General features: G+C 44.6%; 60 protein-coding genes and 3 pseudogenes (2 of these 63 cut by a window edge). 55 read left to right on the top strand and 8 right to left on the bottom strand.

Going from position 1 to position 56,495, the window contains the following annotated elements; all coding sequences use genetic code 11:
- From rplK to rplQ, 38 genes are all read left to right on the top strand, one after another.
- A protein-coding gene (gene rplK, locus AC0VYI_RS24300; protein ID WP_475446150.1) for a 50S ribosomal protein L11 crosses the window boundary here: on the top strand, window positions 1-258 show its 3' portion. It extends 177 nt beyond the left edge of the window; 258 of the gene's 435 nt are visible here — the last part of the coding sequence; its start codon lies off the left edge, out of view; the stop codon is at window positions 256-258.
- Window positions 258-959, top strand: coding sequence for a 50S ribosomal protein L1 (gene rplA, locus AC0VYI_RS24295; protein ID WP_475446148.1), 702 nt, complete (start codon window positions 258-260; stop codon window positions 957-959). Before rplK ends, rplA begins: the two co-directional genes overlap by 1 nt.
- Window positions 960-1,196: 237 nt before the next feature.
- Window positions 1,197-1,697, top strand: coding sequence for a 50S ribosomal protein L10 (rplJ, locus tag AC0VYI_RS24290; protein WP_199477984.1), 501 nt, complete (start codon window positions 1,197-1,199; stop codon window positions 1,695-1,697).
- An 82-nt stretch (window positions 1,698-1,779) separates the two neighbouring features.
- Window positions 1,780-2,148: a 50S ribosomal protein L7/L12 gene (gene rplL / locus AC0VYI_RS24285; RefSeq protein ID WP_475446147.1), complete on the top strand. Its 369-nt coding sequence runs from the start codon at window positions 1,780-1,782 to the stop codon at window positions 2,146-2,148.
- Window positions 2,149-2,335: 187 nt separating this feature from the next.
- Entirely contained in the window at window positions 2,336-6,436 is a 4,101-nt protein-coding gene (rpoB, locus tag AC0VYI_RS24280; protein WP_475446145.1) for a DNA-directed RNA polymerase subunit beta, read from the top strand.
- 65 nt (window positions 6,437-6,501) lie between these two features.
- Window positions 6,502-10,704: a DNA-directed RNA polymerase subunit beta' gene (rpoC, locus tag AC0VYI_RS24275; RefSeq protein ID WP_199477987.1), complete on the top strand. Its 4,203-nt coding sequence runs from the start codon at window positions 6,502-6,504 to the stop codon at window positions 10,702-10,704.
- A gap of 136 nt (window positions 10,705-10,840) precedes the next feature.
- Window positions 10,841-11,212: a 30S ribosomal protein S12 gene (gene rpsL, locus AC0VYI_RS24270; protein ID WP_013659444.1), complete on the top strand. Its 372-nt coding sequence runs from the start codon at window positions 10,841-10,843 to the stop codon at window positions 11,210-11,212.
- 94 nt (window positions 11,213-11,306) lie between these two features.
- A complete protein-coding gene (gene rpsG / locus AC0VYI_RS24265; RefSeq protein WP_475446143.1) occupies window positions 11,307-11,780 on the top strand; it encodes a 30S ribosomal protein S7 in 474 nt (157 codons plus the stop codon).
- Between the two features lie 21 nt (window positions 11,781-11,801).
- On the top strand, window positions 11,802-13,895 hold the full coding sequence (fusA, locus tag AC0VYI_RS24260) for an elongation factor G (protein ID WP_475446141.1): 2,094 nt from the start codon (window positions 11,802-11,804) through the stop codon (window positions 13,893-13,895).
- A gap of 36 nt (window positions 13,896-13,931) precedes the next feature.
- A complete protein-coding gene (tuf, locus tag AC0VYI_RS24255; protein WP_199477990.1) occupies window positions 13,932-15,155 on the top strand; it encodes an elongation factor Tu in 1,224 nt (407 codons plus the stop codon).
- Window positions 15,156-15,361: 206 nt separating this feature from the next.
- Window positions 15,362-15,673: a 30S ribosomal protein S10 gene (gene rpsJ / locus AC0VYI_RS24250; RefSeq protein WP_012071937.1), complete on the top strand. Its 312-nt coding sequence runs from the start codon at window positions 15,362-15,364 to the stop codon at window positions 15,671-15,673.
- Between the two features lie 127 nt (window positions 15,674-15,800).
- The gene (rplC, locus tag AC0VYI_RS24245; RefSeq protein WP_199477991.1) at window positions 15,801-16,439 is read left to right on the top strand and encodes a 50S ribosomal protein L3; all 639 of its coding nucleotides are present in this window, start codon (window positions 15,801-15,803) and stop codon (window positions 16,437-16,439) included.
- A gap of 12 nt (window positions 16,440-16,451) precedes the next feature.
- The gene (gene rplD / locus AC0VYI_RS24240) at window positions 16,452-17,057 is read left to right on the top strand and encodes a 50S ribosomal protein L4 (RefSeq protein WP_199477992.1); all 606 of its coding nucleotides are present in this window, start codon (window positions 16,452-16,454) and stop codon (window positions 17,055-17,057) included.
- Entirely contained in the window at window positions 17,054-17,350 is a 297-nt protein-coding gene (gene rplW, locus AC0VYI_RS24235) for a 50S ribosomal protein L23 (protein WP_067020142.1), read from the top strand. Before rplD ends, rplW begins: the two co-directional genes overlap by 4 nt.
- Window positions 17,351-17,364: 14 nt before the next feature.
- Window positions 17,365-18,189 carry a 50S ribosomal protein L2 gene (gene rplB / locus AC0VYI_RS24230; protein WP_199477993.1) on the top strand — a complete coding sequence of 275 codons (825 nt, stop codon included), beginning with the start codon at window positions 17,365-17,367 and terminating at the stop codon, window positions 18,187-18,189.
- A 15-nt stretch (window positions 18,190-18,204) separates the two neighbouring features.
- Entirely contained in the window at window positions 18,205-18,480 is a 276-nt protein-coding gene (rpsS, locus tag AC0VYI_RS24225) for a 30S ribosomal protein S19 (RefSeq protein WP_036163121.1), read from the top strand.
- A 14-nt stretch (window positions 18,481-18,494) separates the two neighbouring features.
- On the top strand, window positions 18,495-18,827 hold the full coding sequence (rplV, locus tag AC0VYI_RS24220; protein ID WP_067020136.1) for a 50S ribosomal protein L22: 333 nt from the start codon (window positions 18,495-18,497) through the stop codon (window positions 18,825-18,827).
- 14 nt (window positions 18,828-18,841) lie between these two features.
- The gene (gene rpsC / locus AC0VYI_RS24215) at window positions 18,842-19,522 is read left to right on the top strand and encodes a 30S ribosomal protein S3 (RefSeq protein ID WP_199477994.1); all 681 of its coding nucleotides are present in this window, start codon (window positions 18,842-18,844) and stop codon (window positions 19,520-19,522) included.
- 10 nt (window positions 19,523-19,532) lie between these two features.
- Window positions 19,533-19,946 (top strand): 50S ribosomal protein L16, encoded by a 414-nt coding sequence (rplP, locus tag AC0VYI_RS24210; protein ID WP_110577369.1) that lies wholly within the window; start codon window positions 19,533-19,535, stop codon window positions 19,944-19,946.
- Window positions 19,947-20,138, top strand: a complete 192-nt coding sequence (rpmC, locus tag AC0VYI_RS24205) for a 50S ribosomal protein L29 (RefSeq protein WP_475446138.1) — start codon at window positions 19,947-19,949, stop codon at window positions 20,136-20,138.
- A gap of 1 nt (window position 20,139) precedes the next feature.
- A complete protein-coding gene (rpsQ, locus tag AC0VYI_RS24200) occupies window positions 20,140-20,400 on the top strand; it encodes a 30S ribosomal protein S17 (protein ID WP_013797833.1) in 261 nt (86 codons plus the stop codon).
- 51 nt (window positions 20,401-20,451) lie between these two features.
- Window positions 20,452-20,820, top strand: a complete 369-nt coding sequence (gene rplN, locus AC0VYI_RS24195) for a 50S ribosomal protein L14 (protein WP_067020125.1) — start codon at window positions 20,452-20,454, stop codon at window positions 20,818-20,820.
- Window positions 20,821-20,836: 16 nt separating this feature from the next.
- Window positions 20,837-21,154: a 50S ribosomal protein L24 gene (gene rplX / locus AC0VYI_RS24190; protein WP_475430127.1), complete on the top strand. Its 318-nt coding sequence runs from the start codon at window positions 20,837-20,839 to the stop codon at window positions 21,152-21,154.
- 17 nt (window positions 21,155-21,171) lie between these two features.
- Complete coding sequence (gene rplE / locus AC0VYI_RS24185; protein ID WP_067020119.1) at window positions 21,172-21,711, top strand: 50S ribosomal protein L5; 540 nt, start codon at window positions 21,172-21,174, stop codon at window positions 21,709-21,711.
- 12 nt (window positions 21,712-21,723) lie between these two features.
- A complete protein-coding gene (rpsN, locus tag AC0VYI_RS24180; protein ID WP_199477996.1) occupies window positions 21,724-22,029 on the top strand; it encodes a 30S ribosomal protein S14 in 306 nt (101 codons plus the stop codon).
- A 129-nt stretch (window positions 22,030-22,158) separates the two neighbouring features.
- On the top strand, window positions 22,159-22,551 hold the full coding sequence (gene rpsH, locus AC0VYI_RS24175; RefSeq protein ID WP_199477997.1) for a 30S ribosomal protein S8: 393 nt from the start codon (window positions 22,159-22,161) through the stop codon (window positions 22,549-22,551).
- A gap of 8 nt (window positions 22,552-22,559) precedes the next feature.
- Window positions 22,560-23,093, top strand: coding sequence for a 50S ribosomal protein L6 (gene rplF / locus AC0VYI_RS24170; protein ID WP_199477998.1), 534 nt, complete (start codon window positions 22,560-22,562; stop codon window positions 23,091-23,093).
- 10 nt (window positions 23,094-23,103) lie between these two features.
- Window positions 23,104-23,454, top strand: coding sequence for a 50S ribosomal protein L18 (gene rplR / locus AC0VYI_RS24165; protein WP_067020107.1), 351 nt, complete (start codon window positions 23,104-23,106; stop codon window positions 23,452-23,454).
- 10 nt (window positions 23,455-23,464) lie between these two features.
- Window positions 23,465-23,965, top strand: a complete 501-nt coding sequence (gene rpsE, locus AC0VYI_RS24160; RefSeq protein WP_067020104.1) for a 30S ribosomal protein S5 — start codon at window positions 23,465-23,467, stop codon at window positions 23,963-23,965.
- Window positions 23,966-23,971: 6 nt separating this feature from the next.
- Window positions 23,972-24,157: a 50S ribosomal protein L30 gene (gene rpmD / locus AC0VYI_RS24155; RefSeq protein WP_199478000.1), complete on the top strand. Its 186-nt coding sequence runs from the start codon at window positions 23,972-23,974 to the stop codon at window positions 24,155-24,157.
- A 1-nt stretch (window position 24,158) separates the two neighbouring features.
- The gene (gene rplO, locus AC0VYI_RS24150; protein ID WP_199478001.1) at window positions 24,159-24,593 is read left to right on the top strand and encodes a 50S ribosomal protein L15; all 435 of its coding nucleotides are present in this window, start codon (window positions 24,159-24,161) and stop codon (window positions 24,591-24,593) included.
- A complete protein-coding gene (gene secY / locus AC0VYI_RS24145) occupies window positions 24,594-25,925 on the top strand; it encodes a preprotein translocase subunit SecY (RefSeq protein WP_199478002.1) in 1,332 nt (443 codons plus the stop codon).
- Between the two features lie 18 nt (window positions 25,926-25,943).
- On the top strand, window positions 25,944-26,057 hold the full coding sequence (rpmJ, locus tag AC0VYI_RS24140) for a 50S ribosomal protein L36 (protein WP_055462823.1): 114 nt from the start codon (window positions 25,944-25,946) through the stop codon (window positions 26,055-26,057).
- Window positions 26,058-26,182: 125 nt separating this feature from the next.
- Window positions 26,183-26,539, top strand: coding sequence for a 30S ribosomal protein S13 (gene rpsM / locus AC0VYI_RS24135; protein WP_067020090.1), 357 nt, complete (start codon window positions 26,183-26,185; stop codon window positions 26,537-26,539).
- A gap of 66 nt (window positions 26,540-26,605) precedes the next feature.
- Window positions 26,606-26,998, top strand: coding sequence for a 30S ribosomal protein S11 (gene rpsK, locus AC0VYI_RS24130; protein WP_012071913.1), 393 nt, complete (start codon window positions 26,606-26,608; stop codon window positions 26,996-26,998).
- 16 nt (window positions 26,999-27,014) lie between these two features.
- Window positions 27,015-27,635 (top strand): 30S ribosomal protein S4, encoded by a 621-nt coding sequence (gene rpsD / locus AC0VYI_RS24125; RefSeq protein ID WP_199478003.1) that lies wholly within the window; start codon window positions 27,015-27,017, stop codon window positions 27,633-27,635.
- A 33-nt stretch (window positions 27,636-27,668) separates the two neighbouring features.
- Window positions 27,669-28,673: a DNA-directed RNA polymerase subunit alpha gene (locus AC0VYI_RS24120; RefSeq protein WP_067020084.1), complete on the top strand. Its 1,005-nt coding sequence runs from the start codon at window positions 27,669-27,671 to the stop codon at window positions 28,671-28,673.
- Window positions 28,674-28,715: 42 nt separating this feature from the next.
- The gene (gene rplQ / locus AC0VYI_RS24115) at window positions 28,716-29,093 is read left to right on the top strand and encodes a 50S ribosomal protein L17 (RefSeq protein ID WP_067020081.1); all 378 of its coding nucleotides are present in this window, start codon (window positions 28,716-28,718) and stop codon (window positions 29,091-29,093) included.
- 135 nt (window positions 29,094-29,228) lie between these two features.
- On the opposite strand, the gene uvrA is transcribed toward rplQ, so the two are convergent.
- Window positions 29,229-32,051, bottom strand: coding sequence for an excinuclease ABC subunit UvrA (uvrA, locus tag AC0VYI_RS24110; RefSeq protein ID WP_199478004.1), 2,823 nt, complete (start codon window positions 32,049-32,051; stop codon window positions 29,229-29,231).
- Between the two features lie 158 nt (window positions 32,052-32,209).
- Between uvrA and AC0VYI_RS24105 the strand changes: the two genes are divergently transcribed.
- The 8 genes from AC0VYI_RS24105 (at window position 32,210) to AC0VYI_RS24070 (ending at window position 42,364) form a co-directional block, all read left to right on the top strand.
- Window positions 32,210-33,568 carry an MFS transporter gene (locus AC0VYI_RS24105; RefSeq protein WP_199478005.1) on the top strand — a complete coding sequence of 453 codons (1,359 nt, stop codon included), beginning with the start codon at window positions 32,210-32,212 and terminating at the stop codon, window positions 33,566-33,568.
- Window positions 33,569-33,599: 31 nt separating this feature from the next.
- Window positions 33,600-34,334, top strand: coding sequence for a single-stranded DNA-binding protein (ssb, locus tag AC0VYI_RS24100; protein ID WP_475446134.1), 735 nt, complete (start codon window positions 33,600-33,602; stop codon window positions 34,332-34,334).
- A 154-nt stretch (window positions 34,335-34,488) separates the two neighbouring features.
- The gene (locus AC0VYI_RS24095; RefSeq protein WP_475446132.1) at window positions 34,489-35,745 is read left to right on the top strand and encodes a tyrosine-type recombinase/integrase; all 1,257 of its coding nucleotides are present in this window, start codon (window positions 34,489-34,491) and stop codon (window positions 35,743-35,745) included.
- Complete coding sequence (locus AC0VYI_RS24090) at window positions 35,735-37,309, top strand: site-specific integrase (protein ID WP_475446130.1); 1,575 nt, start codon at window positions 35,735-35,737, stop codon at window positions 37,307-37,309. The genes AC0VYI_RS24095 and AC0VYI_RS24090 overlap by 11 nt, the downstream gene beginning before the upstream one ends.
- Window positions 37,302-39,332, top strand: a complete 2,031-nt coding sequence (locus AC0VYI_RS24085; RefSeq protein WP_475446128.1) for a hypothetical protein — start codon at window positions 37,302-37,304, stop codon at window positions 39,330-39,332. The genes AC0VYI_RS24090 and AC0VYI_RS24085 overlap by 8 nt, the downstream gene beginning before the upstream one ends.
- Window positions 39,325-39,744: a hypothetical protein gene (locus AC0VYI_RS24080; RefSeq protein WP_475446126.1), complete on the top strand. Its 420-nt coding sequence runs from the start codon at window positions 39,325-39,327 to the stop codon at window positions 39,742-39,744. Before AC0VYI_RS24085 ends, AC0VYI_RS24080 begins: the two co-directional genes overlap by 8 nt.
- 5 nt (window positions 39,745-39,749) lie before the next feature.
- Complete coding sequence (locus AC0VYI_RS24075) at window positions 39,750-40,187, top strand: VPA1267 family protein (RefSeq protein ID WP_475446124.1); 438 nt, start codon at window positions 39,750-39,752, stop codon at window positions 40,185-40,187.
- Entirely contained in the window at window positions 40,184-42,364 is a 2,181-nt protein-coding gene (locus AC0VYI_RS24070; RefSeq protein WP_475446123.1) for an AAA family ATPase, read from the top strand. The genes AC0VYI_RS24075 and AC0VYI_RS24070 overlap by 4 nt, the downstream gene beginning before the upstream one ends.
- Before the next feature lie 116 nt (window positions 42,365-42,480).
- Here AC0VYI_RS24070 and AC0VYI_RS24065 read toward each other — a convergent pair whose 3' ends face one another.
- Window positions 42,481-42,846 (bottom strand): hypothetical protein, encoded by a 366-nt coding sequence (locus tag AC0VYI_RS24065; RefSeq protein ID WP_475446121.1) that lies wholly within the window; start codon window positions 42,844-42,846, stop codon window positions 42,481-42,483.
- Between the two features lie 491 nt (window positions 42,847-43,337).
- On the opposite strand from AC0VYI_RS24065, the gene AC0VYI_RS24060 reads away from it, so the two are divergent.
- The 3 genes and pseudogenes from AC0VYI_RS24060 to vapB all read left to right on the top strand — a co-directional run.
- Entirely contained in the window at window positions 43,338-43,733 is a 396-nt protein-coding gene (locus AC0VYI_RS24060) for a helix-turn-helix domain-containing protein (protein WP_475446119.1), read from the top strand.
- The gene (locus tag AC0VYI_RS24055) at window positions 43,733-45,070 is read left to right on the top strand and encodes a type II toxin-antitoxin system HipA family toxin (protein WP_475446117.1); all 1,338 of its coding nucleotides are present in this window, start codon (window positions 43,733-43,735) and stop codon (window positions 45,068-45,070) included. Before AC0VYI_RS24060 ends, AC0VYI_RS24055 begins: the two co-directional genes overlap by 1 nt.
- A 189-nt stretch (window positions 45,071-45,259) precedes the next feature.
- Window positions 45,260-45,475: pseudogene (vapB, locus tag AC0VYI_RS24050) on the top strand (type II toxin-antitoxin system VapB family antitoxin); the annotation flags it as partial.
- A 320-nt stretch (window positions 45,476-45,795) separates the two neighbouring features.
- Here vapB and AC0VYI_RS24045 read toward each other — a convergent pair.
- Window positions 45,796-46,542 carry a metallophosphoesterase gene (locus AC0VYI_RS24045; protein ID WP_475446115.1) on the bottom strand — a complete coding sequence of 249 codons (747 nt, stop codon included), beginning with the start codon at window positions 46,540-46,542 and terminating at the stop codon, window positions 45,796-45,798.
- Window positions 46,543-46,687: 145 nt separating this feature from the next.
- On the opposite strand from AC0VYI_RS24045, the gene AC0VYI_RS24040 reads away from it, so the two are divergent.
- Together AC0VYI_RS24040 and AC0VYI_RS24035 are read left to right on the top strand one after the other, a co-directional pair.
- Window positions 46,688-47,245: a type I restriction enzyme endonuclease domain-containing protein gene (locus tag AC0VYI_RS24040; RefSeq protein ID WP_475446113.1), complete on the top strand. Its 558-nt coding sequence runs from the start codon at window positions 46,688-46,690 to the stop codon at window positions 47,243-47,245.
- Complete coding sequence (locus AC0VYI_RS24035; RefSeq protein ID WP_475446111.1) at window positions 47,184-47,393, top strand: type I restriction enzyme endonuclease domain-containing protein; 210 nt, start codon at window positions 47,184-47,186, stop codon at window positions 47,391-47,393. Before AC0VYI_RS24040 ends, AC0VYI_RS24035 begins: the two co-directional genes overlap by 62 nt.
- Window positions 47,394-47,638: 245 nt before the next feature.
- Here AC0VYI_RS24035 and AC0VYI_RS24030 read toward each other — a convergent pair whose 3' ends face one another.
- From AC0VYI_RS24030 to AC0VYI_RS24020, 3 genes and pseudogenes are all read right to left on the bottom strand, one after another.
- Window positions 47,639-48,766, bottom strand: a complete 1,128-nt coding sequence (locus AC0VYI_RS24030; RefSeq protein ID WP_475446109.1) for a helix-turn-helix domain-containing protein — start codon at window positions 48,764-48,766, stop codon at window positions 47,639-47,641.
- Window positions 48,767-48,772: 6 nt separating this feature from the next.
- Window positions 48,773-49,372 carry a hypothetical protein gene (locus tag AC0VYI_RS24025; protein WP_475446107.1) on the bottom strand — a complete coding sequence of 200 codons (600 nt, stop codon included), beginning with the start codon at window positions 49,370-49,372 and terminating at the stop codon, window positions 48,773-48,775.
- 189 nt (window positions 49,373-49,561) lie between these two features.
- Window positions 49,562-50,185: pseudogene (locus AC0VYI_RS24020) on the bottom strand (IS110 family transposase); the annotation flags it as partial.
- A gap of 477 nt (window positions 50,186-50,662) precedes the next feature.
- Between AC0VYI_RS24020 and istA the strand changes: the two are divergent.
- Genes istA through AC0VYI_RS24005 form a run of 3 tightly spaced genes read left to right on the top strand, consistent with a single transcriptional unit; the run spans window position 50,663 to window position 54,092 of the window.
- On the top strand, window positions 50,663-52,195 hold the full coding sequence (gene istA / locus AC0VYI_RS24015) for an IS21 family transposase (RefSeq protein WP_475443430.1): 1,533 nt from the start codon (window positions 50,663-50,665) through the stop codon (window positions 52,193-52,195).
- 9 nt (window positions 52,196-52,204) lie between these two features.
- Window positions 52,205-52,945 carry an IS21-like element helper ATPase IstB gene (gene istB, locus AC0VYI_RS24010; RefSeq protein ID WP_475443432.1) on the top strand — a complete coding sequence of 247 codons (741 nt, stop codon included), beginning with the start codon at window positions 52,205-52,207 and terminating at the stop codon, window positions 52,943-52,945.
- A gap of 31 nt (window positions 52,946-52,976) precedes the next feature.
- A complete protein-coding gene (locus tag AC0VYI_RS24005; protein ID WP_475446105.1) occupies window positions 52,977-54,092 on the top strand; it encodes an SIR2 family NAD-dependent protein deacylase in 1,116 nt (371 codons plus the stop codon).
- Here the strand turns inward: AC0VYI_RS24005 and AC0VYI_RS24000 are convergent.
- The gene (locus tag AC0VYI_RS24000; protein ID WP_475444872.1) at window positions 54,080-55,123 is read right to left on the bottom strand and encodes an IS630 family transposase; all 1,044 of its coding nucleotides are present in this window, start codon (window positions 55,121-55,123) and stop codon (window positions 54,080-54,082) included. The two genes, AC0VYI_RS24005 and AC0VYI_RS24000, sit on opposite strands and share 13 nt — an antisense overlap.
- 351 nt (window positions 55,124-55,474) lie before the next feature.
- Here AC0VYI_RS24000 and AC0VYI_RS23995 point away from each other — a divergent pair, with 351 nt between their 5' ends.
- Complete coding sequence (locus tag AC0VYI_RS23995) at window positions 55,475-55,969, top strand: hypothetical protein (RefSeq protein WP_475446103.1); 495 nt, start codon at window positions 55,475-55,477, stop codon at window positions 55,967-55,969.
- A 432-nt stretch (window positions 55,970-56,401) separates the two neighbouring features.
- Here AC0VYI_RS23995 and AC0VYI_RS23990 read toward each other — a convergent pair.
- Window positions 56,402-56,495: pseudogene (locus tag AC0VYI_RS23990) on the bottom strand (IS110 family RNA-guided transposase) (it continues 1,060 nt past the right edge of the window).

The following is a 56,495-nucleotide window of genomic DNA, read 5'->3' as shown; positions in this document are numbered from 1 at the left end:
ACTGTGTACAGTGATCGTAGTTTTACATTTGAAACGAAATCTACTCCAGCTTCTGTTCTTCTTAAGAAAGCAGCAGGCCTTAAGAGTGGTTCTCCTCGTCCAAACACTCAAAAAGTGGGTACGGTTACTCGTGCTCAACTGGAAGAGATTGTTGTTGCTAAGCAGGCTGATTTGACTGCAGCAGATATGGATGCAGCGGTTCGTACTATCGCTGGTAGCGCTCGCGCTATGGGTCTAGACGTTGAGGGTGTGAACTAATGGCTAAGCTAACTAAACGCGCTCGCTTGATCGCAGAAAAAATAGACGCAACGAAATTGTACTCTGTAGAAGAGGCGGTTGCTCTTTTGTCAGAGCTTTCTACTGTGAAGTTCAAAGAATCTATCGACGTATCTGTAAACCTAGGCGTTGATCCACGTAAATCTGATCAGGTTGTTCGTGGTTCTACTGTATTGCCTCATGGTACTGGTAAAGACGTTCGTGTTGCTGTGTTCACTCAAGGTGCTAACGCAGAAGCAGCGAAAGAAGCTGGTGCAGACGTTGTAGGTTTCGAAGATTTGGCTGAACAAGTTAAAGCTGGCAACCTAGACTTCGACGTGGTTATTGCTTCTCCAGATGCAATGCGTATTGTTGGTCAACTAGGTCAGATCTTGGGCCCACGTGGTCTAATGCCTAACCCTAAAGTTGGCACGGTAACCCCTGACGTTGCGACGGCTGTAAAAAATGCAAAAGCAGGTCAAGCTCGTTATCGTACTGATAAAAATGGTATCATTCATGCTGGCGTTGGCTCTATTGACTTCGCTGCAGAATCTATCAGAGGCAACTTGGAAGCGCTTTTAGCTGACCTACGTCGTGCTAAACCTGCTTCTTCTAAAGGTGTCTATATGAAAAAAGTGACCTTGTCTTCTACAATGGGACCAGGTCTACAAATTGATCTAGGTGCGCTTAACGCTACTAAGTAATAAGCCATTTAGATCATGCGCTTTGGGGTCTGCCTGCATAAAGTATGTTGAGCAGGCCGTCAAAGACCGCAGGAACCTTTGGGTTTAATAACAACGTTGGAAAATGTTGGTCCTGCGCAGATGGTGTGGCCCGATTCAGATAAACTGGATCTAACTCACCAGCAAGTACTTCGAGTAATCGGAGAGTTGGTAAAAACAAGAGAGTAATTTACTCTCTGCTAATCCAGGAGAAAACCAGTGGCATTAGGTCTAGAAGACAAAAAAGCCATTGTCGCCGAAGTTAGCGAAGCGGCCAAAACTGCGTTGTCTGCGGTTGTTGCTGATTCTCGCGGTGTTACCGTGAGCAGCATGACAGCACTTCGTAAAGAAGCGCGCGAAGCGGGTGTTTTCGTACGAGTCGTACGTAACACATTGGCTCGCCGTGCAGTGGAAGGCACAGACTTCGAATGTCTAACTGAGAGCTTTGTTGGCCCTACGCTAATTGCTTTCTCAAACGAACACCCAGGTGCGGCGGCTCGTTTGTTGAAAACTTTTGCGAAAGCGAATGACAAGTTTGAAGTAAAAGCATTGGCGTTCAACGGTGAGTTGATCCCAGCTGGCGACATTGATCGTTTGGCAACATTGCCTACATACGATGAAGCTATTGCGAAGCTTATGAGTGTAATGCAGGGTGCAACAAGCAAACTTGCTCGTACTCTTGCAGCAATTCGCGACCAAAAAGAGCAAGAAGCGGCGTAATACGGTTTATCGTATCCCTTCTTGATAAATATTTTGTTTTATCACCCTTGGGTGATTATAAAGAATGCTAGGAATCTGAGTCATGGCTCTAACTAAAGAAGATATCATCAATGCAGTAGCAGAAATGTCTGTAATGGATGTTGTTGAACTAATTTCAGCAATGGAAGAAAAATTCGGTGTAACTGCAGCGGTTGCTGCTGCTGGTCCTGCTGCTGAAGCTGGCCCTGCTGCTGAAGCTCAAACTGAATTTGACGTTGTTCTTACTGCTGCTGGCGATAAGAAAGTTAACGTAATCAAAGCGGTTCGTGCGGCAACTGGTCTTGGCTTGAAAGAAGCGAAAGGCATGGTTGACGGCGCTCCTGCGACGGTTAAAGAAGGCGTTTCTAAAGAAGACGCTGACGCACTTAAAGCAGCTCTTGAAGAGGCTGGTGCATCTGTCGAAATCAAGTAATGATACTTGTATTTCCAGATTTCGACCTATAGTCGAAATGGCTGGTGACGTATTGTCACCGGCCTTTTTGGGTTTCTATAAACTCAAATAAAATCAAAAGAATTTTCAAATGGGAGATTATGCTCCCATATATGGTAAGGCCTGATTTGGGCCTTTTGCGTCAATGTGCACAAGCTGGGGAATGCTGATGGCTTACTCATACACTGAGAAAAAACGTATCCGTAAGGATTTCGGTAAACTGCCGCCCGTTTTGGATGTGCCATACTTGCTGGCAATTCAGCTTGAATCCTACCGTAGTTTTCTGCAAGAAGGTAAAGCGATTGCAGAGCGTGAGGAATTAGGTCTGCATGGGGCCTTTAAATCTGTCTTTCCAATGGTCAGCTTTTCCGGCAATGCGGCGCTAGAATACGTCGATTACCGTTTAGGCAAGCCAGTATTTGATGTTAAAGAGTGTCAGTTGCGTGGTGTTACTTACGCAGCGCCTCTTCGTGTTCGAGTTCGACTCATCATTTATGATAAAGAGTCCTCAAACAAGGCCATCAAAGACATCCGCGAGCAAGAAGTCTACATGGGCGAAATTCCGCTTATGACAGACAATGGTACCTTTGTTATTAACGGGACTGAGCGTGTTATCGTCTCTCAATTACACCGCTCTCCTGGTGTGTTTTTTGATCATGATCGTGGCAAAACACACTCATCAGGTAAATTGTTACATTCTGCTCGTGTTATTCCTTATCGTGGTTCATGGTTGGATTTCGAGTTTGATCCGAAAGACTGCGTGTTTGTACGTATAGATCGCCGTCGTAAACTGCCTGTAACGATTTTGTTGCGTGCGTTGGGCTTCGATACAGAACAAATTTTAGACACTTTCTTTGAGACAACCCGTTTCTTCTTAACCCGTGATGGTTTCGAGATGGAGTTGATCGCCAACCGCCTTCGTGGCGAAACGGCTTTGTTTGATATTACCGATGCAAACGGTGAAATCATTGTTGAGGAAAGTCGTCGTATTACTGCTAAGCATATTCGTGTAATGGAAAAAGCAGGCCTTGAGCGCCTATCTGTTCCACTTGAATACATGCTAGGTAAGGTCACAGCGAAAAATCTTATCCACCCTGCAACGGGTGAGCTTATTGCTGAAGCGAATACAGAATTATCTGTTGAGCTTTTAGAGGCGTTGGTGAGTGCGGGTATTACAGAGATAGATACCTTATACACCAATGATCTGGATAGTGGTCCATTTATTTCAGATACGCTTCGCATTGATCCAACCAATAATCAGTTGGAAGCATTGGTAGAGATTTACCGTATGATGCGTCCTGGCGAGCCACCAACCAAAGAATCTGCCGAAGGCTTATTCCAAGGTTTGTTCTTCGCCGAAGATCGTTACGACTTATCTAACGTGGGTCGAATGAAATTTAACCGCCGTCTAGGCCGTGAAGAAGACACCGGTCCTGGCGTATTGGATAACGATGATATCGTAGCGGTTCTAAAAACCTTGCTTGATATTCGCAACGGTAACGGCATGGTGGACGATATTGACCACTTGGGTAACCGTCGTGTTCGTTCCGTTGGTGAAATGGCTGAAAACCAATTCCGCGTAGGTCTTGTACGTGTTGAGCGTGCCGTGAAAGAGCGTCTGTCTATGGCAGAAGCGGATGGCTTAATGCCACAAGACTTGTTGAATGCGAAACCTGTAGCAGCGGCGATCAAAGAATTCTTTGGTTCTAGCCAGTTGTCTCAGTTTATGGACCAAAACAATCCGCTTTCTGAGGTCACTCATAAGCGTCGTGTTTCCGCGTTAGGCCCCGGTGGTTTGACTCGTGAACGCGCAGGCTTTGAAGTGCGTGACGTACATGCCACTCACTATGGTCGTGTTTGTCCAATCGAAACGCCTGAAGGTCCAAACATCGGTTTGATCAACTCGCTCTCAACGTATGCGCGTACTAACAGCTACGGCTTCTTGGAAACGCCTTACCGTAAAATTGTTGACGGCAAGATGACGGACGAAACGGTTTATGTTTCGGCAATCGATGAAGCGAAATATGTTATTGCCCAGGCGTCTGCAAACGTAGATGAAGAAGGGCGCTTGGTGGACGAGCTGGTTCAAGTGCGTCACATGCATGAAACCACTTTGATTCCAAAAGAAAAAGTTAACTTGATGGACGTGTCTCCACGTCAGGTAGTGTCGGTAGCCGCTTCATTGATTCCATTCTTGGAACACGATGACGCGAACCGTGCCTTGATGGGATCGAACATGCAACGTCAAGCAGTGCCAACATTGAAGGCGGATAAGCCAGTCGTTGGTACGGGTATGGAGAAAAACGTTGCCAAAGACTCTGGTGTTTGTATCGTTGCTAAGCGTGGCGGTGTGATTGAGTCAGTTGATGCGAGTCGTATCGTTGTTCGTGTTAACTCGGAAGAAACGGTAGCGGGTGAAGCAGGTGTTGACATCTATAGCTTAACCAAATACGTACGTTCTAACCAAAATACCTGTATTAATCAGCGTACCTTGGTGATGAAAGGCGAGAGAGTATCGGTTGGTGATATTATGGCCGATGGTCCTTCCGTTGATATGGGGGATTTGGCGTTGGGTCAAAACATGCGTATCGCTTTCATGCCTTGGAATGGTTATAACTTCGAAGACTCGATTCTCGTGTCTGAGCGTGTTGTGGAGGAGGATCGTTTTACTTCCATTCACATTCAAGAACTGACTTGTGTGGCGCGTGATACCAAGCTTGGGCCTGAAGAAATTACGGCCGATATCCCGAACGTGGGTGAAGGTGCTCTTTCTAAACTGGACCAATCCGGTATCGTTTACATCGGTGCGGAAGTGGAGCCAGGTGATATTCTTGTTGGCAAGGTAACACCGAAAGGTGAAACCCAGTTGACGCCTGAAGAGAAACTTTTGCGAGCGATCTTTGGTGAGAAAGCGTCTGACGTAAAAGATACGTCTCAGCGAGTGAAAACAGGTACTCGCGGTACGGTTATCGATGTTCAAGTCTTTACTCGCGATGGCATTGAAAAAGACGAGCGTGCCAAGTCTATTGAGAAGGCGCAACTTGACCAAGTTCGTAAGGATTTAAACGAAGAGTTTCGTATCGTTGAAAAAGCAACCTTTGAGCGTCTCGCTGAGGCCTTAATTGGTCAACAAGCAGAAGGCGGCCCTAGTTTAGCTCGCAATGCGATCATTACGGAAGATTACTTGGCGAATCTAGATCACCCTGAGTGGTTTAAAATTCGTGTTGCCAACGAAGAGGCTAGTGAGCAGCTTGAAAAAGCACAAGCCGCTTTGATTGAGCGCCGTAAAGAGCTTGATGCGAAGTTCGAAGATAAAAAACGCAAATTGCAAACAGGCGATGATTTAGCACCTGGCGTGCTTAAGATTGTGAAAGTTTACGTTGCCATTAAGCGTCGTATTCAGCCTGGTGATAAAATGGCCGGTCGTCACGGTAACAAGGGTGTAATCTCTAAGATCATGCCTGTTGAAGATATGCCGTACGATGAAAACGGTGATCCAGTTGATATCGTGTTGAACCCGCTGGGTGTACCATCGCGTATGAACGTGGGTCAGGTTCTAGAGACTCACTTAGGTGCGGCTTCTAAAGGCTTAGGTCGTAAGATCAATGAAATGCTGGCGGTTGAACGCGAAAAAGCGGAAGCAGTAGCTGAACTGCGTCGTTTCCTTGATGAGATCTATAATGGTTACGAAGGTGACTTGCGTTGTGCGCGTACGGAAGATCTGGACAGCTTTACAGACGAAGAAATTTTAACCTTGGCGAAAAACCTAACAGGTGGTGTGCCAATGGCGTCTGGTGCCTTTGATGGTGCGAAAGAAGCTGAGATCAAACGTATGTTGCGTTTGGCTGGCTTGAATGAAAGTGGTCAGGTTCGTTTGTTTAACGGCCGTACGGGTGATGCGTTTGAGCGTCCTGTAACCGTTGGTTACATGTACATGCTGAAATTGAACCACTTGGTCGATGACAAAATGCACGCACGTTCTACTGGTTCTTACAGCTTGGTTACTCAGCAACCGCTGGGTGGTAAAGCTCAGTTCGGTGGTCAGCGTTTCGGGGAGATGGAGGTATGGGCGCTAGAAGCATACGGTGCCGCTTACACACTTCAAGAGATGTTGACAGTCAAGTCTGATGATGTGAACGGCCGTACTAAGATGTATAAAAACATCGTTGATGGCGATCACAGAATGGAGCCTGGCATGCCTGAGTCCTTCAACGTGTTGGTGAAAGAGATTCGTTCTCTTGGTATCGATATCGAGCTGGAAAACGAATAAGCACGAATCACATTTGACCTGCTGGGGAGTACTTCTCCCCAGCCTTACGAGTGGGGCGAATATCCATGAAAGACTTATTAGGTCTTCTAAAATCACAGGGACAATCTGACGAGTTTGATGCGATCCGCATTGGCTTGGCATCACCAGATATGATTCGTTCATGGTCTTACGGTGAAGTTAAAAAGCCGGAGACCATCAACTACCGTACGTTCAAGCCTGAGCGTGACGGTTTGTTCTGTGCAAAAATCTTTGGTCCAATTAAGGACTACGAGTGTTTGTGTGGTAAATACAAGCGCTTGAAACACCGCGGTGTTATCTGTGAGAAGTGTGGCGTTGAGGTAGCTCTGTCAAAAGTGCGTCGTGAACGCATGGGGCACATCGAGCTTGCGTCACCTGTTGCTCACATTTGGTTCTTGAAATCTCTTCCATCACGTATCGGTCTTATCATGGATATGACGTTGCGTGATATTGAGCGTGTGCTTTACTTTGAATCTTTCATTGTGATTGATCCAGGTATGACAACGCTTGAGAAAGGGCAGTTGCTCAACGACGAGCAATACTTTGAAGCGCTAGAAGAGTTCGGTGACGAATTCGATGCCCGTATGGGGGCTGAAGCGGTTCAAATGTTGCTACGCGACTTAGACATGCCTGAAGAAATTAACAGCATGCGTGAAGAGCTCAACAGCACGAACTCTGAAACCCGTATTAAGAAGCTGTCTAAGCGTCTTAAGTTGGTTGAGGCTTTCTATCATTCTGGCAACAACCCAGAATGGATGGTGTTGGAAGTATTGCCTGTTCTTCCGCCAGATCTTCGTCCATTGGTGCCACTTGAGGGTGGTCGTTTTGCGACGTCTGATTTGAACGATCTTTACCGTCGTGTGATTAACCGTAACAACCGCTTGAAACGACTGCTAGAGCTATCGGCTCCAGACATCATTGTGCGTAATGAAAAACGTATGTTGCAAGAGTCTGTTGATGCGTTGCTCGATAATGGTCGTCGTGGTCGTGCGATTACCGGTTCCAACAAGCGCCCATTAAAATCTTTGGCCGATATGATCAAAGGTAAGCAAGGTCGTTTCCGTCAGAACTTGCTTGGTAAGCGTGTTGACTACTCTGGCCGTTCTGTAATCACAGTAGGTCCTTCTCTACGTCTGCACCAGTGTGGTTTGCCGAAGAAAATGGCTCTTGAGCTATTCAAGCCGTTCATCTTCTCTAAACTAGAACTTCGCGGCATGGCAACGACCATTAAAGCCGCTAAGAAAATGGTCGAGCGTGAAACACCTGAAGTATGGGATATCCTTGATGAGGTTATCCGCGAACATCCTGTGATGTTGAACCGTGCACCAACGCTTCACCGTTTGGGTATCCAAGCGTTTGAACCTATGTTGATCGAAGGTAAAGCGATTCAGTTGCACCCGCTTGTGTGTGCGGCCTATAACGCCGACTTCGACGGTGACCAAATGGCGGTTCACGTTCCATTGACTCTTGAAGCTCAGCTAGAAGCGCGTGCTTTGATGATGTCGACGAACAACATCCTGTCACCCGCAAACGGTGAACCAATCATCGTTCCTTCTCAGGACGTGGTATTGGGTCTGTACTACATGACGCGTGAGAAAATCAATGCCAAGGGTGAAGGCATGGCGTTTTCTGACATCAAAGAAGTACATCGCGCGTATGGTGCCAAGCAAGTTGAATTGCATGCGAAAGTCAAGGTGCGTATCAATCAAGTTGATACCACGTTAGATGGTGAAAAAGTGCCGTCGACTTTCATTGTAGACACAACCGTTGGTCGTGCTCTGTTGTTTGATATTGTGCCTGATGGCCTTCCTTTCTCAGTGGTTAACCAGCCAATGAAGAAAAAGGCGATCTCAAACTTGATCAACGAGTGTTACCGTAAAGTGGGCTTGAAAGAAAGCTGTATTTTTGCGGACCAATTGATGTACACCGGTTTTGCTTACGCAACGGCGTCTGGCTCGTCTGTTGGTGTGGATGACTTTGTTATTCCGCCAGAAAAAGCAGCGATCATTGCCAAAGCAGAAGCGGAAGTTAAAGAAATCGAATATCAATATGCAGATGGTCTTGTAACGCAAGGCGAGAAGTATAACAAGGTAATCGACTTGTGGTCTCGTACCAACGAAACCGTGACTGAAGCCATGATGAAAAACTTGGCAAAAGAGATGACCATCAACAAAGCGGGTGAAGAGGTTGAGCAGCAATCTTTCAACTCCGTTTACATGATGGCCGACTCTGGTGCCCGTGGTAGTGTGGCTCAGATGCGTCAGTTGGGTGGTATGCGTGGTCTGATGGCGAAACCGGATGGTTCTATCATCGAAACACCAATCACAGCGAACTTCCGTGAAGGTCTATCAGTACTTCAGTACTTTACCTCGACTCACGGTGCTCGTAAGGGTCTAGCTGATACGGCATTGAAAACGGCAAACTCTGGTTACTTGACTCGTCGTCTAGTAGACGTAGCGCAGGATTTGGTAATCACTGAAGTAGATTGTGGTTCAACAAATGGCATCAAAGTTAACGCGATGATTGAAGGTGGTGACGTTGTTGTCCCATTAGGTCATCGTGTATTGGGTCGCGTTGTGGCTCAAGATGTGATCGACACGAAAGGTGATTTGGTTCTTGCTGCTGGTACCTTGATCGATGAACATGATGTTCGTACGATTGAAGCAGCGGGTGTGGATGAGATGATCATTCGCTCTGTTATCACCTGTGATACACGTCACGGTGTATGTGCTAAGTGTTACGGTCGAGATCTCGCTCGTGGTCACCAAGTTAACATCGGTGAGGCGGTTGGTGTTGTTGCTGCGCAGTCTATCGGTGAACCGGGTACACAGTTAACCATGCGTACCTTCCACATCGGTGGTGCGGCGTCTCGAGCATCTGCTGTTGATAGCGTTCAGGTGAAGAGTGCGGGTACGGTACGTTTCCATAAAATGAAGAGCATCGTCCGCGATGCAGAGCATTTGGTGGTGGCGTCGCGTTCTTCTGAGTTGGCGATTGCGGATGAGGCAGGGCGTGAGAAAGAGCGTTACAAGCTTCCTTACGGCGCAGTATTGAGTGTACGTGAAGGTGATTCTGTGACAGCGGGTCAAATCGTTGCTAATTGGGATCCACACACCCACCCAATCGTCTCTGAGATGCAAGGTCGCCTTGAGTTCAGTGGTATGGAAGAAAACGTGACCATTCGTCGTCAGTCTGACGAAATGACAGGTTTGACCACCATTGAAGTCATGGAGATGCGTGACCGTCCGGCCGCGGGTAAAGACATTCGTCCGATGATCTCTGTAGTGGATGCGGATGGTAACCCAGTGTTGATTCCTGGTACGGAATCGCCTGTGCAATACATGTTGCCTGAGAAAGCTTTATTAAGCTTGGATCATGGTGCAACAGTGAAATCAGGTGAAGTTCTTGCTCGTATTCCGCAAGAATCACAAGGTAACAAAGATATTACCGGTGGTCTGCCTCGAGTGGCGGATTTATTCGAAGCTCGTCGTCCAAAAGACCCTGCTGTGATGGCAGAGACAAGTGGTGTGGTGAGCTTCGGTAAAGAAACCAAAGGTAAGATTCGTTTGGTCATCACACCACAAGATGGTAGTGATCCAATCGAGACATTGATTCCGAAATGGCGTCAAATCAACATATTTGATGGTGAAGAAGTGGCAAAAGGCGAGATTATCGCTGACGGTCCGCTAAGCCCTCATGATATCTTGCGTCTTCAAGGTGTAGAAGCGTTAGCCGATTACATCACGAATGAAGTGCAAGAAGTTTACCGCCTACAAGGTGTTGTGATTAACGATAAGCACATTGAAGTTATCGTTCGTCAAATGCTACGTAAAGTGGAAGTGGGTGAGTCTGGTGATACAGATCTTATCCAAGGTGATCAGGTTGAGTTGACTCAACTTCTAGACGCAAACGAAAAAGCGGAAGCGGAAGGTAAATTCCCCGCTAAGTTTGAGCGTGTGCTACTAGGTATCACCAAAGCCTCTTTGGCAACTGAGTCCTTTATATCAGCAGCGTCTTTCCAAGAAACAACTCGTGTTCTTACGGAAGGGGCGGTCACTGGTAAAAAAGATCACTTACGTGGCCTAAAAGAGAACGTTGTTGTGGGTCGATTAATTCCAGCTGGTACTGGTTTGGCTTACCACAATGAGCGCAAGCGTAAGAAAGAGCTTGCGCAAGCAGCGAAGGAAGGAAGTGCGTCAATTAGTGCCTCTGATGTAGAAGAAGCGTTAAGTGCAGCATTAAAAGGCTAGTTTTCGCTGTTAAATCGCGAGGGAGGTGATTTTTTAGTCGCCTCCCTATTGACTGTTTTATAGGCGCAAATTACACTTGCGCCTCCTTATTTTTGGCGATTTCCGCCATAAGAATTGGATCTGTGGAGCTTGTTTAATGGCAACCGTTAACCAGTTGGTTCGTAAACCACGTAAACGTAAAGTGGCAAAGAGTGACGTTCCTGCGTTACAAGCTTGTCCGCAACGCCGCGGTGTCTGCACTCGCGTCTATACTACTACACCTAAAAAGCCTAACTCGGCTTTGCGTAAAGTATGTCGTGTTCGCTTGACTAACGGCTTTGAAGTAACTTCCTACATCGGTGGTGAAGGTCACAACCTACAAGAACACAGCGTCGTGCTGATTCGCGGCGGTCGTGTAAAAGACCTTCCAGGTGTTCGTTATCACACTGTTCGTGGTAGCTTGGATACTTCAGGCGTACAAAATCGTAAGCAAGGCCGTTCTAAATACGGTACTAAACGTCCTAAGTAAGCTAACGCTGCTTAAATCATCGTTTAGACAAATTTTTTAATACAGTAAGGCCGAGCAAATGTTTGTCTCGGACGAGCCTGAAGAGGATATAGACATGCCTAGAAGACGCGTCGTCGCTAAGCGTGAAGTCCTTCCGGATCCTAAACACGGAAGCCAACTTCTTGCTAAGTTCATCAACCATGTAATGGTTAGTGGCAAAAAATCTGTTGCAGAGAGCATTGTTTACAATGCGCTTGAAACAGTTGCTACTCGTACTAAATCTGAAGATCCAATGGTGATCTTCGAAAAAGCCCTAGAATCTATCCAGCCAATGGTTGAGGTTAAATCTCGCCGTGTGGGTGGTGCGACTTACCAAGTCCCTGTAGAAGTACGTCCAGCTCGTCGCGCAGCATTGTCTATGCGTTGGTTGGTTGAAGCGTCTCGTAAGCGTGGTGAAAAATCCATGGCGCTACGTCTAGCAGGTGAAATTCTAGACGCTTCTGAGAATAAAGGTTCTGCTGTTAAGAAACGTGAAGACGTTCACCGTATGGCAGAAGCGAACAAAGCATTCTCGCACTACCGTTTCTAATCGACCGGAGCAACAAAGACAGTGGCACGTAAGACACCTATCAACCGCTACCGTAATATCGGTATCTGTGCGCATGTTGATGCGGGTAAAACGACGACAACTGAGCGCGTTCTTTTCTACACTGGTCTATCCCATAAAATTGGTGAGGTGCACGATGGTGCCGCAACAATGGATTGGATGGAACAAGAGCAAGAGCGTGGTATTACCATTACTTCAGCAGCAACGACTTGTTTCTGGAGTGGTATGAGTCAGCAGTTCGATCAGCACCGTATCAATATCATAGATACACCTGGACACGTCGATTTCACAATCGAAGTTGAGCGTTCTTTACGTGTCTTGGATGGTGCTGTTGTTGTGCTTTGTGGCTCATCCGGTGTACAACCTCAAACGGAAACCGTTTGGCGTCAAGCAAATAAATATGAAGTGCCTCGTATGGTGTTCGTCAATAAGATGGATCGTACGGGTGCTGATTATTTTTCTGTTGTTCGTCAGCTTAAAACGCGTTTGGGGGCTAATGCAGTGCCTATTCAGATCAATATTGGCACCGAAGATGATTTCAAAGGTGTGATTGATCTTGTGCTAATGAAAGCCATTATGTGGAATGAAGAAGATCAAGGGATGACTTTCAGTTTGGAAGACGTCCCAGCTGATTTGCTTGATGAAGCGATGGGCTGGCGTGAGCAAATGATAGAAGCTGCCGCTGAAGCGAATGAAGAATTGATGGATAAATACCTCGAAGAAGGGGATTTGTCTGTTGAGGATATTAAAGCCGGCTTACGGGCGCGCACATTAGCCAATGAAATTGTTTTGGTGACCTGTGGGTCTGCGTTTAAAAACAAAGGGGTTCAGGCTGTCCTGGATGCTGTTGTTGAGTACTTGCCTTCTCCGCTTGAAGTAAAAGCGATTGAAGGGACGCTTGAAGACGGTGAAACAGTTGTGACTCGTGTTGCTGATGATGAAGCACCGTTTTCTGCATTGGCATTTAAGATCGCAACAGATCCCTTTGTAGGGACGTTGACTTTCATTCGTGTGTATTCCGGAGTGTTGAAATCAGGCGATGCGGTTTACAACTCTGTTAAACAGAAGCGTGAACGTGTTGGCCGAATGGTTCAAATGCATGCAAACAATCGTGAAGAGATCAAAGAGGTATTAGCTGGAGACATCGCTGCCACTATCGGTATGAAGGATGTCACCACGGGTGATACGCTTTGTGATATGAATGATGTTGTTGTGCTTGAACGCATGGAATTTCCAGAGCCTGTTATCTCCGTTGCGGTTGAGCCAAAGTCTCAAGCCGATCAGGAGAAGATGGGGATTGCGTTAGGTAAATTGGCGCAAGAAGATCCGTCTTTCCGCGTTGAAACGCACGAAGAGACAGGGCAGACGATAATTTCTGGTATGGGTGAGTTGCACCTTGATATTCTCGTTGACCGTATGCGTCGTGAGTTCAAGGTGGAGGCAAACATTGGTAAGCCTCAAGTTGCCTATCGGGAAAAAATTCGCAAAGAAGTGACAGTTGATCACAAATTTGTACGTCAATCTGGTGGTCGTGGTCAGTATGGTCACGTCGTAATGAAGTTGATTCCTTCGGACTCCGAAGGTCTTGAATTCGTTAACGAAATTGTTGGTGGTGCTATTCCTAAAGAATACATCCCTGCAGTAGAAAAGGGTGTTTCAGAGCAAATGAAGAACGGTGTAATTGGAGGCTTTCCATTATTGGGGCTGAAGGTTGTACTGATCGATGGATCCTTCCATGATGTTGACTCTAACGAAATGGCCTTTAAAATTGCAGCTTCTCAAGGCTTGAAGAAAGGCGCAGTTGATGCTGATCCTTGTGTTCTTGAGCCTGTAATGAAAGTGGAAGTTGTTACCCCTGAAGAATACATGGGCGATGTGATGGGTGACCTGAATCGTCGTCGTGGTCTTGTACAGGGGATGGACGATTCCCCGTCTGGTAAGATTATTCGAGCGGAAGTGCCTTTGGGTGAGATGTTTGGATATGCAACGGACGTGCGTAGCTTGTCGCAAGGGCGTGCGAGTTATGCGATGGAATTTGAGAAATACGCTGAAGCACCAGCTAGTGTGGCAGACGCGATCATCAAAAATGAAGATTAATCATCATACTTACTAATTCATTAAGGTGTATGTATCATGGCAAAGAGTAAATTCGAACGTAATAAACCACACGTTAACGTTGGTACTATCGGTCACGTTGACCACGGTAAAACAACCCTAACTGCAGCATTGACTCGTGTATGTGCAGAAGTATTCGGCGGTACAGCTGTTGCTTTTGACGGTATCGATAATGCGCCAGAAGAGCGTGAGCGTGGTATCACAATCTCTACTTCTCACGTAGAGTACGATTCTCCAACTCGTCACTACGCACACGTAGACTGTCCTGGACACGCCGATTATGTTAAAAACATGATCACTGGTGCGGCTCAAATGGACGGTGCTATCCTAGTTTGTGGCGCGACTGACGGCCCTATGCCTCAGACTCGTGAGCACATCCTTCTTTCTCGTCAAGTAGGTGTACCTTACATCGTAGTTTTCCTTAACAAAGCTGACTTGTTGGCTGAAGACTGTGGCGGTGCGGATTCTGAAGAATACGCTGAAATGCTAGAGTTGGTTGAAATGGAACTACGTGACCTTCTTTCTGAATACGACTTCCCAGGTGATGATACTCCAATCATCCCAGGTTCTGCTTTGATGGCATTGAACGGTGAAGACGACAACGAAATGGGTACAACGGCTGTTAAGAAACTAGTTGAAACACTAGATACTTATATTCCTGAGCCTGAGCGAGCTATCGACGGTGCATTCATTATGCCTATCGAGGACGTATTCTCTATCCAAGGTCGTGGTACTGTAGTAACTGGCCGTGTAGAGCGTGGTATCGTTAAAGTTGGTGAAGAAGTTGAAATCGTTGGTATCAAAGATACAACTAAAACAACTTGTACTGGTGTAGAAATGTTCCGTAAACTGCTTGATGAAGGTCGTGCAGGTGAGAATGTTGGTGTTCTTCTGCGTGGTACTAAGCGTGATGACGTAGAACGTGGTCAAGTATTGGCTAAACCAGGTTCTATCACTCCTCACACTGAGTTCGAAGCTGAAGTATACGTTCTGTCTAAAGATGAAGGTGGTCGTCACACTCCATTCTTCAAAGGTTACCGCCCACAGTTCTACTTCCGTACAACTGACGTAACTGGTGCTTGTGAGCTTCCAGAAGGCGTAGAGATGGTTATGCCTGGTGATAACATCCAAATGACTGTGACTCTTATTCACCCAATCGCAATGGACGAAGGTCTACGTTTCGCGATTCGTGAAGGTGGTCGTACAGTAGGTGCGGGCGTTGTTGCTAAAGTTCTTAAATAATTAATTCTTTGAATTGGTTGTTCTGAACTAAAAAAGGCTGCTCGAATATGGGCAGCCTTTTTTTATCTAGAAGGTGAATTTCTGTCTTTCAGAGATTGGTTACTTGACAACCAGTTTTTGAATAGCTAATATTCGCCGTCCTTAAAAAGGATGTTGGCTTAAAAAATGTACAGTTAAGTCATCAAACATTGTATTTGGAGTTGGAAATGCAAAGCCAAAAAATCCGTATTCGTTTGAAAGCGTTTGATCATCGTCTGATCGATGCTTCAACACAAGAAATTGTGGACACAGCGAAACGTACAGGTGCGCAAGTGCGTGGACCGATTCCACTTCCTACTCGCAAAGAGCGTTACACAGTATTGATTTCACCACACGTAAATAAAGATGCGCGTGATCAGTATGAAATTCGTACACACAAACGTGTTCTAGACATCGTTGAGCCAACTGAAAAAACGGTTGACGCTTTAATGAAACTAGACCTTGCGGCAGGCGTGGAAGTACAAATTTCTTTGGGTTAATGACTCAAAGGTTGGGGTGCGAGAACCGGCTGGTTATCAGTCGGCTTATGCACAATAGTGGAATGATCTGGAATGATCAGCCGTAGCGGGTGATAGCCCCGTACACAACTGGCAAATGAGGTAAAAAATGGCTATTCAATTAGTCGGACGTAAAGCCGGAATGACACGTGTCTTCACTGAAGATGGTGTATCCGTGCCAGTAACTGTCATCGAGGTTGAACCGAACCGCGTTACTCAGGTGAAAACAACAGAAACTGATGGCTATCAAGCTGTTCAAGTCACTGTTGGTACTCGCCGTTCGAGCCGCGTCAACAAAGCTGCTGCAGGTCACTACGCAAAAGCAAATGTTGAAGCTGGTCGTGGTTTGTGGGAGTTCCGCCTGTCTGGTGACGAAAAAGAAATCAATGTTGGTGATGAGCTGACTGTAGCAGATTTCGAATCTATCTCTACGATTGATGTCACTGGTCAATCTAAAGGTAAAGGGTTTCAAGGTGCCATCAAGCGTCATAATTTCAGTATGCAAGACGCGACACATGGTAACTCATTGTCTCACCGTGCTCCTGGTTCTATCGGTCAATGTCAAACACCTGGTCGTGTTTGGAAAGGCAAGAAGATGGCAGGCCAAATGGGCGCAACACAAGTTACTACTCAGTCTTTGGAAGTAGTACGAGTTGACACAGAACGTAACCTTATCCTAGTGAAAGGTGCGGTTCCTGGCGCAGTTAACGGTGATGTTATTCTTCAATCTGCTGTTAAAGCACGCTAAGAGGGGTAGACAATGAACTTGAATCTTACAGGTGCGGAAGGGACTGTAGAAGTTTCTGAAGTAACCTTCGCTCGTGAATACAACGAAGCGCTCGTTCACCAAGTGGTTACGGCTTACTTGGCTGGTGCTCGTCAAGGCTCACGTGCACAAAAAACTCGCTCTGAAGTGGCCGGTGGCGGACGCAAACCTTGGAAACAAAAAGGTTCTGGTCGTGCTCGTGCAGGTACTATCCGTAGCCCTTTATGGCGCTCTGGTGGTGTGACTTTCGCGGCAAAACCACAAGATCACTCTCAGAAAGTAAACAAGAAGATGTATCGTGCAGCAATGCGCACCATCTGGTCTGAACTTGTACGTCAAGACCGTCTTGTTGTTGTTGAAGAGCTTAAATTGGATGCTCCAAAAACTAAGCTATTCAAAGCAAAAATGGCAGAATTGAATGTTGAGAACGCTTTGGTTGTTTCCCATGATTTGGATGACAATCTTTTCCTAGCGGCTCGCAACATCCCGAACGTAGATGTACGTGATGCAGCGTCTATCGACCCTGTTAGCTTGATTGCTTACGACAAAGTGTTGGTGACAGTTGGTGCTCTAAAACAAGTTGAGGAGACACTGGCATGATCGGCGAACGTATTTATAAAGTTCTGTTGGGTCCACACATCTCTGAAAAAGCGACTATCGTTGCCGAAGGTAATGGTCAGTACGTTTTTCGTGTAACTGGTGATGCAACAAAACCTGAAATCAAAAAAGCTATCGAAGCGCTTTTTGAAGTCAAAGTTGAGTCTGTTCGCACGTTGAACCATAAAGGTAAAACTAAGCGTACAGTTCGTGGTCTAGGTAAACGTAGTGACGTGAAAAAAGCGTATGTACGTTTGGCTGAAGGCCAAGAAATTGACTTCATGGTCGCTGAATAAGGGGAGATAGGTCAATGGCTGTTGTAAAAAGTAAGCCAACGTCTGCAGGCCGTCGTCACGTTGTTAAAGTTACCAACAACGATTTGCACAAAGGCGCACCATATGCACCTTTGCTAGACACAAAAAGCAAATCAGGTGGTCGTAACAATAACGGACGCATCACTACGCGTCACGTAGGTGGTGGTCATAAGCAGCATTACCGTGTTATTGATTTCCGTCGTAATAAAGATGGAATTCCTGCGGTAGTTGAGCGTTTGGAGTATGATCCAAACCGTTCTGCAAATATTGCATTGGTTAAATATGCTGATGGTGAGCGTCGTTACATAATCGCTTCCAAAGGTATGGTGGCTGGCAGTGTTGTTTCTAGTGGTGCAGATGCGCCTATCAAAGCGGGTAATACTTTGCCTCTGCAAAATATCCCAGTTGGTAGTACCGTACACTGCGTCGAGCTTAAGCCTGGTAAAGGTGCACAAGTTGCACGTTCTGCCGGAGCATCTGCTCAGCTAGTTGCTCGTGAAGGTCGTTACGTTACGCTGCGCCTACGTTCTGGCGAAATGCGTAAAGTATTGACTGAATGCCGCGCTACTTTGGGTGAAGTATCAAACTCTGAGCATAGCTTACGAGTTCTTGGTAAAGCTGGTGCTACGCGTTGGCGTGGTGTTCGTCCTACCGTTCGCGGTGCGGCGATGAACCCAGTGGATCACCCACATGGTGGTGGTGAAGGTCGTAGTAAGGGTGGTCGTCACCCAGTTACACCTTGGGGTGTGCCTACTAAAGGGTACAAAACACGCAGCAACAAGCGTACTGATAAACTTATTGTACGTCGCCGTACTAAGTAATAAGAGGAAACGACTGTGCCACGTTCACTAAAAAAAGGTCCTTTTATCGACCTTCATTTGTTGAAAAAGGTAGAGGCTGCGGTAGAGAAGAAAGATCGTCGTCCAATTAAAACTTGGTCACGCCGTTCTACTATCTTCCCTGACTTTGTAGGGTTGACTATCGCTGTCCATAATGGTCGCCAGCATGTTCCAGTTCTAGTAACTGAAGATATGGTCGGTCATAAACTGGGTGAGTTCGCTCCGACCCGTACATATCGTGGTCATGCTGCGGACAAGAAAGCCAAACGGTAATAAGGGGTATTAACATGAGTGAAGTAAGCGCTTCATTGAAAGGTGCTCGCCTCTCTGCGCAGAAGGCCCGTTTGGTTGTAGATCAAATCCGCGGCAAATCTGTTAGCGAAGCACTGAACATTTTAACGTTCAGTCCTAAAAAGGCGGCAGTAATTGTCAAAAAGGTACTAGAGTCTGCTGTAGCAAACGCTGAGCATAACGAAGGTGCTGATATTGATGACTTGCGTGTATCTACGGCGTATGTTGACGAGGCAATGACTCTGAAACGTATTATGCCACGTGCTAAAGGCCGTGCTGACCGTATTTTAAAACGCGGTTGCCATATTACAGTTAAAGTCGCTGACTAATTAGGAGAAACCCAATGGGTCAGAAGGTTCATCCAACTGGTATCCGCCTAGGGATAGTTAAAGATCATACCTCTACTTGGTATGCTAATAATCAAAACTACTCTAAGCTGCTATTAAATGATCTTCAGGTTCGTGCGTTCCTGGAGAAAAAATTGGTTCAGGCTTCTGTTTCTCGTATCGAGATACAACGTCCTGCTCAAACAGCTCGTATTACTATTCACACTGCCCGTCCAGGTATCGTGATTGGTAAGAAAGGTGAAGATGTTGAGAAACTACGCAACGACATTTCAGAAATGATGGGCGTGCCAGTTCATATCAACATTGAAGAAATTCGTAAGCCTGAATTAGATGCAAAATTGGTTGCGCAAAATATTGCTGGCCAACTTGAGCGTCGTGTTATGTTCCGTCGTGCAATGAAACGTGCGGTACAGAATGCTATGCGTGCAGGCGCGAAAGGTATCAAGGTTCAGGTAAGTGGTCGTCTAGGCGGTGCAGAAATTGCCCGAGCTGAGTGGTACCGTGAAGGCCGTGTGCCTCTACACACTCTACGTGCTGACATTGACTACGCTACTTATGAAGCATCTACAACTTACGGCATCATCGGTGTCAAGGTTTGGATCTTCAAAGGCGAAATCTTGGGCGGTATTGAGCAAGTGCGTGCTGATAAAGGCGCACAAAAGAAGAAGTCTAAGTAGGGGGTAAGTCATGTTACAGCCGAAACGTACTAAGTTCCGTAAGATGCAAAAAGGCCGTAATCGCGGTCTTGCTCTACGCGGCAACCAGGTTAGCTTTGGTGAATTCGGATTAAAGTCGACTGAACGTGGTCGTCTTACTGCTCGTCAAATTGAAGCGGCGCGTCGTGCAATGACTCGTCATATCAAACGTGGTGGTAAAATCTGGATTCGTGTATTCCCTGATAAGCCGATTACTCAGAAACCTCTTGAGGTTCGTCAGGGTAAAGGTAAGGGTAGCGTAGAATACTGGGTTGCACAGATTCAACCTGGCAAGATGCTTTATGAAGTTGAGGGCGTTTCAGAACAGCTAGCACGCGAAGCGTTTGCTCTAGCTGCTGCTAAGCTTCCTCTGTCCACAACTTTCGTAACGCGTACGGTGATGTAGATGAAAGCAAAAGAACTGCAAGAAAAGTCTGTAGCTGAGCTACAAGCGACCTTGATCGAACTGCTACGTGAGCAATTCACACTGCGTATGCAGAAAGCCACTGGTCAGTTGACGCAAACTCATTTGCTCTCGCAAGTTCGCCGCAATATCGCACGTGTTAAAAACGTGCTAAATGATAAGGCAGGTAACTAAGATGGCAGAAACAAAAGCGCGTACAGCTACTGGTAAGGTAGTAAGCGACAAGATGGATAAAACCATCACAGTACTAGTTGAACGTACAGAAAAACACCCTCTATACGGTAAGTTCGTTCGTCGTTCTACTAAATTACACGCTCACGATGAAAACAATGAGTGTCAGATCGGTGATACCGTTAAGGTCGTTGAAACACGCCCTTACTCTAAGTCTAAGACTTGGAATCTGGTTCAAGTTGTTGAGAAAGCAGCAGCTGTATAAGCTGCTCCTTCCTTCGTGAGACTTGTTATCTAATTTGATTGGAGAGCAGTGATGATTCAAACAGAATCGATGCTTGATGTAGCAGATAACAGCGGCGCAAAGCGTGTTCAGTGTATCAAAGTACTGGGTGGCTCACATCGTCGTTATGCTGCTATCGGTGACATTATTAAAGTCACAGTGAAAGAAGCGATCCCTCGCGGTCGTGTTAAGAAAGGGCAGGTTCTCAACGCTGTTGTTGTTAGAACTAAGAAAGGTGTTCGTCGTTCTGATGGCTCTGTAATCCGCTTTGATGTAAACTCTGCGGTTCTGCTAAATGCTTCAGGGCAGCCTATTGGTACTCGTATCTTTGGCCCTGTAACACGTGAATTGCGTACAGAGCAGTTCATGAAAATTGTTTCTCTTGCACCTGAAGTGCTGTAAGAGGGAGGGGACATTTATGCGTAAAATCAAACGTAACGACGAAGTTGTTGTGATTGCTGGTAAAGACAAAGGCAAACGTGGCAAAGTTGTTAAAGTAGTAGACGAGAGCCGAGTTCTTGTTTCTGGTGTCAATATGATCAAGAAACACGAAAAGCCAAACCCTATGAAGGGTTCAACTGGCGGCGTCGTTGAAAAAGAAGCACCTATCCAGGTTTCTAACGTAGCCATTTATAACAAGGCTACAGACAAAGCGGATCGCGTCGGCTTTAAATTGAATGAAGATGGTACAAAAGTGCGTATCTTCAAATCAAACAGTGAAGCGATCGACGCCTAAGAGCGAGAATTATAGCCATGGCGAGACTTAAGCAAGTATATAAAGATCAAGTTGTAGCAAAACTTACTGAAGAGTTTGCTTACAAAAACGTGATGGAAGTGCCTAAAATCACTAAAATCACATTGAACATGGGTGTTGGTGAAGCTATCGCAGACAAGAAACTTCTTGAGCATGCGGTAAATGATCTAGAAGCACTGAGCGGCCAAAAAGTTGTAGTAACTAAGGCGCGTAAATCTGTAGCAGGCTTTAAAATCCGTGACGGTTACCCGATCGGTTGTAAAGTAACGCTACGTGGTGAGCGTATGTGGGATTTCTTCGACCGTTTGGTTGATGTTGCTATTCCACGTATCCGTGACTTCCGTGGACTTAATCCTAAGTCTTTCGATGGTCGTGGTAACTACAGCATGGGTGTGAAAGAGCAGATCATCTTCCCTGAAATCGAATACGATAAAGTAGATCGTGTACGTGGTATGGATATTACCATTACTACGACTGCTCGTACCGACGAAGAAGGTCGTGCTTTGCTAGCCGCCTTTAGTTTCCCTTTCAAGAAATAAGAGGTAGGAATCATGGCTAAAGTATCAATGATTCAGCGCGAAGCAAAACGCACCAAATTAGTAGCTAAGTACGCTGAAAAGCGTGCAGCTCTAAAAGCGATCATTAGCGACGTTAATGCATCGGACGATGAAAAGTGGGAAGCAACGCTTAAATTGCAAGCGCTTCCTCGCGATTCATCTTCTTCTCGCCAACGTAACCGTTGCCAAGTGACTGGCCGTCCACACGGTGTATACCGTCGTTTCGGTTTGTCTCGTATCAAGTTGCGTGAAGCAGCGATGCGTGGTGACGTTCCAGGCTTGAAGAAAGCTAGTTGGTAAGCAAGTAGAGCGCGATCATAATACATAGCAGTGAGTGGGGTGTCTAATTACTGGACATTCTGCTCGCTGCTGTGTACTATGCGCGAGCTCTATTTGCTGCACAATGGTTTTTCAATTAGGAGCTCTTAAATGAGTATGCAAGATACCCTTGCGGATATGTTTACACGTATTCGTAATGCACAGATGGCTGCAAAGACCACTGTGAGCATGCCTTCATCAAAAATGAAGGTGTCAATTGCTTCCGTACTACGTGAAGAAGGTTACGTTGGTAACTATTCCGTAGACGAAGCAGTAAAACCGACGCTTACTATCGAATTAAAATACTTCGAAGGTAAGCCAGTTATCGAAGAAATTAAACGCGCATCTCGCCCAAGCTTGCGTCAATACAAAGGTTCTGCCTCTCTGCCTAAAGTAGAAGCTGGCCTTGGCGTTGCTATCATCTCTACCTCTAAAGGTGTGATGACTGACCGTGCAGCTCGTGCAGCTGGTATCGGTGGCGAAGTAATCTGCACTGTATTCTAGGAGTTAGTATGTCTCGAGTTGCTAATAGTCCCGTGACGCTTCCTAGTGGTGTAGAAGTCGCTCTTAAAGGCCAAAATGTTGTTGTTAAAGGCGGCAAAGGTTCTTTAGAGTTAGATGTTCACACAAGCGTTCAAGTGACTAAAGAAGAAAATGTTATCACCTTCGCAGCGCGCGATGGTGCGAAACAAAGCCGTGCCTTAGCTGGTACTACTCGTGCATTGGTTAACAACATGGTTGTTGGTGTTAGCCAAGGTTTCGAGAAACGTTTGATTCTTCAAGGTGTTGGTTACCGTGCTGCGATTAAAGGCAAAGTACTTAACCTGTCTCTGGGCTTTTCTCACCCAGTAGATTACGAACTACCTGAAGGTATTACAGCTGAATGTGCTTCTCAAACAGAAGTTGTGATCAAAGGCATTGATAAACAAGCCGTTGGTCAAGTGGCTGCAGAAGTTCGCGGTTTCCGTCCACCAGAGCCATACAAAGGCAAAGGTGTTCGCTATTCTGACGAAATTATTCGTCGTAAAGAAGCTAAGAAGAAGTAGGTAAGCATTCATGAACACTAAGAAACAATCTCGAATTCGTCGTGCACGTCGTGCGCGCCTACATATTCGTGAACTAGGTGCGAATCGTCTTACTGTACATCGCACACCACGCCATATGTATGCTCAAGTTATTTCTCCTTGTGGTAGTAAAGTGCTAGCAAGCGCTTCTACACTGGAAGAATCTCTACGTGCTACAGCGACTGGTAACAAAGAAGCGGCTAAACAAGTCGGTGCTTTGGTTGCTGCTCGCGCTAAAGAAGCAGGTGTCACTACGGTCGCTTTTGACCGTGCTGGCTTCAAATACCACGGACGTGTTCAAGCGCTAGCTGATGCCGCACGTGAAGCCGGTCTAGAGTTCTAAGGGGTAGCAAATGGCAGTTAATGAACAACAAACTAGCGACCTCCAAGAGAAGCTAGTACAGGTAAACCGCGTTGCTAAAGTTGTAAAGGGTGGTCGTATCTTCTCTTTTACTGCTTTAACAGTCGTTGGTGATGGAAATGGTAAGGTTGGCTTCGGTCGTGGTAAAGCGCGCGAAGTGCCTCAAGCAATCCAAAAAGCGATGGAGCAAGCTCGTCGCAACATGGTATCAGTAAAACTTGATGGTGATACACTTCAGTATCCAGTTAAAGCTGTGCATGGCGCTTCTAAGATTTACATGCAACCAGCCTCTCAAGGTACTGGTATCATCGCCGGTGGTGCTATGCGTGCAGTTCTTGAAATTGCAGGTGTTCACAACGTATTGGCGAAATGTTACGGCTCTACAAACCCAGTAAACGTAGTTCGCGCTACGATTAAAGGTTTGCAAGACATGAAAGCACCTGAGCAAATCGCGGCAAAACGCGGTAAGTCAGTCGATCAAATTTTGGGGTAATGTGTCATGGCGAATAAAACCATCACAGTTAAACTAACCCGTAGCCCGATCGGTCGTCTTCCAAAACACCGTGAAACAATCAAAGGCTTGGGTTTGCGTAAAGTTGGCCAAACTCGTGAACTGGAAGATACTCCAGCGGTACGTGGTATGGTTAATAAAGTTTATTACATGGTAAAAGTTGTAGGAGAGTAACATGTTCTTAAATACACTTCGTCCTGGCGAAGGTAGCAAACATGCTCCTAAACGTGTTGGTCGCGGTATTGGTAGCGGCTTGGGCAAAACCGGCGGACGTGGCCATAAAGGTCTTAAGTCTCGTTCTGGTGGCTCAGTAAAACCGGGTTTTGAAGGCGGTCAAATGCCATTGCAGCGTCGTCTGCCAAAATTTGGTTTTACCTCACGTCAGGCTAAGTATGTTGCTGAGGTTCGTTTAAACGAGCTTGCTGCTGTAAATGCTGAAGTTGTAGATTTGGCTGCTCTTAAAGGCGCCGACATCATTGGTCATCAAATTAAAACAGCGCGTGTAATCTTGTCAGGCTCGATCGACAAAGCGATTACCATTCGTGGTCTTAAAGTGACTAAAGGTGCTCGTGCCGCTATTGAAGCAGCTGGCGGAAAAGTCGAGGAATAAATGGCAAAGCGTGGCTCACTACCAGCTGGTATGCAAAATGGATTAAGCGAGCTTTGGTCTCGCATCCGTTTTGTGTTATTGGCAATTATTGTATATCGAATTGGTGCTCACATTCCTGTTCCAGGGATTAACCCTGATAGATTGTCTGCCCTATTTAACCAAAATGAAGGCACAATTCTGAGTTTATTTAACGTATTCTCAGGGGGCGCGCTCCAGCGAATGAGTATTTTCGCTCTCGGAATACTGCCCTATATTTCTGCCTCTATTATTATGCAGTTATTAACGGTTGTGAGTCCGCAGCTAGAGCAGTTGAAAAAAGAGGGTGAGGCGGGTCGTCGTAAGATTACCCAATATACTCGTTATGGTACGGTACTGTTAGCGCTTATCCAATCTGCCTCTATGGCGGTTGGTCTAGCCAGTCAAGGGATCGCTTTCCATGGTGGCCTACAATTCTACGGTGTTGCTGTAGTATCGTTGGTTGCTGGAACCGTGTTCTTGATGTGGTTGGGTGAGCAAGTAACTGAAAAGGGCATTGGTAATGGCATTTCCATTATCATCTTCTCTGGTATCGTGGCAGGTATTCCTGCTGCTCTAGGTCGCTCATTTGAATCGGCTCGTCAAGGCGATATTAATATTCTTGCTTTGTTGTTTATCGGTGTGATTGCTGTGGCAACCGTTGCGTTTGTGGTCTTTATCGAACGTGGCCAGCGTCGTATTACAGTGAATTACGCGAAACGTCAGCAAGGTAACAAGGTGTTTGCCGCACAGAAGAGTCATTTGCCGCTTAAGGTGAACATGGCAGGGGTTATCCCGCCTATTTTCGCTTCAAGTATCCTACTGTTTCCTGCGTCGATCGGCCAATGGTTTGGTCAAGGTAAGGGAATGGAATGGTTGCAAAATATCTCTCTGGCTCTAGCTCCTGGACAACCTCTATATGTGCTGTTGTTTGCGATAGCAATTGTTTTCTTTTGCTTCTTTTATACAGCGCTGGTGTTCAACCCTAAAGATGTGGCAGATAACTTAAAAAAATCCGGTGCGTTTTTGCCGGGTATTCGTCCAGGCGATCATACAGCTCGATATATTGATGGTGTAATGACCCGTTTGACCCTGTTTGGTGCGTTATACATCACACTAGTGTCTTTGATGCCTCAGTTCTTTGTTGTTGCGTGGAATGTTCCTTTCTACTTCGGTGGTACATCATTATTGATTATCGTTGTGGTAGTAATGGACTTTATGTCGCAAGTGCAAAGTCATTTGATGAGTCATCAGTACGAGTCGTTAATGAAGAAATCTAATCTGACTGGTTATGGTCCAAATGGCCTAATGCGTTAGCATAGGTTGGAGTTGAACATGAAAGTACGTGCATCTGTAAAGAAAATCTGTCGTAACTGCAAAATCGTTCGTCGTAACGGTTCAGTTCGAGTGATTTGCTCTGAGCCTCGCCATAAACAGCGTCAAGGTTAATAGCGAATTCGCTCTATGATGGGAAAAGGGTGGTTGATTTTTCGCCTAAATATAGGCATAATCAGCCGCCCTCATGAAAGCAAAGCGATGATTTGAAAATCATCCATAACAACGGAGTAAATTGAATGGCCCGTATAGCCGGTGTCAATATTCCTGACAATAAACATGCGGTCATTTCTCTGACTTACATCTTCGGAATTGGTCGCACTCGTTCGCGTGCAATTTGCGCCGCGTCAGGTGTTGCTGAAACTGCCAAAATCAGTTCTTTAAGTGATGAAACACTTGATGAACTTCGTGGTGAAGTTGCTAAGTATACTGTAGAAGGTGATCTACGCCGTGAAGTCAGCATGTCTATTAAACGTCTGATGGATCTTGGCTGTAATCGTGGTATTCGTCACCGCCGCAGCCTACCTGTTCGTGGTCAACGTACCAAAACGAACGCTCGCACACGAAAAGGCCCTCGTAAGCCTATTCGTAAGTAACATAAACGCGTTTCGCTCTAATTACTAAGTTCGTTAGAGCTGAGCATTAAATAGGAAAAGTGCAATATGGCTAAGCCAGCTACGCGCAATACCAAGAAAAAAGTCAAAAAGACGGTTGTTGATGGTGTTGCTCATGTACACGCGTCATTTAACAACACGATCGTGACTATCACCGACCGCCAAGGCAATGCTTTGTCTTGGGCTACAGCCGGTGGTTCTGGTTTTCGCGGATCTCGTAAAAGTACTCCTTTCGCAGCGCAGGTTGCTGCGGAGCGTGCCGGTACTGTCGCACAAGAATTCGGCCTTAAAAACGTTGACGTCATGATCAAGGGCCCAGGTCCAGGTCGTGAGTCCGCAGTTCGTGCATTGAATGCATTGGGCTTGCGTATCAATAACATCACAGATGTGACGCCAATCCCACACAATGGTTGCCGTCCACCTAAGAAACGTCGCGTTTAATTGAGGAGACAGATACATGGCTCGTTATATAGGTCCAACTTGTAAGTTGTCTCGTCGTGAAGGTACCGACTTGCAATTGAAGAGCGGTTCACGCGCTCTTGAGTCTAAATGTAAAGCAGAAACCGTTCCTGGTGTACATGGTGCACGTCGTGGACGCCTTTCTGACTACGGCTTGCAATTACGTGAGAAACAAAAAGTTCGTCGTATGTACGGCATTCTTGAAAAACAATTCCGTAACTACTACAAATCTGCTGCTCGTCTTAAGGGTGCAACAGGTGAAAACCTTCTGCAGCTTTTGGAATCACGTTTAGATAACGTTGTATACCGCGCAGGTTTTGGTTCTACTCGTGCGGAAGCTCGTCAACTAGTTGGCCATAAAGGTGTTCTAGTGAACGGCGCATCGGTTAACATTCCGTCTTACCAAGTTAAAGCTGGTGACGTGGTGTCTATCCGTGAAAAAGCGAAAAAACAATTGCGTGTTCAAAGCGCATTAGAGCTATCTAAAAATCGTGCACCGATCCACTGGATCGAAGTGGATACCACTAAATTGGAAGCAACTTACAAAGCTGCTCCAGAGCGTGCCGATTTATCAGCTGAAATTAATGAGAACCTAATCGTCGAACTTTACTCTAAGTAAGTCGGTGATTGGGATTAAGAAATAGGTGGATCTATGCAGCGTTCAGTGAGCGAATTGTTAACCCCACGCAACATTGAAGTTCAGGAATTAGGCAAAACGCGCGCTAAAGTAACGCTTCAACCACTTGAACGTGGTTTTGGTCATACTTTAGGTAACGCGTTGCGCCGTATCCTTTTGTCTTCAATGCCTGGTTGTGCAATTGTTGAAGTTGAAATCGACGGCGTATTGCATGAATACAGCGCAATCGAAGGGGTTAAAGAAGATGTCATAGAAATTCTTCTTAACCTGAAAGGAGTTGCGATCGCTCTACACGGGCAAGATGAAGCAACTCTTACTTTAAGTAAAACAGGTCCTGGTGTCGTAACGGCTGGAGATATCCAGTTGGTTGCTGATGCAGAGATCGCTAACCCTGATCACGTTATTGCTAACTTGGATGACACTGCAGTACTTAATATGCAGATCAAAGTAGCGCGTGGCCGTGGTTATGAGCCTGCTGATGCCCGTATTGCAAGCGACGATGAGACTCGTCCTATCGGCCGTTTGCAACTGGATGCTTCGTTCAGTCCTGTTCGCCGTGTGGCTTACAGTGTTGATAGTGCTCGTGTAGAGCAGCGTACCGACTTAGATAAGTTAGTATTAGATATCGAATCTAATGGTACGATTGACCCTGAAGAAGCCATCCGTCGTGCTGCGACCATTCTTCAACAACAGATAGCCGTTTTTGTCGCTCTTGAAAGCGAAAGCGAAGCGCCTGTTGTGGAAGAAGAGGATGAGATTGATCCAATTTTGCTACGCCCGGTTGATGATCTTGAGTTGACCGTTCGCAGTGCTAACTGTTTAAAAGCAGAGAACATTTATTACATCGGTGATTTGATTCAACGTACTGAGGTTGAGCTTCTTAAGACGCCAAACTTGGGTAAGAAGTCGTTAACTGAAATCAAAGATGTTTTAGCACAGCGTGGTTTGTCTTTGGGAATGCGTCTAGAAAACTGGCCACCAGCTAGCTTAAAAGACGATAGCAAAGTTCTAGCTCGCTAGGTCATTGTTCCCTGACCACCGTAGTTTGGTAAGGAATGTAAAATGCGTCATCGTAAGAGTGGACGTCACTTAAACCGTACTAGCTCTCATCGTAAAGCGATGTTCAAAAATATGGCTGCTTCTTTATTCGAGCACGAAGTTATTAAAACTACGTTGCCGAAAGCCAAAGAACTTCGTCGCGTTGCTGAGCCTTTGATCACATTGGCGAAAGAAGATTCCGTTGCGAATCGTCGCCTTGCCTTTGCTCGTACTCGTAGCAAAGATGCAGTAGGTAAATTGTTCTCTGAACTTGGTCCTCGTTACCAAGCTCGTCCTGGCGGTTATGTTCGCATTTTGAAATGTGGCTTCCGTGCGGGTGACAATGCGCCTATGGCTTATGTTGAATTGGTCGATCGACCAGTTGCAGAAGCCGCTGAGTAATATCAGTTTGTAATAAAAAAACCGGACCTTGTGTCCGGTTTTTTTTGCCTGCTATTTACTTGCAATGGGGTGGGGCTATTTTGATATAAAAAAGTCCAAGAGGGAGTCTTGGACTTTTGGCAAACACCATGTTTTTTATTTCAGCATGGGTTTTAAAAATCGTCCAGTATGCGATCTCTCATTTTGGGCAATGTCCTCTGGCGTTCCTTCAGCAATGATGTAACCGCCGCCACTGCCGCCTTCGGGGCCAAGATCCACTATCCAGTCTGCTGTTTTGATCACATCGAGATTATGTTCAATAACCACAATGGTATTGCCGTGATCTCGTAGACGATGCAGTACTTTAAGTAGCTGTTCAATGTCTGCAAAGTGTAGCCCTGTAGTTGGTTCATCCAAAATGTAGAGGGTTTTTCCGGTATCCCGTTTAGACAGTTCTTTGGCGAGTTTTACTCGTTGTGCTTCCCCACCAGAGAGTGTGGTTGCGGCTTGCCCTAAACGAATATAGCCCAGCCCCACATCGATCAGCGTCTGTAATTTTCTTGCAATCGCTGGAACGGGATCGAAGAACTCTCGGGCATCCTCTATGGTCATTTCTAGGCATTCGTGAATGTTCTTGCCTTTATAGTGAATCTCTAAGGTTTCGCGGTTATAGCGTTTGCCTTTACAGACATCACAGGGTACATAGACATCGGGCAAGAAATGCATCTCTACCTTAATGACGCCGTCACCTTGACAGGCTTCACAACGGCCGCCTTTTACGTTAAAACTAAAGCGTCCTGGTTTGTAGCCGCGAGAACGGGCTTCTTGAGTGGCTGAGAAAAGCTCCCGCATTGGCGTAAAAATACCTGTATAGGTTGCAGGATTTGAACGAGGTGTACGACCGATGGGGCTTTGGTCAATGTCGACACATTTATCGAATAACTCTAACCCTTCGATTTTTTCGTGGGGAGCTGCTTTTAACGTTGTCGCGCCATTTAATGCGGTAGCGGCTAATGGGAATAATGTGCCGTTGATCAAGGTAGACTTACCTGACCCAGACACTCCTGTAATACAAGTCATTACGCCAAACGGAATGGTTAAGTCGACTTTGTTTAAGTTATTGCCCGTTGCGCCAATCAATTTTAGTACTTGATTGTTGACGGCTTCATGGCGTTTTGCTGGTATGTCGATCTTGCGTTGTCCATTTAGGAACTGCCCTGTGACAGACTGGGGGCAATTCATAATGTCTTGTGGTGTACCGCTGACGATAATTTCGCCGCCATGGACACCAGCACCAGGACCAATATCTACCACAAAGTCTGCGACACGGATGGCATCTTCATCATGCTCCACAACAATGACGGTGTTGCCGAGATCCCGTAGTCGCGTCAATGTGGAGATAAGCCGCTCGTTATCACGCTGATGCAAGCCAATAGAAGGCTCATCAAGGATATACATCACGCCAACCAATCCCGCTCCAATTTGGCTAGCGAGTCGGATCCGTTGTGCTTCCCCACCAGAGAGCGAGTCGGCTTTACGATCTAATGTCAGGTATTCAAGGCCAACGTTGACAAGAAACGTCAGACGGTCGCGAATTTCTTTAAGAATCTTCGAGGCAATTTCCCCACGAGCACCTGTTAAGGTGAGGTTTTCAAAGTAGTTTAGGCATTCTGCAATCGGGAATTTTACAATCTCAGGGAGCGTTTCTTCATTGATAAACACATTTCGTGCCGAGCGGTTGAGTCGTGAACCATGGCAGTCAGGGCATGGCTGAGTGGTGATATACTGGGATAAGTCTTCACGAACGCTATCGGACTCGGTTTCATGGTAGCGACGTTGTAGATTGGGCAACACCCCTTCAAAGGCATGAGAACGAATCATTTTGTCGCCACGTTCATTGATGTAAACAAAATCGATTTTGTCTTTGCCCGATCCGTTAAGGATTTTATCCTGATACTGTTTCGGGATGTCTTTGAACTTGGCATCGATATCAAAACCATAGTGTTTTGCTAAGGCGCTTAGCTGCTGGTAATAAAAAATACTGCGGCGTCCCCAACCACGGATAGCACCTTCGGCAAGAGTCAGCGTTTCATCTTGAATAATGCGCTCAGGATCAAAGACTTGATGGGTCCCCAGTCCATCACACGTTTGACAAGCCCCATTCGGGTTGTTGAACGAAAACAGGCGTGGTTCGAGCTCAGTAAGGCTGTAGCCGCAGACAGGACAAGCAAATTTACTGGAAAAAATATGGATGTCTTTTTCATCATCCATATTAATCACTTTGGCGATGCCATCGGATAAGGAAAGACAGGTTTCGAACGACTCAGCAAGACGAAGCTGTAAATCTTTACGAACTTTAAAGCGATCAATGACAACTTCTATAGTATGTTTCTTATTTTTTTCTAAAGTGGGGGCATCGTCTAGATCGACGACGATTCCATCGATGCGAGCGCGAATAAACCCCTTAGATAACAAATCGTTAAGAACGTGAAGGTGCTCGCCTTTGCGATCTTTTACAATCGGCGCAAGCAACATCATTTTAGTTTCTTCAGGAAGGGAGATTATCTTATCGACCATTTGTGATATGGTTTGCGCCTCTAATGGCTCACCATGATCAGGACAGCGTGGTTGGCCTGCCCGAGCAAATAACAATCGTAGGTAATCATAGATTTCTGTGATCGTGCCAACGGTAGAACGCGGGTTGTGAGACGTTGATTTCTGTTCAATGGATATGGCTGGGGAAAGGCCTTCGATATGATCAATATCCGGTTTTTCCATCATGGATAGAAACTGTCTAGCGTAAGTTGACAGTGATTCTACATAGCGACGCTGACCTTCTGCATACAAGGTATCAAAAGCGAGGGAAGATTTTCCTGAGCCGGATAGGCCAGTGATCACCACGAGTTTGTCTCTAGGAATGTCTAGGTCCACATTTTTAAGATTGTGGGTGCGTGCTCCGCGTATGGTGATAGTATCCATGTGTCTCCAATATAGTCTTTGGTCAACAGAAATAAGCTTCGTTGTGAATAGAATAACTGTCTATTTTTACAGTAGTTGAAATAGAGCTTCAACGTTAATTTTTGTAATATTGGCATTTTCCTTTTTCTTAAACCTAAGTTGAGTGGTTGAATCTCCTTATGGATGCACTTGAACGTCGATCTGTCCTTGCCCTAGCGCTTGTTTATCTCTTTAGAATGCTAGGTTTATTTCTCATTATGCCCGTTATCAGCGTGGCGGCCGATGGCCTAAAAGGAGCCGATGCTGCCTTGATTGGTGCTGCGATTGGTATATATGGGTTCACCCAAGCCATATTGCAAATACCAATGGGCATGTGGTCTGACCGAATTGGTCGTAAGCGTGTCATTGTGATTGGTTTGCTGTTGTTCGCATTGGGCAGTTTGATTTGTGCGAATGCAACCAGCATACATGTACTTATCGTTGGTCGTGCTTTGCAAGGCGCTGGGGCGATAGCCAGTACCTTAATGGCTTTATTGAGTGACGTCACTAGAGAGAAAAACCGCACAAAATCCATGGCAATGGTTGGTGTGAGTATTGGTGCTTCTTTTATGATTTCGTTAGTGCTGGGACCATGGGTATTTGATTTAGTCGGTTTGTCTGGCTTGTTTTACTTGTCATTCGGCTTTTCTTTCCTTGGTATTGCATTGATTCTGTTTGTTGTTCCTAACGTTGTCCAGCATACCTTTAAACGCGACACAACGCCCAGTTTAGTGGCGCTTGGACGTGTGATTAAAGATGGAAAGCTGCGCTTCCTTAACATCAGTGTATTATTGCTGCATGCCAGCTTAACAGCGCTGTTCATCACCGTGCCACATTTATTGATTCAGCGCTTTGGTTTGCCGTTGGCAGATCATAGCTGGCTTTACCTTGGAGTAATGGGTTTTGCCTTCGTAGGTATGGTACCATTAGTGATCATCGCTGAGGCAAAAGGCAAAATGAAGGCCGTTGTTTTCAGCGTGGTTTTGATGCTGGGATTGAGTGCTATTTTATTACAATGGGCCCCCTATCTATGGGTTTTTGGTCTACTATTGTGGTGCTACTTTGTTGGTTTTAATACCCTTGAAGCGACCTTACCATCCTTGATTAGTAAGCAAGCTCCTGTTGGTTACCGAGGCACGGCAATGGGCGTGTTTTCGACCCACCAATTTCTCGGCTCTTTTTTAGGGGGAATTGGAGGCGGCTGGATATTGCAGCATTACTCAAACAGTACGTTATTTGATGTAGTCGGCATTGTATTAATGCTATGGACGGTAGTGTGCTTTATGCAGCCAGCCCCACGTCAGTTGAGTAGCATAGCGTTTAGTTTGCCAGAAGGTGAAGATGATACGTTAGATGCATTGGCTGATCAGCTTGCTAAAGTGAAAGGCGTAGAAGACATGCAAATTTTTAAAGATGAGCTGACGGCTTATCTTAAAGTAGATAAAAAGATACTTGATAAAGAGACCCTTAAACGGCTCGCACCTCAAGCCAATATCTAAAGAACATAATGAATAACAGTTGGAGAGCCTCATGGCACGTGGAATTAACAAAGTGATCTTGATCGGAAATGCTGGCAACGATGCCGAAGTCCGTTTTATGCCTTCTGGAGCGGCGGTTGCAAACGTCAACATCGCGACAACCGAGAGCTGGAGAGACCGTCAAACAGGTCAAATGCAAGAACGCACCGAATGGCATCGTGTCGCGTTTATGGATCGTGGTAACTATCGTTTGGGTCAAATCGCAGGCGACTTTATCAAAAAAGGCTCCAAAGTCTATGTAGAAGGCTCTTTGCGTACCCGCGAGTGGGAAAAAGACGGTATTAAGCGCTACACAACCGAAATCGTTGCCAACGAAATGCAATTGTTAGATGGCCGTGGCGATAACATGGGACAACAGTCTGGTGGTTACGACTCTATGCAAGGGGGCCAAGGTAGTTATTCTAATAACGCACCTCAACAAGGTTATGGTCAAGCGCCACAGCAGCCTGCAGCACCGCAACAATCCGCACCACAACATGCTCCTCAGGGCGGTGGTTTTAACCAGCCACCTCAGCAAGGTGGGTATGGTCAAGCACCACAGCAACCTGCGCATCAGCCAGCGGCGCCGCAAGCCCAACCGCAGTCTTTTGGTAGCTGGGGTAATGCTCCTCAACAGGCTCCGTCTCAACCGGCACCGCAACAGCGTGCGCCACAGCAACCTGCTCAGCAGCCAAAGCCGCAACAAGCACCAAATTTTGACGACTTTGACGACGATATTCCGTTTTAGGATTTACCTTAGACTGAAAATGTAAAATATGTTCCTACAGCCCCTTATATCAGGGGCTTTTTTGTATTTATAGTCAATTTTTTAGTGTAAATAATTGGTTGACAAAAATCACTTATAATGTACCTTGCAAAAGTGTCAATATTTAGGGTGCATTATGAATGCTGATTATGGAACAACTACATTTGTTATGGATAGTGGAGAGCGATACTGCTTAGTTATCGATAAAGCTACCGGATTGCCCGTATTCCATCCAAATCTATTCCTCACTACTCAGGTGCGTAATACCAAGTCCAATTCATTTTCTTCTATCTTGTCAGCCGCTAATAGTTTAGTTGCTTTACTCCGTTTCTTGGACAGACGAGGAATTGATCTCGAACAGCGAGTAACTAGCAGAACATTTTTTGAAGTTCATGAGCTGGATGATTTAAGAGATTTCACCCAAAGAAAGTTTTTGTCCAGTTCAGCCGATGACTCAGTACTTTCTATGTTTTCATTAGAGGAGTTGGAAGAAGCTGAGGGTTTTGTTGAGTCCTCCACTCAATATAATCGATTAACAGTAATTGCTAAATATTTGGGGTGGTTTGCAAACCACATCATTTCTAGACCGTCAGTAACGGACTCTAAGCAAATAGATTCGATTGAAACGCAGATTAAATCTAGGCGCCCAACAAGAAAAGGACGTAATAACGATAGTGATCAATCTTTGGACGATATTCAACTTGAAGCTTTGTTCGAGGTCGTCCGCCTTGGAGCTGAACAGAACCCATTTGCACCAGAGATTCAACGTCGGAACAGGCTAATAGTATTATTGCTTTACCATTTAGGGATCAGGGGAGGGGAGTTACTTAGCATCAAAGTCTCAGATATAGATTTTTCCAAGCATCAAATCAAAGTTTTAAGGCGTGCAGATGAAAAAGATGATCCTCGTGGTAATGAGCCAAATGTAAAAACGTTAGAAAGGACATTGCCTATATCGGAAACGCTCAGCAAGGAATTGCATGATTATGTGACAAAAGATCGTCGTAAGGTTCCTAATGCAAAGCGAAATAGCTTTCTTTTTGTGACATATAAATCTGGTCCTACCGTTGGGCGGCCGATCTCGAAGTCTGGATACCATAAAATAATGACAGTTGTAAAAGCTGTTTCTCCAAATTTATATGCTTTGACAGGACATAAGCTCCGGCATACATGGAACCGTAGGTTTTCTGAGCTTATGGACTCAATGGACAATTCCCCAAGTGAAGAAAAACAAGAACAAATTCGTTCTTATTTGATGGGTTGGAAAATAGGTTCGGGATCTGCTGCACATTACAACAAGCGGTTTAGACAAAAGCAGGCTAATGAAGCTGCTTTAGCGCTTCAAGAACAGAGTGGGACACGCTTGCCAAAGGATTTACGTGATGATGAATGAAAAAAAGAAGCAGTTATTAGTCACTAATCATGATCCTAGAAAAAGGATACCAGCCAAGGCAAAGGGTTATGACTTTGATATTAACGACACTACTTGGATTTTGGATAAGAACACCTCAGTAAACTTGTCATGGATTCATGAATACTTTGAAGGCCAGATTCGAGAGGGGTGTTTAAATACTTTAGCCTTTTATGCGATGAACTTTTCAGCAAGCCATACCTTAAACAATGCAGCAAGATTCCAGCATATGCTCCGTGAGACCGGAGCTAATGAAATAACTGATACTATATTGATTAATTACCGCGCATCTTTGACCAAGGCAACAGAATGGTATTTAGGCACTATCAGAGGGTTTTTACGGCGATGGTATCAGCTTGGCTATTTTGGCATTAGCGAAGAAATTATTACGTTGTTCGATGGTTGGACGATTAAAGGTAATCGTAAAGGCGATGCCGTTAAACGAAAAGATCCAACCCAAGGACCACTAACAGATAATGAGTTGCAGGCCTTCAATGAAGGTGTCGTAAAGGTTTATGAGTTAGGCCTGATTAAAACCTCAGATTTAGCTATTTCGCTGGTTATGAGTAACACTGGACGTCGGCCAATACAGATTTCCCATTTAAGACTAGTCGATGTTCTGTGTGGCCAAAATAACAAAGACGAATCTTCCTATGTACTTAATGTTCCCAGAGGTAAACACGGCGAAGGCTTCAGAGCGAAATTTAAACCCTTTGCTATCACCCATGAGCTATGGTCCATTCTGTCTGCTCAAGCCAAAAACGCGGTCACCTTAACGGAAAAACAGTTGGGGTTTCAGTTGCAAGAACATGATCGGCAACAAATCCCATTGTTCCCGGATTACAGGGTATTACTTCAAGTTACCTCTCCAGCCGAATATCGAGCGTTACTGGCAAGTGACAAATTGCATATCTCTGCTGCTGAAGTAACAGACATTCTCCAATTTGCTGGGGAAGAAGCTGGCGTTAAATCAGAGCGTACAGGAGAGAACCTATTTATAAATGCACGCCGCTTTAGGTATACAACAGGCACCAGAGCTGCCCGTGAAGGATTCGGAGAGTTGGTGATTGCAGAACTACTTGATCATCGCGATACACAAAATGCAGGAGTATACGTAAAGAACATACCTGAACATGTTGAACGACTTGATGCTGCGGTAGGTTTTCAACTTGCTCCTTATGCTCAAGCATTCGCGGGAGTATTGGTTGATTCTGAGATGGAAGCCCAGAGAGGTAATGATCCAACAAGTAGGATTCGTACTGGAGTAGGCAAAGGTGTTGGTACATGCGGTGAACATGGTTTTTGTGGCGCTAATGTACCTATCCCCTGTTATACATGTATTCATTTTCAACCTTGGCTAGATGGCCCTCATCAAGAAGTTTATCAAGACCTACTAGATGAGCGTGAACGAGTGAAAGAGATTACTGGCGATATTGAAATTGCGGCAGTCCTAGATAGAAGTATGATTGCTGTTGCTGATGTCATTTTGCGATGTGAAAAGCGTAGAGAAGAACTTCAGAAACAAGGAGAGCTAAGTAATGGCTGATGTATTCCTGTTTAAGCCACGAGCCGAAATTACCGTCGAAGAAAACCTTCGTGCTTTTATCAGTAAATGTCGCGACGAACTTACAGTGTTTGGTTCGGAGTTAGACTGGAATGCTCATGTTTGGTCAAAGTTGGCTGTGTTCTCCAAGCTAGGCATTACCACTCGTAAACCTACATTAGATCAATTGATGGATGATGATTATATTGAATTCGCCAAGGCGTATTTTCGCTATCAACAAGGTCATAAACAGACTGGTACAAAGAATGAGCTAAAAGCACTACGAGCAGTTGAGTCAGCACTCATCCAAGTAAATGGGAATGCTTCTATTTTTGGGTTATCCGTTGATTGTTTGGATGAGGCGCTTGTACTTACTAAACAACACTATTCTGACGGCGCCGCATATCATTGTGGTAGAGAGATTGAACGGTTAGCGGAATTTGTTACAACCTACCATCTAATTGCTGCAAATTTGAGCACATGGAAGAGTTCTATTCCGAGACCCAGATATACAACGAGAACGGGCAAAGAAGCAAAGGTGGCTAGAGATAAAAAATTGCCAAATGAGCTCGCTTTAAATGCGTTGGCAGAGATATTTGCCAATGATCCTGATGACAATCGAGACATATTTACGACAACAGTATTTGCGATGTTAATGTCTGCACCATCAAGGATTACTGAAATTCTTGCATTGCCAGTAGACTGCGAAGTGACAGAGAAGGATCAAAAAGGTGTAGAACGCTATGGCTGGCGCTTTTTTTCTGGGAAAGGCTTCGAAGGTGATATTAAGTGGATTCCCACAGTGATGGTTGAGGTAGCAAAAACCGCAGTCACACGAGCTAAAAAATTATCGTCAGAAGCCAGAGAGCTGGCTGCATGGATAGAAAAGAACCCCGGCAAGTTCTTTAGGCATAAGAATTGTCCAAATGTGTCTGATACTGCCAAATTAACCATGAAGCAAGCTTGTCAGGCTCTAGGACTGGTAAATGATACTCCTAAAAATTGCAGATCAGGTCTTTATGGCAGAGGCTTGGAAGCGAATGACGGCGTTCATACGCTAGACAGCCTGTGGGGGCACGTAAAAGAACGGCTACCTGAAGGCTTTCCTTGGTTTGATCAAGATAAAGGGATTAGGTTCAGCAATGCGTTGTTTGCATTAAATAAAAATCAATTGCATGGGAACCGTGGTTGTTTGCCTGTTGAATTACATAAGCCCACGAATAATTTTTTTAACAACGATATTATTACTAGAGACAGTCTGGGAGATGCCCATCGAAGTATCTTCGACCGTTATGAATACCGTTCTGAAAACGGACAACGCCTAAAAGTGACTTCGCATCAGGCTCGGCACTTATTAAATACTATTGGACAACGTGGCGGCCTTTCAAACCTTGAAATAGCCAAATGGTCAGGACGTGCAGATGTTAAACAGAATCGTACATACAACCACATGACTGAGTATGAGCTGGTAGCTATGGCGGAAAGGATTGATACATCTAAAACGATGTTTGGTCCTGTCGGAGAAGTTGGTAAACACCTGCCTGTTACGGCCCAAGAATTTAACACATTAGAGCAAGCTCCGGCACACGTCACAGAATACGGTTTCTGCATCCATGACTACACAATGAGCCCGTGTGAAAAATATCGTGATTGTATCAATTGTACAGAGCAAGTTTGCATCAAAGGAGATTCATCTAAACTAGAAAGTATGAAGGAGCGTTTAGAAAGAACGGAAGCTCTTCTCATAAAGGCGGAAAAGGATGTTAGTGAAGGCGATGCAGGGGCTGACAGATGGTTTACCTATCACCAAAAAACAGCAACTAGATTACGTGAGTTAGTCTGCATACTCGAAAACCCTGAGATCGAGGAAGGAGCACAGGTAAAATTACGTGGTAATGATTTCAGCCAGTTACGCCGTGTCGTACAGAAAAAAGCGGTGGAATCCATCAGTAGTAATTATCCAAACAACGAAGAAGTTTCAATGTTAGAAGATCTCACGAAAATGCTTGGAGGCGGAATTGGCTAAACATCTCAACAGACAAGATATATCTGCAATAGTTAATCTGATTCGGGGGTGGGAGGAAACGAAACTTACTTGGTCTGCTATTTGTGAAGAAGCTGAACCTTTGATAGGTAAGTTACCTACAAGGCAGTCGCTCAACGCGCATGAAGCCATCACAACCGCTTATCAGGCGAAAAAAGACGCGTTAAAAGGGAAAGCTCCTAAAAAAACTCGTCCGGCTAGCCTAAATGCCGCTGCGTCACGCATTGCAAACCTTGAAGCTGAATTGGCAGAGGTCAAAGAGCAAAACCGCAAATACAAGCAGATGTTTACGATCTGGCAATACAACGCATATAAAAAAGGGATTAAGGAGTCTCAACTTAACATGTCCTTGCCCAAAATTGATCGTGAACGTTCAGACAACGAAAAACGGTGAACTGAATGGCAAACGGGCAGCAAAAAGCACAACAAAATCTTGAAACCTTCCATGCATGGGCAGCGACCCAATCCGACGAGGATTTTACTCAGATAACTTTCAGGGGGCAGCTCAATCGAGGCGAAGTAGCTAAAGCAATTGGCTGTGGTAAATCTGCGTTAACGCAAAATCCGGCACTTAGAGATGCTTTAAAGTTGCTGGAAAATAACTTGAGGGAAAAAGGAGTTCTGCCACCCGAAACCGAAATGGCCAAAGATCGGGATGATAAACCCAGGCAGTATGATAATACTGCTAGCCGCAGAGCTATAGATACCAATCGTCTATCCGTGCTAGAGGCAGAGAATATTGAATTGAAAGCTAAGGTTAAAGAATTGGAGAGTAGATTAGAGCGTTATGGTGAGTTGTCCGAAACGCTCTTTGAAATGGGTTTTATGCCCAGATGACTATCGAGCTATCGGACGAGTACTTCCGCATTACCAGTATCCCATATGTTTCGACTGAGCTTGTGATTTTCAGAGGCGTGCCGTTGATGAGGGAATCGTATAAAAGCCTTAGTGCCAAATACTATGTAACTATCAAAATCCCCCCCGATTTGTTACCAGTTAAGCCCGCAGTCGGTCAACACTGGTCAGTAAAAGGCTCCCGGCAAGTTGAGGATATAGATACAGGTGACTACGTTATACAGCAGCATACCTTTGAGTCACCTAGCTATGTGGAATGTAGTTTGCCGGAAACAGGTGAGCAACTGATAAAATTTATTGCAAAGGAAAGTGATTTCAAAGGTATCGGAGAAAGCAAAGCTAGAGCGCTCTGGGATCTCCTAGGAGAAGATTTCTATAAAGTTATTAGTCAAACGTCGGATAACTCCAAAAAACGCTTAAAAGAGGTTCTCAATGATGATTCAATCAGAGCTTTATTTGAAGGATTTTCGAAGTATAAAAATCTGGCTCACTGCAATTGGATGTCTCAGCTAAAGATCCCATCAAATGTGCAGCAACGTTTACTCAAATACCATGATGACTCATCTGTTGAAGCTATTAAATCCAATCCTTATTTGTTAATTGGCTTCGGTATGCCCTTTCACCACGTTGATAACTTGGCCCTTAAAGGCGATATTGCAGGTGAAATACAGCTTAATGATGAGCGCCGATTAAGTGTGGCACTTGAAATGGCGATTCGGAGTCAAGTAGAGAAAGGTCATACATACGTAGAGCAAAGTGACTTACGCCCAGCGTTAATGAAACTGTTGGGTGATAAAGATCTCGTTACTCAAGCCTTTATGGCTGGCCATCAAAAAGCACAATATATACTGAACCCTAAAACATTTACTTATCACCCTACAGCTCAGCTCCTTATGGAGAATGTGGTTGCTAAAAGGCTTCGCAAGTTGGCCAAAAGGAATGATCTGTATGACGCAGAAGCCGACTTTGCATTTTTATCCGCTCTGAAAGAGCTGCCTTACGACCTTACTGAGAAACAGTCTGATGCAGTTAAGACCTGCTTAGGATCGCTTGTAAGTTGTATTACTGGTGGTGCAGGCACAGGGAAAACGACAGTGCTTAGAACGGCGCTGAGAGCTTTTGAGGAAATGGGTTTTGATATCCATGCAGTCGCATTAAGTGGTAGGGCTGCAATGCGGCTTCATGAGTCGATAAGTCTGCCAACTAAAACGATAGCGGCTTTACTAAGAGAAGAGCCCATTGAGCCGAGAGATGCGTCTTCGAGACTATTATTAGTAATAGATGAAGCGAGCATGATCGATTTGCCTACAATGTACCGATTAGTTAATCAACTGCATCCCACTGTTCGTATCATTTTCTCAGGTGATCCAGATCAACTTCCTCCGATAGGCTGCGGGAAAGTACTTGATGATGTGGTCCATTCAAACTCAATCGCAAATACTAAACTGGATATTGTTAAAAGGCAGGATGGGAGTACAGGTATTCCAGAGTACTCAAAGCTCATCAATGAAGGAACAGTGCCTAGCCGTTTATCAATGGGAAATGTCTACTTTCATGAAGCAGAACGCTCAGAGATAGCGCAAATTTGCTGTGATCTATATGCCCAGTCTCCCGAAAAAAGTAAGGTAATGGCACCTACTAAAGCGTTAGTATCTGAAGTGAACTTATTGATCCAGCATGCGGTTAATAATGAAGCCCCACAGCTTGAGTTTGACATGCATGGTGAGCGGTACTTCTTAAATATGCGCCTTAATGACGCAATTCTCTTTACTCAGAACCAATACGATAAAGGCATTCAGAATGGAAGTTTAGGGGCTTTGACAAGTATTTCCCAGAATGATGATATCTATGGACAAGTAACGCTAGATACAGGGGCAAAAATAGAAGTTAACCAAGCTGTTTTGGACTGTATGGAGCTAGGGTACGCAATTACTTTGCATAAAGCCCAAGGATCTCAGTTTCCAAGGGTGATCATAGCACTACAGAAAGGTAGGATTGTTGATAGAGCTTGGTTGTACACTGCGATTACTAGGGCGGAACTAGAAGTTCATCTGGTAGGCTGCTCATATGAGATGAAGCAGGTTATTGAGATGTCGAGTAGTTCAAGTAGACGTTCTAGCTATCTTAAAACTTTATTAGGTTTAAGTCAGGATTGTTAGTTATCAGCACAGTTAACTATGACTTTCGAGCTAAGAGAAAGCTCCAGATTAAGATTTTTATAGATTCAGTGTTGAGTTCTCATAAGTATTGAAAGCTCTAGCATAATCATATTTTATTAGGTATTTAATAAATCAAGATCAATACTGAGTTCGTATGGATCTAGGTCGTTTTGATCTTGCCACAAACCCTCTAGATAAAGTGTTTTTTTATCCTTATCGATGAGATGAATTATAACAGATGCTGCCTCTGCTTCGGTCTCATTTAGAAACCTAAAACTGGCACTGCCCTTATAACCATCGGTAGCTTTTTTGAGCCTACATCCCCCCTCGAAATTTCCTCTATCTTCATCATGCCCTTTAAAGTCAAACACAATATTGTTTTCTGTAACAGTGCATCGATTTATACGAGCTTTGTATGAGTCGTGTCTTTCAAAACTTAAGTAAAAATCGCCTTTATAAGTTTGGGTGACTGCTTCATTCATGGCTTTTCTACTCCCCAATTGATTATGAGACATTGAAACGGGAAGACTTTGATAAATCGATTAGATTAGTAGGTGCAGTTATTAGCTCATTATGCAAAAGCATTTGACTCGGTGTAATTTTAGCGAAGACAAAACGCCGCTGTAACCCGCTACAAATGGGACCTAAAAACACGGAAAAAATGAAATTCAAACGAAGAAAAAACACATATAAATATCAATCACTTAAGATATTCCATGGTTTATATCTAAATATAAACCATTTCACTGATCAGGAAAACGCAAAGCCTTTAAAAATGGGTTAGCAAGGGAGGTTAAGTTCTGTGTCTTAATGCTTTGGCAGACGCTAAGATTTCTATACACGCAAAGTCATAACAGTGTAAATAAACACTTTATTGTAGATTTTATTCACATAAAAATGCTTTTTTTCACTATAAATATTTTTTCACAATAATGCTATTTTGCACTATAATGTCTGTATTCATAACACAGTAATGGAAATTAGCAATATTATGGAACTCGACAGAAAAAGTAATGCCGCTATCTTGAAGATGATAGGTGAGCGATTCTTACAGGCGCGTCTTAATGAAGGACTAGAGCAACAGGAGCTGGCCGATAAAGCTGGCGTAAATGTCTCAACTGTCCAGAGTTTAGAGGGCGGTAAACGAAGCGTTGGAATGATAAAGGTGTTAGCTGTAATGCGTGCATTAGGCAAGTTGCATGAAATAGAAAACTTTATGCCAGAGCCGCCAGTTAGGTCGGCAGCTTTGCTTACAGCAAGAAATGAAAAGCGTAAGCGTGTATCAAAATCTAAAAGTGAAAAAGAGTCGTTAACGGGTTTCGAGTGGAATAAAAAGATTCAACAATTAAATGGAAATAAGGACAAGTAATGGCAGAAGTGATCGAAAAGGCTGATGTCTATCTGTGGGATACATTAATAGGCTCAGTCACTTGGCAAAGGGGATTGGGGTTCTTTGAGTATTCAAAACACTTTCAGCGTTCAGGTATAGAGTTGTCACCAATTAAAATGCCATTAAGCGACAAGTCTTATTCATTTAGTGGTTTATCAAAAGAAACCTTTAAAGGTTTGCCAGGAATGTTGGCCGATAGTTTGCCGGACAAGTTTGGTAACCGATTAATTGACCAGTGGCTAGAGCGTAATTCTCGCGATCCTGAATCATTCAGTCCAATAGAGCGTCTTTGCTATATCGGCTCTCGTGGTATGGGCGGTTTAGAGTTTAAGCCAACTGTTGGTAAGCTCAAAGAAAGCGTATCTGAGATTCAATTAAGTGAGCTTGTTGATTTGGCGAATGAGGCGCTCCAAGAAAAGACTGAGTTAAATGCGACACTTGATCATGATAGTCAGGATGAAAGACGCGAAACTATTGAGCAAATTATTTTAGTTGGCACATCAGCTGGTGGTGCGCGAGCAAAGGCAGTTATTGCTTGGAATAAAGAAACGAATGTCATAAAAACTGGTCAAGCCCCAGCGGGTGAAGGTTTCGATTACTACTTGTTAAAGTTTGACGGTGTTGATGGTAATAAAGATAAGGAGTTGCTTTCAGATCCGAAAGGTTTTGGTTTACTTGAATACGCTTATTACTTAATGGCCGAAGATGCTGGCGTTAAAATGAATGAATGTCGTTTGTTTAAAGAAAACGGGCGCTCTCACTTTATGACCAAGCGCTTTGACAGGCTTAATGGTGGTGACAAGATTCATATGCAATCGCTGTGTGGTATGGCTCACTATGACTTTAATGTATCTGGTGGTTACTCTTATGAGCAGGCGATAGGCGTTATGCGTGAGCTTGGTTTATCAGCCAAAGAAATTGAACAGTTCTATTTGCGGATGGTTTTCAATGTGGTGTCTGTTAACCAAGATGATCATACAAAGAACATTTCATTTTTAATGGATCAGTCTGGTGTTTGGAAGCTGTCGCCAGCTTACGATATCACTTATAGCAATGGTGCTGGATGGACAAGTAAGCATCAAATGACCATTAATGGTAAAACACGAGATATTCAGTTAGACGATTTATTGGCTGTGGCGCACTTTGCTGACATTAGTAAAGCGAAAGCTAAGAAGATAATAAAGGCTGTGGTGGAGACGGTTTCTAATTGGTCGTATTACGCCAAAAAATCCGGCTTGGTGGACTTTGGCGATATGGATAAACTTGTGGACGAAGTTGGTAAAGCGCATCGCCTGTACTTGAGGGAGGACTTATAATCTTCAATAAGGAGCAAACTGTCAAAAGTACAATGTTTCGCGGAAGAAATTATGATTTATTTATGAGGGCGCTATGCCTGCTTCAAGCTCAAAGCAGACCTTTTGAGCAAATTACGTTGAGTTTGGATATGCTCTATAGGCCATCACATATATTTCGCCTCGGCCTTCATGTATATCCTTGGAGGTGTTATGGAAACCACTGTTTTTAAGAGCAATAGGAGTCAAGCAGTACGCTTGCCTAAAGCTGTCGCTTTCCCTGAAAACGTCAAGCATGTGGAGGTTGTGGCGATAGGTCGTACCCGCATTATTACGCCGAAAGGCGAGTCGTGGGATGACTGGTTTGATGAGCTGGTTGTAAGTGCCGATTTCATGGACAAGCGTGAGCAGCCAGCAGATCAAGTCAGAGGTAATCCTCAGAGGCCATCAATTTCAGGGAAATTCTGTCGCCGCTTAACGAGCTCACGGTCCAGCTCGCCCTCCTCAAACTCAGTTTGAGCTGAGTCAAATTCTTCTATGCTCACTAGCTCGTCACCATGTGCAGTGTGAGGCGCGAGCCCTTCTAGCAACTCTTTCTCAGAGCACCATTTCTTACCCATCATTTCTCTCCCAAATTTCAACAGTTCCATTCAACCGACAACATGAGATGTAAACGTAATTACTCGCCCTTAGCACTATAGCTCCTCGTCTTGGCAGGTGGGGTGCTATCTAATTTTTTGGGCCTCTCTTTAAATTGACAACACCAGAGCGTCATCAAACTCTGGATTTAATTCACCGGGATAACCCCTTGGATTACAAACCACTTGGCACTCGCCTATTTTGTAGCTAGATGAGCTGTGTAGATGGCCATGGAGCCAGTATTTTGGCTGGTGCTTCAGAATGAAATCATCTAAATCTGAGACATACGCAGCAGACAGCGGATCTCCTTTGTACTCTCTGGGTATGGACTTCTCACTTGGCCCATGATGAGTTACCACCACATTCTTTTGACCTTGTAGCGAGCACAGCGTCTGTTCTAACCATTGAATTGACGCCTGATAAGCCATCGCAGTATCGATTGAACGCAGTCTGCTGAATCTAGGGGAAAGACGGATTTTTTTGTAGTCGTTCATTTGCGATTGACAGTTCATTCCCGCGAATTTGGGATCGCCATACAACGCAAAATCTGTCCATAACGTACAACCCAGAAAATTCACATCCTCGATTTGAATAGCATCATTTTCCAGCAGATGGATATTGGTGCCTCGACATTTTTCTCTGAGCGTGTCGATGTGTTTAGGCAATGCCTTTCCATAAAACTCGTGATTTCCCATCACATACACAACCGGTTTGTCGGGTATGTTTTTTAAAATCCAGTCAATCGCTTTATCCTTAACATGGATGTCGCCTGCTAGCACCACCACATCACAATCCGCTGCTTTATAATACAGTTCTTCGAATTCTAGATGAATATCACTGAGCAACTGGATGTTCACTCTTTTCTCCTTTTACTACAGTCGGCCCGATGCTTTTCGCAGCAATCGACCATAACGCTCAAACATTGGATCAATCAAGGATGCAGGTGCCTGCGTATAGAGTGTGGCTGTAGGAATATGACATTCCTCATCTATGCTAACCCTGATGACTTCACCTAACCTGCCTAACTTGAAGAACATCTTATCGAATATCACTTTGAAATACGGTAATAAATTTCTGTATCAAAAAGGTTTGGGGCAAAGAAATCTCATCTACATTCTCATTCTGTTTGCTTACTACAAGTCGTGTGAAAAACCCAATATTGGCTTGCTGTCTGACGAGTTTTTAGAAGACATGAAGCACATGAAAGAGAAGAATCTCGCCGTTGAATTATTAGAGAAGCTTCTTTGGGATGAAGTCAAAGCTCGAATGAAAACGGACAAAGTACAAGAGAAAAAGTACTCAGATCGGATCATGGCAACCCTTCAAAAATACCATAACCGCAGTATTGAAATTGCCCAAGTGATTGAAGAGCTTATTCAATGGGCCAGGGAGATGCAAGCTGACGCTGAGATGATGAAGAAAATGAATCTAACGGCTGATGAAATCGCCTTCTATCGCGCCTTAGTTGCCAATGAAGCCTCTGTCAGAGAATTAGGTGATGATAACTTGCGCAAACTCGCCATTGAACTCACACCAGCTAAGAAAATCTGCAACGGTTGATTGGTCAAAACGAGACAGCGTTCGCGCTCGTATGAGAAACCTAGTACGAAAACTATTACGTCGTTTTAAATATCCGTCAGACAGGTCTGATGAAGCCATTCGCTTAGTGCTAGAACAAGCCGAGGCACTGTCCGACAGCTGGACATAAAATACAAAAGAGCCAAGAGTTCAGGCGTGCTTTTGGCTCTTTTAAGTTAAAAAAGTTTTAACACTTCCCTGTTTAGTCACCTTCAAATTTTGCTACCGAAGACAAAGCGCTTTAAACGCCTAAAATCAACGTTTTAGTAGTACACAGCCGTGTTTTGTCTTCGCTCTAAAAAGTTTGTCTTCGTTTTAATTTCATCAAATCACATTTTTTGAAGAAGGAGTAGGTCTATCTACTCCTATCATATATTAAAAGTTAAATGGTACAACAACGTCATCAAAGCGACTAGAAGACATATTTCCGGAATAGCTCACACCCGAAATATCAGACAAAAGTTCTGGCTCAATGCCCAGCTTACTTGCAAGCATTGAAAAAGTTATACCTAAATGTTCTCTTAAGAGAGTCAGACTTTCTTCAAGAACATGAGGCTGTTCCATTGCAACTTTATCATCAAACTTCTCTTTTTTTGTTTGGCGAGTTTGACTAAACCAAACATTAGCAGTCCTATATTGTTGGGCATTTAAAAAGCCTAAAAAGTGTGCTCGATAAATAATTGCTCTTGCACTCATTTTCCAACGAAGTTTAAGGTTATATACTTCCTTCCAATTAATACCTTTTGAGCTGAGACAGCTTGGGAATTCTCTAGCAAAAGATTTACGAGGAAACAAAAAAGCACTAGCAAATGCATCAGCTTCCCGTTCCGTTTTTTTACAGCCAGTCTCTATTCCATCATGCATTACTAAATGCCCGCATTCATGAGCTAAGTCAAAGCGCATTCTGCAAACACTTTCTTTAGCTGTATTACGAATTATAATTGGGTACTTTCGACTAACGGATAACGCATCAATCTTATCGGACACTCCATTAAAGTAGGTAACAATTGCCCCCTGATTTTCTACAACATTAACCATATTGTCGATTGGAGCATCAGAGCTTAATCCCCAACGCTGACGTGCACCTTCTGCAATTTTTTCTATAATAGGTGCGGTTAGTTCTGGGATTTTATCATTATCAATTAGATTAAAACCGTTTTGAGGTAGCTCTAAATGCTCATGTAATTCAGCAACCAGTTGTTCAAGAATAGTGCTATATGCCTGCACTCGATTTTTTACACTTATAGGCGTTGTCTGTCTTTTACGAAAGTGACATTGTTCGGGCTTCACATCACCAGATAAAGGAATACTAAAGAAATTAGTTGAAACCCGAAGGCTTTCAGCTAAAGCATTTAATATATCTTCAGCTGGAGCCCTTACATCTCCTTCATATTGATGAATACTTTGCCTAGTCACAGCTACAGCATCACCTAATTCTTGAAGAGTGCAGCCTTTAAGTAGGCGAGCTAATCTAAGTCGCTCACCATAAAATTTTATAGACATGTTGTACTAGCCATTATTTTGATCTCTTTTCTCCCTTGTTTTAATAGATACTGATGCTTTTTGAGTCACTACTGGCTCAGGGAGCAAACTATCAACACTACCAAATGCAGGAACTTTTTCGTCAAGAGGAATTTCCCAACAAGAAACTTGTGCACCATCCAAAAAACCCGTGAATGTAACACGGTCTACATATCGAAACTCGTCAACCTCTATAGCAAAAAACCATATTATAGAAGCAGCATTACCGACATCATCAAGCAATAAGCTCATTTGACTTAAAGCCTCGACGCAAGGAATCAAACGCCTTTCTTCTGGACTACTTGGCACACCTCGATACAAACGAACAGGCACTGAATCAATCGAAAATGTAAATTTACCGTCCTCTTTAACAATGCCAAGCCAAGGCCAAAGATCATTATCATCTGAAGCTCGGATAATCTTATTACGACAGCACTCATAAGCCCTTAGCCCAGTTGAACGAGCCGAGTCACCTAAAACATCATCATGTAAATCAATTACAGAATCTCGAACTTCTCTTATCAAAGATGCAAGCTCTGACAAACGATTTGACTTAAGTGCAGGATTTAGTTCCCAAGGTTGCTTCATCGTAAAAAGTTACCTATTAAAGTTTGTGTAGCCCAAAAAGGGATTAGGGTGAAATACACAACCATTATTTATCGTTTTTTCTTATTTGTCAATTTGATTTGATTTTGTCAAAAACTAATTGATTTGTTAACTAGATACAATATTTCATTGCCTCTATTGCTTAGTCGGGGTAAGAGCAATAATTAAAAAACGCTCCAACCTTGACATACGTTCAGTGATGGTTTGTATGGCTTCTTGTAAAACGATTTGCTGGGCGGGGTGAGGTAATACCAGTTCTGTTAACCATCTTAGGTGTTTCAAAGACCAGTTTGCTGTCCCTTCATAATGAATATTGTTGCGCAGGAGTAAGGCTTTGAGTTGATACTTTGCATCTTTTAAATCTTTCATAGAAGTTTCCCGGGCACGAGAGAGATCTCGAACCGCTTCGTCTTCAGGTTCGGGAACGTAGATAGGCGTTAGGTCTTCTGATTTGAGCAACTTTGCTAACTTGATCGCATCACGCTTATCCGTTTTTATCTTTTCACTGGGCTTTTTAGGGATAAGAGAAGGGGCCACGACGTAACAGCAGTGTCCTAAGCTGGTCAGCAGTCGATAGATCCAGTATCCACATGGCCCCGCTTCATAAACAAAATGGAGTGTGGCAGAGGGATACTTAGCTTGAAATTGGCGGGCAAACTTTTTGATAGCCACCTTAGAGCTTGATATACGCCCGAAATGATTAGGTGTCGCTCCGCGCTGATCCTCGATATAGGCGATTTCAATAAACTCTTTATGAGTGTCCAGCCCTATAAAAACTATGCTATGTTCAATCATGCTAGCCTCCATGATTTAGTTGTTGACACACTAATTATGGCTCTGGTTTTACACTAACCCACGGAATTGGAGGCTAGCCTCGTGGGGAGTCATTATGTCTATGCATCTTGGAGTTTTAATCAGATAGATGAATAAACTTTCAGATAAACCGGAACGAAAAGAGGTTTTAGAATTCCTTTCGTACTCTGCTACTTATGGAAACTTAGGTGCATTTATTGGTGCGGGATTCTCCAAAGCTGTTCTCAATTGCATATACCGGAGCAATCCGGACACCCATTCCGATATAACTCGGACACCCATTCCGTTTTTATCCGGACACCTATTACGCTCTAAACCGGACACTTTTTGGCTTTCCCCGGAATCCCTGTCCGGATTAGCGTAAACCCTGTCCGGATTCACCGGAATCCCTTCGTTTTCTCTTTTAAATCAATCGCTCACTACACTTGGTTACACCTAATACGTTGCCAGGAAGTGATCATGACCAGAAAGAGAACCTCAATGACCAATATTAAAGAGATTTTGCGTCTCAAACATGAGTGCCATTTATCCACGCGGCAGATTGCTTCTTGTTTGAATGTCGGCCGCTCTACCGTGTCCGATGTCCTGACTCGTTTCAAACAAAGTGACTATTATTGGCCCCTTGCCAGTGACGTTTCCGATACCGATCTGTCTAAAGCGCTGTATCAAGAAAAACCGGCTAATCGCCTGAAAGTGATGCCGGACTTTGCGTACTTTTTTATCGAACTCAAGCGCAAAGGGGCGACGAAGCAATTGTTGTGGGAAGAATATGTTGCCGAGCACCAAGAGCGCACTTATGGCTACAGCCAGTTCTGCGAGTACTTCCGTCGTTGGCTCGCCACACAAAAACGCAGTATGCGTCAACTCCATACCGCAGGTGACAAGTTATTCATTGATTATTGCGGACCGACTATCCCGATCGTCAATCCGGAAACGGGCGACGTTCGCCACTCACAAGTGTTTGTCGCCACACTGGGAGCGTCTAACTACACCTACGTTGAAGCCAGCGAAAGTCAAAAGCTGGAGCATTGGCTACAGTGTCACGCCAATGCGTTTGAACACTTCGGTGGCGTTCCCGCTTTATTGGTGCCAGACAACTTAAAAGCTGCCGTGACAAAAACAGATCGTTATGAGCCGAAACTCAACGACAGTTATCGTCAGTTAGCGCATCACTATCAAACCGCCATTATGCCGGCTCGTCCCTATAAACCCAAAGACAAAGCCAAGGCCGAAAATGCGGTTCTGATTGTCGAACGCTGGATCATGATGCGCCTTCGTCATCGCACCTTCCATACCCTAAGAGAGCTGAATAATGCGGTTCGAGAGCTGATGAACGCTCTGAACCAACGGCCGATGCAAAAGATTGGCGTGAGTCGCCAAGCCCTTTTTGACACCCTCGATAAACCCGCGTTGAAACCGTTACCGATGCAGAAGTATGTCTACACAGAACATAAACGCGCCAAAGTGGGACCGGATTACCACATTGAGTACGCAAAGCATTATTACTCGGTACCGCATCAGCTTGTGGGTCAATATGTGACGCTGGAAGCGACGTCGCAGATCATACAAATCTTCCATCAAGGTCAGCCCGTCTCGTCTCACCCAATCAGCCGAAAAGACTATGGTCTGAGCACCCACATGGAACATATGCCGAGCCATCATCAACATCAAAAATGGTCACCAGAACGCTTAATCGGATGGAGCAAGCAGATTGGTGTCGCCACCGAAAACGTCATCAAACAACAGATCCTGTCCAAAGCCCATCCAGCCCAAGCCACTCGTCGCTGTCTTGGCATACTGAGTCTCGCGCGCAAACATGGGGATGTCCGCCTAGAGCAAGCCTGTCAGGATGCCTTACTGGTCAACAAACCTTCTCTGCGCTTTATCCGAAATCTGCTCGATCATCATCGGGAAGGCACACTGTCTCTTCCTTCTGACTCGACACCCGACACCCCGCACAGCAATGTTCGCGGGCCACACTGCTACCACTAGGAGAACAACATGAATCACCTGACTGAACAACTCAAAATGCTGCGACTGAGTCATGCCGTTACCGCGTTAGAACAACAACGAGAACAGTTAACCACCTATGGAGAACTGGACTTCGAGCAACGTCTCACACTGCTCCTTGACAGTGAGCTGCTAGGCAGAAATCATGGCAAAATCGAACGGCTCAAACGACAAGCAAAACTGCGCGTAGAAGCCAGCGCCAGCCAACTACTCTACAAAGAAGGGCGTGGACTAAAGCGCATCCAACTAGGAGAACTGTTGACAGGAGGTTACCTGCAAAAGCATCAAAATATCCTCATCACAGGCCCAACGGGCGCGGGCAAAACCTATGTTGCCTGCGCCCTTGCCTCACAGGCGTGCGAGCAACTTTATAGCGTTCGCTATCTGCGCCTGAGTCGACTGCTGGATGACCTCAGCCTTGGCCGCTTAGACGGCACCTATCAAAAACAACTTGCCGCCCTCGCCAAAAAGCAGCTGCTGATACTCGATGACTGGGGGATGGAAAAACTCAGTGCCGATCATGCAGGCCATTTATTAGAGCTTTTAGAAGATCGTTACCAAACCAGCAGCACGATCATGATCAGTCAACTGCCAGTGAAAGAGTGGTACAACATGATAGGCAATGCCACGGTTGCGGACGCTTTACTGGACCGTTTAATCCACAACAGTCACCGCATAGAACTAGGAGGAGAATCGATGAGAAAACTGGCGCAATCCGGACACATGGAGTAAAACTAGAGACTGAGAAAATGAAGAGAAAAAGGTGTCCGGATTAAAACGGTACCGGTGTCCGGAATCAGCGGAATATGCACTCAATGATGGATTTGATGATATTGCACTTTCATGGGGTGAGCTGCTAGAGAAAGTATCGGATGAGCTTGATATTGAATATGGTGATATCTGGAAAGAAGGGGTTGGGTATCCCGACATTGCATCACAGATCTGCCAGCTATACAGTGAAGATTCAGGTAAAGAATACGATCAGAGTCTAAGAAAACTTAAAAAGGAAATTGCAAAACTTACTAGCTGGTACCCGGATAAAGAGAAGCGAGCGGAGTTTTCTCCTCACCTGAATGATTTTAATTTCTCTTGGATTATCACCACAAATTATGACTTAGTAATTGAAAGCCTACTCACTGGAAAAAGCGTTCCTCTTGGGCCAAATGATCCTCTAATTTCACCCAGTGGAATCGTGCCCGTGTTCCATCTTCATGGTGTTAGAACTAACCCGGAAGAAATAATAATCGCACAAGAGGACTACGTTGGTTTATTTAGGCCTACAGAGTACAGACAGATCAAGCTCGCCCTAATGATTAAAGAATCTACAATGCTTATTATGGGTTATGGATTGGGCGATGTTAACGTCCTAACCGCGTTGGACTGGTCAAAGAATGTATTTAAGAGTAAATCGGAAAATTATCCGAACGAAGTAGTTCAGGTGGTGAGAAAGGATAACCCTAAAGAAAAACCTTACAGAGATAAAAACTCCGTTATTGTTCTAGAAACCAACAGCTTGATCAGCTTCTTTGAGGAATTTTCTGAGGTTAGAAAAGAAAAACTAAGTGAAGAAAAAAAGCAGAACAGAAGCCTGCGAAAATTAGCAAAGCAGCTTGATGATCCAGATGAATCTATGATTGAAAAGTTCATTGATGACGTTGCGTATAGAAAGGAAGTTCTCAGGGTCTTGTCGACATTTTCTAACGATTTAATATCTGGATTTGTCTCATTTTTGAATAAGTGCATAGATGAAACATGGGCTCGTTCTGAACCAAATGGAGCATTTCAAGGTTATGCTGACAACTTAACGCTGATTCTGGATATATTGACAAGTTTCTCTACTATTAACCCGGCGGAGTTTTATGTCTTCTATGCTGCATAACGGATTGAATTGTGTTTAAAGTACTTTTTGATTCGATTCGGATTCTTCTGCAACCCTCTCATATGAGAGACCACTCTATCCTTTAAAACCTTTTCATTCTTTGGCGCATCACCTGTATGCACACCTGCCTTTAAATCACAGTTTAGATACTCATCTGGATTGAGTTCAGGTGAGTAGGCAGGTAAATAAAAGACTTCTATTTGCTCTTTGGTTTTTGGCTTGGCTAACCACTCTTTTACTAATTTTGCATGATGTACTCGAAGGTTATCGAGTATCAGAAATACCTTTTTCTTAGAGGTTGAGATCAATCGCTTCATAAAGCGAATGAGTACTTTGGCTGTCATGTTGTCAGCGTAGGTCATAAAGCGTACTGTTCCTTGGTTTGTGATAGTAGAAATCATATTGATTCGGCAATACTTTGCTGGAATCACTTGGACTGGTGTCTTGCCTTTAGGAGCAAAACTTCGGCCATGCTGACTATCATTACGAAGGCCCGTTTCATCACCCCAATGTATCTCTGCCCCTTCATTCTTGGCCCTTTCCTTGATCGAGGGGTACTCTTCCCCAAGCCATTTGGACACTTTTCGAGGGTTTTGCTCATAGGCTTTTTTCAGTGGCTTTTGCGGGGTAAATCCCCAGCGCTTTAGATAGTCTCCAATGGTTCTAATGGGCATATCTTTCCCCCACAATTGCTTGATGAGCTGTTGGATCGCACGACGTGTCCACAAGGCAAAATTCAGCCTGCATTGATCAGGCATTTTATCGGTGATTTCTTGCTGAATTCGAGTTTCTTGTGCTTTGGTTAGACTGCCAAATGAGCCTTTTTCTCGACCACGCTTTTTATACTCAAAGCTTGCCTTTCCACGTTTTAAGTAGTCTCTATACCAACGGCCAACTGTGTCTACATGGACACCTGTCACCTCAGATATGTCTTTAAAAGAGAAGTCTTTTTCGCGCAGTCTGACAACTTGCTTTCGTAGCCTAGCGAGTTCTGGAGTGGTAAGTTTTCTTGTGTCTATTTTTTCGTTCATTCAGTGATTATACCAGATAATTTTTACCGCCGGGTTAATAAGCAAATTCCTCCGGCTTTATTTGAAACTACTGCATATGCACTTCAGAGAGTTGGGTATTATGTAGGAAATGAGTATGGAAAATCATTTGCGGCTAAAACAGTTTGGGATAGAAGGAGTGGTGATCTCTCTCGAGAAATGATTACTGAGCTAAGAAGCTTTGCAAGTCAACACCGCTACACTTACATAAATAGGTTGTGCAGAGGACTGTAATGCATAACAAGGCCAGGCATGGCGACGGTTTTTTCGTTCTGGCTTCGCCTTCACTACAAGGCCGCGCGTGTTGGCGGCGTTAGGCATTTAAGAGGAAGTATGGAGTTTAATTATATATCCCTCGCTAGCGGGGTACTAATTTTTGTTGCTGGCATTGTAGTAAAGCTAATTTTGGATCTGAACCTTGCTCCAAGGTTGGTTAAGTGGTTGAGCTATATCAATCTGGCTAGTAGGACTGTTTTTAGAAGTATGCCTCCTTCTCTTTCGGGAGACTGGGAAGTGTATTGGGAATCAAATAGTGAAGATTTCTCTGATTCCTCCGATCGAAAGAAAAATGCCAAAATCTATCAATTTGGCAATTATACGTTTTGCGAGTATGAAGCAAAGGAGCGTGTTTACTGCTTTTTTGGTAAAAGCAAAAATACATACTTGACGGGTAACTATTGGGATAAAAAGGACCCACTTGGTTATCATGGTGCCTTTCAGCTAAAAATAATTAACTCAGAGCAAATTATTGGACGTTGGGCGGGGCACTCAAATAAAGGTATTGCTATAAACACAGATACTTATATTTGGAAAAAATGCCATGCGTAAAAAATGCCTAACAAACTGTTTAAGAGTGATTCGCAACGCGTGGCATTTTCACTATGCGTTGGTTTAAGTGATTAAGGTGGTATAAGGCAACATCGGTACTGCGTTGCTCACACCTTAACAGGGCGTTGGTATGACTCCCCACGTCAAGTAGCACACAGCCTTCCTTCTAAATGAATAGACCTTTTGCACTGCTCAAAAGAGATGAGTGAACACATTGGAAGAAGCCAGTAAATTCGTCGGTTATCATGCTGGTATCCGTAGATTAATAGGGCTTTTCCCTATCAGAGCTGACCTTACTTGATACGTCGTGGCACCGTTTCTTCAGTCTATGCTCGTGGTTCAATCAGATAGCTATCTGATTGCCATCCTAACGCCGTCGGAGTTTATGCCACTCCCGTTGCTTGTTCCGACGCATCCACTCAAATTGATAAATCATGCAGGTACTCTCGCTAAGCGTAATTTAGGATCAACTCTGGGCAGCACCACTTCTTTCGATATGGCCCAGATATACGCAATCATCTCTCGC

It is taken from the genome of Marinomonas sp. 63XJN7_9_ISO-PGPR-S23-217, assembly GCF_056173515.1.
Note: the sequence above shows the minus strand (reverse complement) of the source record. Positions and strands in the feature narration are given on the sequence as shown.

What these genes read in the sequence shown, in the direction of transcription:
- rplB (WP_199477993.1), top strand. Translation starts at nt 17,365, where the DNA reads ATGGCTGTTGTAAAAAGTAAGCCAACGTCTGCAGGCCGTCGTCACGTT.
- AC0VYI_RS24075 (WP_475446124.1), top strand. Translation starts at nt 39,750, where the DNA reads ATGGCAAACGGGCAGCAAAAAGCACAACAAAATCTTGAAACCTTCCAT.
- AC0VYI_RS24105 (WP_199478005.1), top strand. Translation starts at nt 32,210, where the DNA reads ATGGATGCACTTGAACGTCGATCTGTCCTTGCCCTAGCGCTTGTTTAT.
- rplD (WP_199477992.1), top strand. Translation starts at nt 16,452, where the DNA reads ATGAACTTGAATCTTACAGGTGCGGAAGGGACTGTAGAAGTTTCTGAA.
- rplE (WP_067020119.1), top strand. Translation starts at nt 21,172, where the DNA reads ATGGCGAGACTTAAGCAAGTATATAAAGATCAAGTTGTAGCAAAACTT.
- AC0VYI_RS24085 (WP_475446128.1), top strand. Translation starts at nt 37,302, where the DNA reads ATGGCTGATGTATTCCTGTTTAAGCCACGAGCCGAAATTACCGTCGAA.
- rplR (WP_067020107.1), top strand. Translation starts at nt 23,104, where the DNA reads ATGAACACTAAGAAACAATCTCGAATTCGTCGTGCACGTCGTGCGCGC.
- rpsD (WP_199478003.1), top strand. Translation starts at nt 27,015, where the DNA reads ATGGCTCGTTATATAGGTCCAACTTGTAAGTTGTCTCGTCGTGAAGGT.
- rplQ (WP_067020081.1), top strand. Translation starts at nt 28,716, where the DNA reads ATGCGTCATCGTAAGAGTGGACGTCACTTAAACCGTACTAGCTCTCAT.
- rpsL (WP_013659444.1), top strand. Translation starts at nt 10,841, where the DNA reads ATGGCAACCGTTAACCAGTTGGTTCGTAAACCACGTAAACGTAAAGTG.
- AC0VYI_RS24060 (WP_475446119.1), top strand. Translation starts at nt 43,338, where the DNA reads ATGGAAATTAGCAATATTATGGAACTCGACAGAAAAAGTAATGCCGCT.
- AC0VYI_RS24000 (WP_475444872.1), bottom strand. Translation starts at nt 55,123, where the DNA reads ATGAACGAAAAAATAGACACAAGAAAACTTACCACTCCAGAACTCGCT.
- rpmD (WP_199478000.1), top strand. Translation starts at nt 23,972, where the DNA reads ATGGCGAATAAAACCATCACAGTTAAACTAACCCGTAGCCCGATCGGT.
- rpsE (WP_067020104.1), top strand. Translation starts at nt 23,465, where the DNA reads ATGGCAGTTAATGAACAACAAACTAGCGACCTCCAAGAGAAGCTAGTA.
- rpsJ (WP_012071937.1), top strand. Translation starts at nt 15,362, where the DNA reads ATGCAAAGCCAAAAAATCCGTATTCGTTTGAAAGCGTTTGATCATCGT.
- istA (WP_475443430.1), top strand. Translation starts at nt 50,663, where the DNA reads ATGACCAGAAAGAGAACCTCAATGACCAATATTAAAGAGATTTTGCGT.
- secY (WP_199478002.1), top strand. Translation starts at nt 24,594, where the DNA reads ATGGCAAAGCGTGGCTCACTACCAGCTGGTATGCAAAATGGATTAAGC.
- rpsN (WP_199477996.1), top strand. Translation starts at nt 21,724, where the DNA reads ATGGCTAAAGTATCAATGATTCAGCGCGAAGCAAAACGCACCAAATTA.
- rpsM (WP_067020090.1), top strand. Translation starts at nt 26,183, where the DNA reads ATGGCCCGTATAGCCGGTGTCAATATTCCTGACAATAAACATGCGGTC.
- rpsG (WP_475446143.1), top strand. Translation starts at nt 11,307, where the DNA reads ATGCCTAGAAGACGCGTCGTCGCTAAGCGTGAAGTCCTTCCGGATCCT.
- tuf (WP_199477990.1), top strand. Translation starts at nt 13,932, where the DNA reads ATGGCAAAGAGTAAATTCGAACGTAATAAACCACACGTTAACGTTGGT.
- rplF (WP_199477998.1), top strand. Translation starts at nt 22,560, where the DNA reads ATGTCTCGAGTTGCTAATAGTCCCGTGACGCTTCCTAGTGGTGTAGAA.
- AC0VYI_RS24070 (WP_475446123.1), top strand. Translation starts at nt 40,184, where the DNA reads ATGACTATCGAGCTATCGGACGAGTACTTCCGCATTACCAGTATCCCA.
- rplV (WP_067020136.1), top strand. Translation starts at nt 18,495, where the DNA reads ATGAGTGAAGTAAGCGCTTCATTGAAAGGTGCTCGCCTCTCTGCGCAG.
- rpsC (WP_199477994.1), top strand. Translation starts at nt 18,842, where the DNA reads ATGGGTCAGAAGGTTCATCCAACTGGTATCCGCCTAGGGATAGTTAAA.
- rplP (WP_110577369.1), top strand. Translation starts at nt 19,533, where the DNA reads ATGTTACAGCCGAAACGTACTAAGTTCCGTAAGATGCAAAAAGGCCGT.
- rplA (WP_475446148.1), top strand. Translation starts at nt 258, where the DNA reads ATGGCTAAGCTAACTAAACGCGCTCGCTTGATCGCAGAAAAAATAGAC.
- rpoB (WP_475446145.1), top strand. Translation starts at nt 2,336, where the DNA reads ATGGCTTACTCATACACTGAGAAAAAACGTATCCGTAAGGATTTCGGT.
- AC0VYI_RS24040 (WP_475446113.1), top strand. Translation starts at nt 46,688, where the DNA reads ATGACTTCACCTAACCTGCCTAACTTGAAGAACATCTTATCGAATATC.
- rplN (WP_067020125.1), top strand. Translation starts at nt 20,452, where the DNA reads ATGATTCAAACAGAATCGATGCTTGATGTAGCAGATAACAGCGGCGCA.
- rplC (WP_199477991.1), top strand. Translation starts at nt 15,801, where the DNA reads ATGGCTATTCAATTAGTCGGACGTAAAGCCGGAATGACACGTGTCTTC.
- uvrA (WP_199478004.1), bottom strand. Translation starts at nt 32,051, where the DNA reads ATGGATACTATCACCATACGCGGAGCACGCACCCACAATCTTAAAAAT.
- rpmJ (WP_055462823.1), top strand. Translation starts at nt 25,944, where the DNA reads ATGAAAGTACGTGCATCTGTAAAGAAAATCTGTCGTAACTGCAAAATC.
- AC0VYI_RS24030 (WP_475446109.1), bottom strand. Translation starts at nt 48,766, where the DNA reads ATGTCTATAAAATTTTATGGTGAGCGACTTAGATTAGCTCGCCTACTT.
- rplW (WP_067020142.1), top strand. Translation starts at nt 17,054, where the DNA reads ATGATCGGCGAACGTATTTATAAAGTTCTGTTGGGTCCACACATCTCT.
- rpoC (WP_199477987.1), top strand. Translation starts at nt 6,502, where the DNA reads ATGAAAGACTTATTAGGTCTTCTAAAATCACAGGGACAATCTGACGAG.
- AC0VYI_RS24055 (WP_475446117.1), top strand. Translation starts at nt 43,733, where the DNA reads ATGGCAGAAGTGATCGAAAAGGCTGATGTCTATCTGTGGGATACATTA.
- AC0VYI_RS24090 (WP_475446130.1), top strand. Translation starts at nt 35,735, where the DNA reads ATGATGAATGAAAAAAAGAAGCAGTTATTAGTCACTAATCATGATCCT.
- AC0VYI_RS24095 (WP_475446132.1), top strand. Translation starts at nt 34,489, where the DNA reads ATGAATGCTGATTATGGAACAACTACATTTGTTATGGATAGTGGAGAG.
- rpmC (WP_475446138.1), top strand. Translation starts at nt 19,947, where the DNA reads ATGAAAGCAAAAGAACTGCAAGAAAAGTCTGTAGCTGAGCTACAAGCG.
- ssb (WP_475446134.1), top strand. Translation starts at nt 33,600, where the DNA reads ATGGCACGTGGAATTAACAAAGTGATCTTGATCGGAAATGCTGGCAAC.
- AC0VYI_RS24065 (WP_475446121.1), bottom strand. Translation starts at nt 42,846, where the DNA reads ATGAATGAAGCAGTCACCCAAACTTATAAAGGCGATTTTTACTTAAGT.
- rpsK (WP_012071913.1), top strand. Translation starts at nt 26,606, where the DNA reads ATGGCTAAGCCAGCTACGCGCAATACCAAGAAAAAAGTCAAAAAGACG.
- AC0VYI_RS24035 (WP_475446111.1), top strand. Translation starts at nt 47,184, where the DNA reads ATGATAACTTGCGCAAACTCGCCATTGAACTCACACCAGCTAAGAAAA.
- rpsQ (WP_013797833.1), top strand. Translation starts at nt 20,140, where the DNA reads ATGGCAGAAACAAAAGCGCGTACAGCTACTGGTAAGGTAGTAAGCGAC.
- AC0VYI_RS23995 (WP_475446103.1), top strand. Translation starts at nt 55,475, where the DNA reads ATGGAGTTTAATTATATATCCCTCGCTAGCGGGGTACTAATTTTTGTT.
- AC0VYI_RS24025 (WP_475446107.1), bottom strand. Translation starts at nt 49,372, where the DNA reads ATGAAGCAACCTTGGGAACTAAATCCTGCACTTAAGTCAAATCGTTTG.
- rpsH (WP_199477997.1), top strand. Translation starts at nt 22,159, where the DNA reads ATGAGTATGCAAGATACCCTTGCGGATATGTTTACACGTATTCGTAAT.
- rplL (WP_475446147.1), top strand. Translation starts at nt 1,780, where the DNA reads ATGGCTCTAACTAAAGAAGATATCATCAATGCAGTAGCAGAAATGTCT.
- istB (WP_475443432.1), top strand. Translation starts at nt 52,205, where the DNA reads ATGAATCACCTGACTGAACAACTCAAAATGCTGCGACTGAGTCATGCC.
- rplX (WP_475430127.1), top strand. Translation starts at nt 20,837, where the DNA reads ATGCGTAAAATCAAACGTAACGACGAAGTTGTTGTGATTGCTGGTAAA.
- AC0VYI_RS24120 (WP_067020084.1), top strand. Translation starts at nt 27,669, where the DNA reads ATGCAGCGTTCAGTGAGCGAATTGTTAACCCCACGCAACATTGAAGTT.
- rplO (WP_199478001.1), top strand. Translation starts at nt 24,159, where the DNA reads ATGTTCTTAAATACACTTCGTCCTGGCGAAGGTAGCAAACATGCTCCT.